Annotated in this window: 53 protein-coding genes (2 of these 53 cut by a window edge); 31 read left to right on the top strand and 22 right to left on the bottom strand. The window is 68.7% G+C overall.

From position 1 onward, the window contains the following. The 3 genes from IC535_RS05050 to IC535_RS05040 all read left to right on the top strand — a co-directional run. Window positions 1–111, top strand: the 3' end of a protein-coding gene (locus tag IC535_RS05050; RefSeq protein ID WP_228885821.1) for an XVIPCD domain-containing protein. Its footprint begins 819 nt before the window's first position; only the last 111 of its 930 coding nucleotides appear in the window; its start codon lies off the left edge, out of view; it ends in the stop codon at window positions 109–111. A 325-nt stretch (window positions 112–436) separates the two neighbouring features. Continuing rightward, entirely contained in the window at window positions 437–1,591 is a 1,155-nt protein-coding gene (locus IC535_RS05045) for a YncE family protein (RefSeq protein WP_228885820.1), read from the top strand. A gap of 63 nt (window positions 1,592–1,654) precedes the next feature. Beyond that, a complete protein-coding gene (locus tag IC535_RS05040; protein ID WP_228885819.1) occupies window positions 1,655–2,695 on the top strand; it encodes a hypothetical protein in 1,041 nt (346 codons plus the stop codon). Window positions 2,696–2,986: 291 nt separating this feature from the next. Here IC535_RS05040 and IC535_RS05035 read toward each other — a convergent pair whose 3' ends face one another. Further along, window positions 2,987–3,328: a hypothetical protein gene (locus IC535_RS05035; protein WP_228885818.1), complete on the bottom strand. Its 342-nt coding sequence runs from the start codon at window positions 3,326–3,328 to the stop codon at window positions 2,987–2,989. Between the two features lie 79 nt (window positions 3,329–3,407). Next, entirely contained in the window at window positions 3,408–4,250 is an 843-nt protein-coding gene (locus IC535_RS05030) for a class I SAM-dependent methyltransferase (RefSeq protein ID WP_228885817.1), read from the bottom strand. A gap of 214 nt (window positions 4,251–4,464) precedes the next feature. On the opposite strand from IC535_RS05030, the gene IC535_RS05025 reads away from it, so the two are divergent. Both IC535_RS05025 and IC535_RS05020 read left to right on the top strand, forming a co-directional pair. After that, window positions 4,465–5,271, top strand: a complete 807-nt coding sequence (locus IC535_RS05025) for a hypothetical protein (RefSeq protein ID WP_228885816.1) — start codon at window positions 4,465–4,467, stop codon at window positions 5,269–5,271. A 147-nt stretch (window positions 5,272–5,418) separates the two neighbouring features. Further along, window positions 5,419–5,904 carry an REP-associated tyrosine transposase gene (locus IC535_RS05020; protein ID WP_228885815.1) on the top strand — a complete coding sequence of 162 codons (486 nt, stop codon included), beginning with the start codon at window positions 5,419–5,421 and terminating at the stop codon, window positions 5,902–5,904. A 407-nt stretch (window positions 5,905–6,311) separates the two neighbouring features. Here IC535_RS05020 and IC535_RS05015 read toward each other — a convergent pair whose 3' ends face one another. From IC535_RS05015 to dmeF, 3 genes are all read right to left on the bottom strand, one after another. Next, complete coding sequence (locus IC535_RS05015; RefSeq protein WP_228885814.1) at window positions 6,312–6,731, bottom strand: hypothetical protein; 420 nt, start codon at window positions 6,729–6,731, stop codon at window positions 6,312–6,314. 72 nt (window positions 6,732–6,803) lie between these two features. Beyond that, on the bottom strand, window positions 6,804–7,499 hold the full coding sequence (locus IC535_RS05010) for a hypothetical protein (protein WP_228885812.1): 696 nt from the start codon (window positions 7,497–7,499) through the stop codon (window positions 6,804–6,806). 467 nt (window positions 7,500–7,966) lie between these two features. After that, the gene (gene dmeF, locus IC535_RS05005) at window positions 7,967–8,974 is read right to left on the bottom strand and encodes a CDF family Co(II)/Ni(II) efflux transporter DmeF (RefSeq protein WP_228885811.1); all 1,008 of its coding nucleotides are present in this window, start codon (window positions 8,972–8,974) and stop codon (window positions 7,967–7,969) included. A 63-nt stretch (window positions 8,975–9,037) separates the two neighbouring features. On the opposite strand from dmeF, the gene IC535_RS05000 reads away from it, so the two are divergent. After that, complete coding sequence (locus IC535_RS05000) at window positions 9,038–9,313, top strand: metal/formaldehyde-sensitive transcriptional repressor (RefSeq protein WP_228885810.1); 276 nt, start codon at window positions 9,038–9,040, stop codon at window positions 9,311–9,313. Window positions 9,314–9,368: 55 nt separating this feature from the next. Here the strand turns inward: IC535_RS05000 and IC535_RS04995 are convergent, their stop codons facing one another. Next, on the bottom strand, window positions 9,369–9,740 hold the full coding sequence (locus IC535_RS04995; protein WP_228885809.1) for a MerC domain-containing protein: 372 nt from the start codon (window positions 9,738–9,740) through the stop codon (window positions 9,369–9,371). A 68-nt stretch (window positions 9,741–9,808) separates the two neighbouring features. Here IC535_RS04995 and IC535_RS04990 point away from each other — a divergent pair, with 68 nt between their 5' ends. Then, window positions 9,809–11,146: a GTP-binding protein gene (locus IC535_RS04990; protein WP_228885808.1), complete on the top strand. Its 1,338-nt coding sequence runs from the start codon at window positions 9,809–9,811 to the stop codon at window positions 11,144–11,146. A gap of 168 nt (window positions 11,147–11,314) precedes the next feature. Here the strand turns inward: IC535_RS04990 and IC535_RS04985 are convergent, their stop codons facing one another. The 3 genes from IC535_RS04985 to IC535_RS04975 all read right to left on the bottom strand — a co-directional run bounded on the left by IC535_RS04985 (window position 11,315) and on the right by IC535_RS04975 (window position 14,936). Further along, window positions 11,315–12,025, bottom strand: a complete 711-nt coding sequence (locus IC535_RS04985) for a hypothetical protein (protein ID WP_228885807.1) — start codon at window positions 12,023–12,025, stop codon at window positions 11,315–11,317. A 223-nt stretch (window positions 12,026–12,248) separates the two neighbouring features. Further along, the gene (locus IC535_RS04980) at window positions 12,249–13,859 is read right to left on the bottom strand and encodes an ATP-binding cassette domain-containing protein (protein ID WP_228885806.1); all 1,611 of its coding nucleotides are present in this window, start codon (window positions 13,857–13,859) and stop codon (window positions 12,249–12,251) included. A 174-nt stretch (window positions 13,860–14,033) separates the two neighbouring features. Further along, window positions 14,034–14,936: a LysR family transcriptional regulator gene (locus tag IC535_RS04975; protein ID WP_228885805.1), complete on the bottom strand. Its 903-nt coding sequence runs from the start codon at window positions 14,934–14,936 to the stop codon at window positions 14,034–14,036. 228 nt (window positions 14,937–15,164) lie between these two features. Between IC535_RS04975 and IC535_RS04970 the strand changes: the two genes are divergently transcribed. The 3 genes from IC535_RS04970 to IC535_RS04960 all read left to right on the top strand — a co-directional run bounded on the left by IC535_RS04970 (window position 15,165) and on the right by IC535_RS04960 (window position 18,612). Beyond that, window positions 15,165–16,358 (top strand): serine hydrolase domain-containing protein, encoded by a 1,194-nt coding sequence (locus IC535_RS04970; protein ID WP_228885804.1) that lies wholly within the window; start codon window positions 15,165–15,167, stop codon window positions 16,356–16,358. Continuing rightward, window positions 16,355–17,572 (top strand): MFS transporter, encoded by a 1,218-nt coding sequence (locus IC535_RS04965; RefSeq protein ID WP_228885803.1) that lies wholly within the window; start codon window positions 16,355–16,357, stop codon window positions 17,570–17,572. Before IC535_RS04970 ends, IC535_RS04965 begins: the two co-directional genes overlap by 4 nt. Window positions 17,573–17,664: 92 nt before the next feature. Further along, window positions 17,665–18,612 carry a polysaccharide deacetylase family protein gene (locus IC535_RS04960; RefSeq protein WP_228885844.1) on the top strand — a complete coding sequence of 316 codons (948 nt, stop codon included), beginning with the start codon at window positions 17,665–17,667 and terminating at the stop codon, window positions 18,610–18,612. A 14-nt stretch (window positions 18,613–18,626) separates the two neighbouring features. Here the strand turns inward: IC535_RS04960 and IC535_RS04955 are convergent, their stop codons facing one another. Next, window positions 18,627–20,228, bottom strand: a complete 1,602-nt coding sequence (locus tag IC535_RS04955) for an EAL domain-containing protein (protein ID WP_228885802.1) — start codon at window positions 20,226–20,228, stop codon at window positions 18,627–18,629. Window positions 20,229–20,501: 273 nt separating this feature from the next. Here IC535_RS04955 and IC535_RS04950 point away from each other — a divergent pair, with 273 nt between their 5' ends. Next, a complete protein-coding gene (locus tag IC535_RS04950; RefSeq protein WP_228885801.1) occupies window positions 20,502–21,275 on the top strand; it encodes a lytic transglycosylase domain-containing protein in 774 nt (257 codons plus the stop codon). Between the two features lie 20 nt (window positions 21,276–21,295). Here IC535_RS04950 and IC535_RS04945 read toward each other — a convergent pair whose 3' ends face one another. Next, entirely contained in the window at window positions 21,296–22,816 is a 1,521-nt protein-coding gene (locus tag IC535_RS04945; RefSeq protein ID WP_228885800.1) for a tetratricopeptide repeat protein, read from the bottom strand. Window positions 22,817–22,964: 148 nt separating this feature from the next. Here IC535_RS04945 and IC535_RS04940 point away from each other — a divergent pair, with 148 nt between their 5' ends. Further along, complete coding sequence (locus IC535_RS04940) at window positions 22,965–25,046, top strand: gluconolaconase (RefSeq protein WP_228885799.1); 2,082 nt, start codon at window positions 22,965–22,967, stop codon at window positions 25,044–25,046. On the opposite strand, the gene IC535_RS04935 is transcribed toward IC535_RS04940, so the two are convergent. After that, entirely contained in the window at window positions 25,030–25,428 is a 399-nt protein-coding gene (locus IC535_RS04935) for a YciI family protein (protein WP_228885798.1), read from the bottom strand. The two genes, IC535_RS04940 and IC535_RS04935, sit on opposite strands and share 17 nt — an antisense overlap. 212 nt (window positions 25,429–25,640) lie before the next feature. Between IC535_RS04935 and IC535_RS04930 the strand changes: the two genes are divergently transcribed. The 11 genes from IC535_RS04930 to IC535_RS04880 all read left to right on the top strand — a co-directional run bounded on the left by IC535_RS04930 (window position 25,641) and on the right by IC535_RS04880 (window position 37,102). Next, window positions 25,641–26,060 carry a YciI family protein gene (locus IC535_RS04930; RefSeq protein WP_228885797.1) on the top strand — a complete coding sequence of 140 codons (420 nt, stop codon included), beginning with the start codon at window positions 25,641–25,643 and terminating at the stop codon, window positions 26,058–26,060. A gap of 32 nt (window positions 26,061–26,092) precedes the next feature. Then, a complete protein-coding gene (locus IC535_RS04925) occupies window positions 26,093–26,515 on the top strand; it encodes a VOC family protein (RefSeq protein WP_228885796.1) in 423 nt (140 codons plus the stop codon). 24 nt (window positions 26,516–26,539) lie between these two features. After that, entirely contained in the window at window positions 26,540–26,947 is a 408-nt protein-coding gene (locus tag IC535_RS04920; RefSeq protein WP_228885795.1) for a VOC family protein, read from the top strand. Between the two features lie 63 nt (window positions 26,948–27,010). Beyond that, window positions 27,011–28,273: an RNA polymerase sigma factor gene (locus tag IC535_RS04915; RefSeq protein ID WP_228885794.1), complete on the top strand. Its 1,263-nt coding sequence runs from the start codon at window positions 27,011–27,013 to the stop codon at window positions 28,271–28,273. A 168-nt stretch (window positions 28,274–28,441) separates the two neighbouring features. Further along, a complete protein-coding gene (locus IC535_RS04910) occupies window positions 28,442–29,569 on the top strand; it encodes a hypothetical protein (protein WP_306433080.1) in 1,128 nt (375 codons plus the stop codon). Then, window positions 29,560–30,660 carry a hypothetical protein gene (locus tag IC535_RS04905; RefSeq protein WP_228885792.1) on the top strand — a complete coding sequence of 367 codons (1,101 nt, stop codon included), beginning with the start codon at window positions 29,560–29,562 and terminating at the stop codon, window positions 30,658–30,660. The genes IC535_RS04910 and IC535_RS04905 overlap by 10 nt, the downstream gene beginning before the upstream one ends. A gap of 95 nt (window positions 30,661–30,755) precedes the next feature. Beyond that, window positions 30,756–31,424 carry a hypothetical protein gene (locus tag IC535_RS04900; RefSeq protein WP_228885791.1) on the top strand — a complete coding sequence of 223 codons (669 nt, stop codon included), beginning with the start codon at window positions 30,756–30,758 and terminating at the stop codon, window positions 31,422–31,424. Window positions 31,425–31,441: 17 nt separating this feature from the next. Beyond that, window positions 31,442–33,073, top strand: a complete 1,632-nt coding sequence (locus IC535_RS04895; RefSeq protein ID WP_228885790.1) for a CsgG/HfaB family protein — start codon at window positions 31,442–31,444, stop codon at window positions 33,071–33,073. Window positions 33,074–33,209: 136 nt separating this feature from the next. Then, a complete protein-coding gene (locus tag IC535_RS04890) occupies window positions 33,210–34,859 on the top strand; it encodes a M28 family metallopeptidase (protein ID WP_228885789.1) in 1,650 nt (549 codons plus the stop codon). Between the two features lie 220 nt (window positions 34,860–35,079). After that, window positions 35,080–36,339, top strand: coding sequence for a sensor histidine kinase (locus tag IC535_RS04885; protein WP_228885843.1), 1,260 nt, complete (start codon window positions 35,080–35,082; stop codon window positions 36,337–36,339). Then, window positions 36,329–37,102 carry a LytR/AlgR family response regulator transcription factor gene (locus tag IC535_RS04880; protein WP_228885788.1) on the top strand — a complete coding sequence of 258 codons (774 nt, stop codon included), beginning with the start codon at window positions 36,329–36,331 and terminating at the stop codon, window positions 37,100–37,102. The genes IC535_RS04885 and IC535_RS04880 overlap by 11 nt, the downstream gene beginning before the upstream one ends. Before the next feature lie 920 nt (window positions 37,103–38,022). Here the strand turns inward: IC535_RS04880 and IC535_RS04875 are convergent. Further along, complete coding sequence (locus IC535_RS04875; protein WP_228885787.1) at window positions 38,023–38,637, bottom strand: hypothetical protein; 615 nt, start codon at window positions 38,635–38,637, stop codon at window positions 38,023–38,025. A 308-nt stretch (window positions 38,638–38,945) separates the two neighbouring features. Here IC535_RS04875 and IC535_RS04870 point away from each other — a divergent pair, with 308 nt between their 5' ends. Then, window positions 38,946–39,863: an oxygenase MpaB family protein gene (locus IC535_RS04870; protein WP_228885786.1), complete on the top strand. Its 918-nt coding sequence runs from the start codon at window positions 38,946–38,948 to the stop codon at window positions 39,861–39,863. A gap of 48 nt (window positions 39,864–39,911) precedes the next feature. Here the strand turns inward: IC535_RS04870 and IC535_RS04865 are convergent, their stop codons facing one another. After that, window positions 39,912–42,029 carry a M13 family metallopeptidase gene (locus tag IC535_RS04865; RefSeq protein WP_228885785.1) on the bottom strand — a complete coding sequence of 706 codons (2,118 nt, stop codon included), beginning with the start codon at window positions 42,027–42,029 and terminating at the stop codon, window positions 39,912–39,914. Between the two features lie 325 nt (window positions 42,030–42,354). Here IC535_RS04865 and IC535_RS04860 point away from each other — a divergent pair, with 325 nt between their 5' ends. Next, complete coding sequence (locus tag IC535_RS04860; RefSeq protein WP_228885784.1) at window positions 42,355–45,339, top strand: bifunctional diguanylate cyclase/phosphodiesterase; 2,985 nt, start codon at window positions 42,355–42,357, stop codon at window positions 45,337–45,339. Window positions 45,340–45,387: 48 nt separating this feature from the next. Here IC535_RS04860 and IC535_RS04855 read toward each other — a convergent pair whose 3' ends face one another. After that, entirely contained in the window at window positions 45,388–46,269 is an 882-nt protein-coding gene (locus IC535_RS04855; protein WP_228885783.1) for a LysR family transcriptional regulator, read from the bottom strand. A 96-nt stretch (window positions 46,270–46,365) separates the two neighbouring features. On the opposite strand from IC535_RS04855, the gene IC535_RS04850 reads away from it, so the two are divergent. Both IC535_RS04850 and IC535_RS04845 read left to right on the top strand, forming a co-directional pair. Beyond that, a complete protein-coding gene (locus tag IC535_RS04850; RefSeq protein ID WP_228885782.1) occupies window positions 46,366–47,166 on the top strand; it encodes a dioxygenase family protein in 801 nt (266 codons plus the stop codon). Window positions 47,167–47,301: 135 nt separating this feature from the next. Continuing rightward, window positions 47,302–48,945, top strand: coding sequence for a Na+/H+ antiporter (locus IC535_RS04845; protein WP_228885781.1), 1,644 nt, complete (start codon window positions 47,302–47,304; stop codon window positions 48,943–48,945). 112 nt (window positions 48,946–49,057) lie between these two features. Here IC535_RS04845 and IC535_RS04840 read toward each other — a convergent pair whose 3' ends face one another. Continuing rightward, the gene (locus tag IC535_RS04840; protein ID WP_228885780.1) at window positions 49,058–49,303 is read right to left on the bottom strand and encodes a DUF3297 family protein; all 246 of its coding nucleotides are present in this window, start codon (window positions 49,301–49,303) and stop codon (window positions 49,058–49,060) included. Between the two features lie 137 nt (window positions 49,304–49,440). Here IC535_RS04840 and IC535_RS04835 point away from each other — a divergent pair, with 137 nt between their 5' ends. After that, window positions 49,441–49,983, top strand: a complete 543-nt coding sequence (locus IC535_RS04835; protein WP_228885779.1) for a DUF6630 family protein — start codon at window positions 49,441–49,443, stop codon at window positions 49,981–49,983. 81 nt (window positions 49,984–50,064) lie between these two features. Here IC535_RS04835 and IC535_RS04830 read toward each other — a convergent pair whose 3' ends face one another. The 5 genes from IC535_RS04830 to msrB form a co-directional block, all read right to left on the bottom strand. Next, the gene (locus IC535_RS04830) at window positions 50,065–50,337 is read right to left on the bottom strand and encodes a DUF4031 domain-containing protein (protein WP_228885778.1); all 273 of its coding nucleotides are present in this window, start codon (window positions 50,335–50,337) and stop codon (window positions 50,065–50,067) included. A 14-nt stretch (window positions 50,338–50,351) separates the two neighbouring features. After that, entirely contained in the window at window positions 50,352–50,834 is a 483-nt protein-coding gene (locus IC535_RS04825) for a hypothetical protein (RefSeq protein ID WP_228885777.1), read from the bottom strand. 344 nt (window positions 50,835–51,178) lie between these two features. Beyond that, entirely contained in the window at window positions 51,179–52,123 is a 945-nt protein-coding gene (gene motB, locus IC535_RS04820) for a flagellar motor protein MotB (RefSeq protein WP_228885776.1), read from the bottom strand. A gap of 9 nt (window positions 52,124–52,132) precedes the next feature. After that, the gene (motA, locus tag IC535_RS04815; RefSeq protein WP_228885775.1) at window positions 52,133–52,987 is read right to left on the bottom strand and encodes a flagellar motor stator protein MotA; all 855 of its coding nucleotides are present in this window, start codon (window positions 52,985–52,987) and stop codon (window positions 52,133–52,135) included. 138 nt (window positions 52,988–53,125) lie between these two features. After that, window positions 53,126–53,593: a peptide-methionine (R)-S-oxide reductase MsrB gene (gene msrB, locus IC535_RS04810; protein WP_228885774.1), complete on the bottom strand. Its 468-nt coding sequence runs from the start codon at window positions 53,591–53,593 to the stop codon at window positions 53,126–53,128. Between the two features lie 139 nt (window positions 53,594–53,732). Between msrB and IC535_RS04805 the strand changes: the two genes are divergently transcribed. Together IC535_RS04805 and IC535_RS18830 are read left to right on the top strand one after the other, a co-directional pair. Beyond that, window positions 53,733–54,149, top strand: coding sequence for a classical arabinogalactan protein 4 (locus IC535_RS04805; protein ID WP_228885773.1), 417 nt, complete (start codon window positions 53,733–53,735; stop codon window positions 54,147–54,149). A gap of 115 nt (window positions 54,150–54,264) precedes the next feature. Continuing rightward, window positions 54,265–54,609 (top strand): hypothetical protein, encoded by a 345-nt coding sequence (locus IC535_RS18830; RefSeq protein WP_429000362.1) that lies wholly within the window; start codon window positions 54,265–54,267, stop codon window positions 54,607–54,609. 74 nt (window positions 54,610–54,683) lie between these two features. On the opposite strand, the gene IC535_RS04795 is transcribed toward IC535_RS18830, so the two are convergent. Next, a complete protein-coding gene (locus IC535_RS04795) occupies window positions 54,684–55,163 on the bottom strand; it encodes an Lrp/AsnC ligand binding domain-containing protein (protein ID WP_228885772.1) in 480 nt (159 codons plus the stop codon). A 148-nt stretch (window positions 55,164–55,311) separates the two neighbouring features. On the opposite strand from IC535_RS04795, the gene IC535_RS04790 reads away from it, so the two are divergent. Further along, on the top strand, window positions 55,312–55,875 hold the start of the coding sequence (locus IC535_RS04790; protein WP_228885771.1) for a D-amino acid dehydrogenase. 747 nt of this gene lie beyond the right edge of the window; the window shows 564 of its 1,311 coding nt (coding positions 1–564); its start codon is at window positions 55,312–55,314; its stop codon lies off the right edge, out of view.

Below are 55,875 nucleotides of genomic sequence, written 5' to 3'. Positions count from 1 at the left end.
ATCTTCATTGTGCAGGGCGACCGCGACGATCCGGCTCACCTGCGCGCCAGCATGCCCACCGAAGTGGCGGCCAAGCCCGATGCGGATGCGGCGTCCAAGCGCGGCAAGTGAGGCGGCGGCGAGGCGGGGTTTTCCAGCGGGTGGCTGGACCGGGGCGGGCGCGGTAACGGCTGCAGCAGCACGCTGCGCCGATCAAACTCGGACGTGCCCGACGCAACGACCCGAGCATGGCGCCGGATACGGCGTTGCCGCGCACCGCCGGCAGCGCAGGGCACCCCGGCGGCACCGCACCTGCTAACATGACCCGACCTGCCAGCCTGCCCACGCTCCATTGTTGTGTGGCCGGCCGCTGATGCAGCACCGTTGTTGAGGGTGCCCATTGCAGCGGCCGCGCGAGCCAAGGACTTACCTCCTCCGCCCTCACCAGGACGCTCGCATGTCTGCAAACTCTGTTTTCCGTTCCGCCGCCCTTTCGCTGGCGATCTCGCTGGCCATGGCGGTTCCCGCCGCGCAGGCGGCCGCCGATGCTGCGCCCGCTGCCGGTGCCACGGCCACCGCCGCCGCGGTACAGCGCAAACCCATCGCACAAGGCCTGTACGAGCTGGCCTTCAGCCCGAAGCAGAATGCCGTGTTCGTGGCCTCCTCCGGTGGTTTCGGCGATGACGCCGGCCCGGCCCAGGTTCTGCGCCTGAACCCGGCAACGCTGGCGGTGGAGGCGACCATCGCGCTGGAGCGCAAGGGCTTTGGCGTGGTGCTCGATGACAGCAACAACCGCCTGTACGTCGGCAACACCGTGGATACCTCGGTGACCGTGGTCGACACCGCCGCCAACAAGGCGATCGGCACCGTGCAGCTGATGGAAAAGGTGGTGGGCAAGGACGGCAAGGCCGCCTACAGCCACGACCTGCGCGAGCTGGTGGTGGACGCGCCGAACCATCGCCTGTACGTCACCGGTCACTCCGGCGAAGGCAGCGTGCTGTTCGTGGTGGATACCCAGTCGCTGAAGCTGGTGGACACCATCGCCGGGCTGGGCAAGGCCAAGGCACCGGGCCTGGCGCTGGATGCCAAGGGCAAGCGCGTATACACCTCCAATCTGCTGGCCGAAGTAGTCACCGTGGGCACCGACAGCGGCAAGGTCGAGCAGCGCTTCAAGGTCAGCGCCGAGCAGCCGATGAACATCGCCCTGGACCCGTCCGGCAAGCGTCTGTTCGTCACCGACCAGGGCTCGGCGATGATCCGCAAGTACCAGGCCAGCAGCACCCCCGGCTTCGTGTCGGCGCACCCGGGCCAGCGCGTGCTGGTGCTGGACCGCAGCACCGGCAAGGAACTGGCCAGCATCGCCACCGACGCCGGCCCGCTCGGCATTCTGCTGGACGCCGGGCGCAAGCGCCTGTACGTGACCAACCGCGATGCAGGCACGGTCACCGCCTACAACAGCGATACCTACGCGCCGGTGGCCACCTACGCGGTGCCGGCCCACCCCAACAGCCTGGCCCTGGATACCCAAAGCAACGTGCTGTACGTGACGGTCAAGAATGGCGACGCCGAGGCCAAGGGCAGCGCGGAAAGCGTGGCGCGGATCGCGCTGTAACGCGTCCATGCGGGGCGTGCGCATCGGTCATACTGCAGGGCAGACCGACGCATGAGATCAAGGATGTCCACTTCCCCTGGCGGGCGGCAGCAGATGCTGTCGCCCGAACTTCGCCACCGCCTGCAGGCCGACCTGCGCTTCCAGCGCGCCACGGGTACGGCATGGCTGCTCGGTGTTGCCTGCCTGGCCCTGGCCGCCACCGCATTCGCCGCCTGGTTGGGCTTGCGCACGGTAGGCACGGTGCCGACCCTGCTGCCGATGTTCGTCACCGCGGTAGCGGGGCTGGTGGCGGTGATCGCCACGGCGTGGCATCGCCGTCGGCGCACGGCAGCGCTGCGCGCGGTGCTGGCCGCAGGGCAGGTAGTGGTGTTGGAGGGACGGCTGGATACGCCGGATATTCTGCCGGCCACGCAGGCCTCCGGCCGCGGCCTGCGCGTGTATGCGCTGGACGGGCAGGTGCATCGCATCGTGGCCGAGTCGCCGGGCAGCGACGCATTGCTGGGCGGTGTAGCGCAGCAGGTGCGTGCTGCAGTGGAGGCTGCATCGGCGGTGCGCCTGGTCGTCAGTGCCGGGCACGCGCAGCACCTGCTGCAGGTGGAGTACCCCGGTTTGCCGCCTGCACAGCTTGAATCCACCCCGATGGATGCCCGCGACTGGGCCGACCTGATGGCGCGCCCGCGCGCGGCGCTGGGTGCGGCGGCGTGGCTGGGCGGGGCGATGCTGCTGGGCCTGGCGGTACTGGCAGGGCTGCCGGCGGTGAGCGGTGGTTTCAGCCTGTGGCTGGGCGCCGGGTTGGCGGTGCTGCTGGCGTGGCTGCTGGTGGTGCGCGCGCCGGCGTGGTGGATGTGGCTGCGGCGCGCGCAAGTGCGCGGCCAGACCATACGCGGGCCGATCCAGGAAATGATGCTGGCGCGCCGATACCAGGGCCGGCAGGGCGTTGAATATGCATTGCTGGCGCGGCTGGATGGGCGTTGGCATCTGCTGCAGACCGCTGCCACGGCCAGTGCGCTGCACGCGGGGCTGGACCTTCGCGGCACCATCAGCGTGCGCTACGCCGTGCTCGGCGACCGCCACGTGCTGCTGCGTTATTCGGCGCCACTGTGATAAACCAACCCCGTCGACCGGCACGTGCCGACGATAGGCCATAGGTATATGGCTATTGGCTAGGGCCAATTGCAATGCAGGGCATTACCTTGAAAGGCTTAACGCCGGAATAACCTGAAGCGCGCCGGAAGGCGCGGCAGCAGCGCGGCCGGACCAGGCGCTGGGCCGCGAGATGATCCTGCATTACGTGGTCGCGCCGGACGCGATGCATCAGCTCGGCGCCCGTTTCGGTCAGGCCAGCCCGATTGTTGGTCGGCGTGATTGCCGGCCGGCTGTTGCGCCGGCGCTTCCCTAGCAGCGGTCGACGGCGAAGCAGGGGCCCGGGCTGGTGACCGGCAGACCGGATGGCGCGGGCGCAGGCCAGGCGGCGGCCGGTGCACTGCAGGTCAGGCTGGCCATGCGCCAGTGCGGTGCGCGCAGCGCGGCCGGCCGTGAGGTTGTGCCGGCCAGGCAGTCGGCGCAACGCGCGGTGCTGCCGCTGGCGCGCAGCGCCTTCTTCAAGGCGGCGTGCTCGGCCGGATGCGCGCCCAGGCCATGCAGCAGCAGGGTGCGGGCCAGCCCACAACATGCGGCCCGGCGCAGGTCACGGCCGTGGGGGGAGACGGCATGCGGGTATAGCGGACGAAGTTCCATCTGGTCCGGCTCCAGCCAGGTGTTGTACCGCAGCTACTGTGCGGTGGCGTTGTCTCAGGGACTGAGACTGGCGGTGTGCCTATCGCTTGACCGCCAGCACCCCATCCAGCGCCAGCTCGGCCTTGAAGCCGGCCTTCTCCAGCCGCTTGGCCACTTCGCGCGGCACATCGCGGCCGCTGGTGAGTTTGTTGGGCGCACCGGTGTAATGGAACATCCGTCCGCCCTTGCGGATCACCCGCGCCAGCTGGTCGTAGAACACCTGCGAATACAACTCGCCGGCAATGCCGAAGCGGGGCGGGTCGTGCAGGATGGCGTCGACCGAGGCGGTCTCCAGCGATTCGATCGCCTGCGATACATCGGCCTGGGTCAGCGACAGGCGGCCGCCGCTGCTGGCCGCGTCCGGGTCCGGCGACCACGGGTTGAGCGTGCGCAGCCAGAGCACGTCCGGGTTCTTCTCGTACGACTGGATGCGGCTGACCCCGCCTTCCAGGCAGCAGGCGGCGAAGTAGCCCAGCCCGCCGCAGGTATCGAGCACGGTCTTGCCGGCCGGGGCGATCAGCGCCACCTTGCGCCGTGCATCCTCGAACGGGGAAACCTGCGCGCTGGGCAGCATCTTGATGCCATCGATCTCGAAGGTCGGTGCGTCCCAGTCGGTGGGCACCAGCTTGATCAGGGCCGAGCCGAAGCGCGATATCGCCAGGAATTCCTCGCCGTCCCAGTAGTACAGGGTGCGGTCGCGGGTCTTGCCCGGGTAGGGGTATGGCCTGCCCTGCCACTGCCAGTGATCGGCAGCCAGGGTGGCGGTGCCGGTGGAGCGGCCAAGGTCGAGCGAGCCGGCCCATTGGCCGTGCCCGGCATCACGGGCAGCGAGCAGGGCCTCGGCAAGCGGGCGGGTCAGCAGGGGGCCGGTGTAATGGGGCACGGGAGTCGGGGCCGCCGATGCCGCAAGGCAACCGGACGACAAACTGGTCAGGGGTGGGCATCGTACCCGAGATGGGCCGGGGGCGAACCGCGCGGCTGGCCCGTGCTGCGGGCCGGAACCGGAACGGCGGCAGGTCACCTGCGCAACGGGGCCGATCGCTATAGTCTGCGGTCAGCGGTACGGCCATTCCGGGCCGTGACCAGGGAATCGATGCATGCGTGCTGTTCTGCCAACCATAGGTGCCGGTATCGGCCTGCTGCTGCTTGTCGGCCTGACCGGTTGCGCCGGCCCGGCCGACGCCCCGCATCCGGTCTCCCTGCAGGAGGTACGGTCGATCCGGATCGAGTACCGCCACGGACCGTTGCATCCGGTGGAAGAGGTGTACCAGCTGCGGCCCGGTGCCAGCCGCCGTGCCTTTGCGCGCCGCTCGCTGGTGGCTGGTGGCGCGCAGGCCGGCACGGCCGACGACGTGGTGCCGGCACAGCGGGTCGGGGAACTGCTGTGGGCGTTGTCGGCGCCGCCGGTGGCGCGCGAGCGCGGCGTGGAGGCGGTGGCGCGGCGGGTACGTCCGGCCCAGGTGCTGGCGCAGGCCAGCGCGCTCAACGCACAAGGCAAGTTGTCCTGCAGCGCCGGCGACAGGCCGCGGCACCTGCGTGCCGCCCTGCGTGGTGGCGCGCTGCGCCGGCAGGTGGACGGGTATTACGGGCCGTCGCGCTGGAGCGGTGATGCGCCATCGCTGCGGGTGGTCATCGACTATGAACATGCGCCCGCACTGGTGTTCCATTCGCAATCGCAGAAACTGCAGATGCTGCCCTGGACCCGGGAAGATCCGGTTGCCGGCACCAACGCGCCGGTAACGTTCTGGTCGGTACCGGTGAGCCAGGCCCTGTTGCGCCTGCTGCCACCGTCGTCGGAGGCGGCCCGGCGCCTGGCGGCACGCGAGGATGCGGATCTGGTCGGGCGGATCGCGCGCGCCGCCGACGCCGAATGCGCCGGCAGCAACACCGCCGCCACGCGTTGAATGCAAGCGCCGCGACCGTTCCTGTGGCGGTTGTGCGGCAACCTGCACGTGCAAGGCGAACCCTGACAGCCGGCGCCGTTGCCAGCCGACAGCAGCCTCGTTGTTTCGCTGATCGTCGCGGCGCAGGCGGGATTGCACACTGCGCGCATGTCCCAGCCAACATGCCCATGGCCAGCAGGTACCGCGTACTTCTTCAGTGCGCATCTGCGCGACAGCAGCAGCCAACTGCTGGTCGAGCACGCGCAGGCCCTGCGCCTTGCGTTCCGGGTTGCCCAGCAGGCGCGGCCGTTCCGCATCAACGCCATCGTGGTGCTGCCCGATCACCTGCATGGCATCTGGACGCTGCCGGCAGGCGATGAAGACGGCCACCGGCGCTGGGTGCAGATCCAGGCCATCTTCGACCGCCAATTGCCGGGCCTGCCACCGCGCGCGGTGCTGCGCCGCGACCGTCGCGCGCGCCCGCTCTGGCACAGCAGTTTCCGCGAACACCGCATTGTCGATGCCGAGGACCTGCGCCGGCACGTGGCGTATGTGCACCAGAACCCGGTGCGGCACGGCCATGTGCGCGACCCGGCGGCATGGCCGTACAGCTCCATCCATCGCCTGGGATGTGTGGAGCCGGTGCCATGCTGAAGTACGGTCGCCGGTTGCCGTCATGCACGCGCCTGCGGGTGGGGCGCTGTGCGCTTGCGTTGCGTGGCAGGGCGCGGCCGGGCGCGCTTGGAGAAGCGCGGGGGATGCGGCGGCGAGGCGATGAACCTACCGGAGCGGAAATCACCACGGGGATGCCGGTAGCCGTAGGCTGCCGTGCCGGTGAGGGCGTGCGGAGCGACACGTCACCCTGGCAGCGCGGCCAGCCAGCCGCCAGCGCGAAGCCTGGATGGGGCCGGGCATGGGGATCAGGACACGGCCGGCGTGCGGCTCATCTGCAGCGCGCTGCGGGTGCGCAGCGGCGGCGGCATCTGCCGCCCCGGCTGCCGCCGCCGCAACTGCACATCCGAGGCTCGCCGCTGCGGTGGTGGTGCCCGCTGCAGTGGCGGTCAGGGGCAGCGGACCTTGAACACCGGGCCGGCGCCGATCAGCACCAGCGCCATGTAATCGCTGTCCTTGGCCTTGCCCTTGAGGGTGGCACCGGCGTTGAAGTGGAAGATCCCGAAGCCACCGTTGGGGTGCACCAATGCCTTGTCGATCTGGTCGGCATCGTCCTTGAAGAAGCGGGCGATATCGGCACGGGTGGATACCTGCAACGCGGTGGGGTCGCGCTGCCACTGCTCATCGCGGTTGAACGACACAAGGTACCGGCCCTGCTGCTGTTCGATGCGGAACTCCGCCGGTTTGCGCGCGTGGGTGGCATAGCAGCCCAGCATGGGATCGGAGGAGAACACCCCGACGCCGCTGTCCTGATTGCTGCAGGCGGTCAGCAGCGGAGCGCACAGCAGCAGGCAGAGGATCGGGCGCATGGCAGCACTCCTGGGCGGGCATGGCGGTAGTGTAGACATGCCGGCGTAGCGCCCGGTGTAGAGGCCGTCGCATCACCTGACCGCAACGGTACCGCTGTCATAGCCGCACAACTTCGGGATGCAACCTTCCATTCGGGTGATTACAAGACCTGGCTCCTGAATCAAGCAGGCTACTTCAGCATTGTGATTGCCGGAGAACGGATACGGGTAGTACTGAGAAAAATAGGTGCTACACCTGTTGTCATGAAGTTGCAGGCTTGCCTGGATCGATCCGGCTTGGGAACTCTCGTAACGGGCATTGCCCCTGGCATAGAAGCTCACACCGACTTGAGCGGTTCCATTCGGAGCGTTCGCATAGACGTAGTCGATAGCGCGATCTGCAGTGCCGCGAGCGGGGGCCGGGGAAGGATCGCCGGCACTGTCCGGCAGTGGTCCTGTGCTGTTGCAGTGCCACGCGGCGGTGGTGCCGATCAGGATTGTCTCCCCTCCGGTGGCGGGATCCAGCCCCTTTTTCTTGCAAAGACGGCGATGAAAGTCCTGCGTGGCAGGGGACTGGGTATCAAAATCGTAGCGCAGATTGCCATCCTTATTGATCGTCAATTTCTGCTCGATACGGGCCAGGCTACCGTCAACGTCGGGCCAATCGATGCGTCTGAGCACGATGCGGCCACCTGTCGCATCGAACATAACGCTGTCACCCAGCGGCAGTTGTTCACTGGCAGTGCCGCGCAAGGGCAGTACCGCCAACAGTAGCAATGCATGGCGCATGGAAGTCTCCTGTTTTCAGTGCAAGGGAGCCATAGCGTGATCCTCCGCTTTGCCTGAGGATGTGCCGTCCATCAAAATCCGTACTTGCATACGCAGATTTTTTCAATCGGATTTTGTGTGCTGCCAGTCTGCGTGAATGAAGTGCCGTCGCGCACTCCGCCTGGTCATGGTTGTTGTGCCAACACACCAGCGGCCGCTGCCGGGCAGTGACGAAGCAACCGGGTGGCGACAGGACGTTAACCATGCGGGCTGGGCAGCTTTCGCTTACGGGATCGAAGGAGCACGGCAGCGCATGCCGATCGCGCGCAGCCAGCACGCTGGCCATTGCCTGGCCCGTGCAGCTTTCTCGGCATTCCGCTGGGCGCGATGACCGTTGTGCGGCAGCGACGACGACCAATAGCGGCGATCGGCGGCTCCTGCCGCGGGGCTGGGGGCCTCGGCGCTGATCGGCATGTCTGCCGCGCTGCTCAGGCCGGCGCGCCGACCTGATGCACTTCCACCGTGACATGCACCAGTTCTTCGTGCACGGCCAAGGCCTGGCGGATGTGGTCCGCGTTGAGCGCAGCGTCGGTGACGATGCTGGCGATGACCGCGTACTTGCCGCGCCCGACCTGCCAGACGTGCAGGTCGGCCAGTTGGGCGGGCCACGGGCCTTGTTCGATTACTTCGCGGACCTCGGCTACTACCGGGGCATCCATCTGCGCGTCCAGCAGCACCCGGCTGGTATCCCGCAGCAGGCCGATCGCCCAGACCGTAACCAGCACCGCGCCGACCAGGCCCATCACCGGGTCCAGCCATGCCGCGCCCCAGAGCTTGCCGCCAATCAGGGCGGCAATGGCGAGCACCGAGGTGGCGGCATCGGCGAGGACGTGCATATAGGCCGAGCGCAGGTTGAGGTCGTGGCCGGCATGGCCCGCCGCACCGTGGTCGTGGTCATGGGTGTGCCCCGGCGGATGCGCGTGCGCATGATGGTGGTGACCATGACCATGACCATGACCATGACCATGACCATGACCGTGGTCGTCGCGCAGCCACCAGGCGCACAGCAGGTTGACCGCCAGGCCCACCACCGCGATCGCAATGGCCTGGTTGTAGTGGATGGCGCTGGGGACGAACAACCGCTCGGCCGATTGCACGGCCATCAGCAGGGCCACGCCCAGCAGGGCGATGGCGCTGGTGTAGCCGCCGAGAATCTCGATCTTCCAGGTGCCGAACGCGAAGCGCCGGTCATGCGCATAGCGGCGTGCGCAGGCGTAGGCGAACACTGCCAGACCCAGGGCAAGCGCGTGGGAACTCATGTGCCAACCGTCGGCGAGTACCGCCATCGAGTTGTACCACCAGCCCCCGATGATCTCGACCACCATCATCGCCGCGGTCAGGTACAGGGCATGGCGGGTGCGGCGCTCGGCCAGCGGGTTGCCGTCGTCGAAGCGGTGGCTGTGGCGGCGGGCGTCAGCGGTGGCGGTCAGGGACATGGCGGTGGCAGGGGTCGACAGGAGGATGGGAATATACCCCCATAGGGTATATGCTCCGGCCCCATGTCGCACATCCACCACCACCGCAATGCCCTGCTGGCCCGGGTCCGGCGCATGGCCGGCCAGGTCGCCGCGCTGGAATCGGCGCTGCAGTCGACCGAGGCCGACTGCACCAACGTGCTGATGCAGGCGTCAGCGGTACGGGGCGCGGCCCACGGGCTGTTGATGGCCCTGCTGGATGAACACCTGCAGGAGCATGTGGTGGACGCGGAGGATCCCGCCGAGCGCGCTGCGCAGGCCCAGGTGCTGGTCAAGCTGCTGCGCGCCTACGGGCGCTAGCGAGCCGCCCCGGGGGGCCGCCGGGCGAAGCGGGCGTGCGCCGACGCCGGCGCCTTCAATGCCGGTGCCGGCGCCAGGCATTCCATACGTGGGTGGCGGCCAGCAGCAGGCTGCCGGCTACCGTCATCGGGGTCTCGCTGGCGTGGCTGGGCCAGCCCAGTGCACCGCCCAGCAGCAGGCCCAGGCCCGCCGCGGCGCTGGCCATGGCCAGGGCGGGCAAGCGGTGCTGCCGGTGTGCGCGCCACAGGGCGAAACCGGTCACCGGCGCGGCGATGGCGACGACCAGCGCATGCACCCATTCGGCTTCGGCCCAGGTACCCAGCAGCGGCAATGCGGCCGCCAGTAGCGGCAGGGCCAGGCAGTGCAGCAGGCACAGGCTGGACAGGGTGATGGCGCCGGCATCGAGCAGGTTGGAGGAGCGTTTCATGGAGGGGGTGTCTCGCATCAGTAATGTTATATAGTAACATTTGATTCCAGCCCGAGCCTAGCTCCGCCATGATTGTCTCCCCCGTTCCTCTTGATGCCCGTCTGCCGGTCACCGTGTTGTCCGGCTTCCTGGGCGCCGGCAAGACCACCCTGCTCAACCAGCTGCTGCGCAACCGCGAAGGCCGGCGGGTGGCGGTGATCGTCAACGACATGAGTGAGGTCAACGTCGATGCGCAGTTGGTGCGCGACGGTGGCGCGGCGTTGAGCCGGACCGAGGAAACCCTGGTGGAGTTCAGCAATGGCTGCATCTGCTGCACCCTGCGCGATGACCTGTTGCAGGAGGTCAAGCGCCTGGCCAGCGAAGGCCGCTACGACTACCTGCTGATCGAATCGACCGGGATCGCCGAGCCGTTGCCGGTGGCGGCGACCTTCCAGGTACGCGACGCCGATGGCTTCTGCCTCAACGACATCGCCCGCCTGGATACCCTGGTGACCGTGGTGGATGGGCAGCAGTTCCTGCACGACTTCAGTTCCACCGAGCGCCTGGCCGACCGCGGCCAGCAGGCCGGCGAGGACGATGTACGGGCGGTGGTCAACCTGCTGGCCGAGCAGATCGAGTTCGCCAATGTCATCGTGGTCAGCAAATGCGACCTGGTCGACGATGATCATCTGCAGTCGACCCTGGCGGTGTTGCGTGCGATCAACCGCGATGCGCGGCTGGTGTTGTCCCGGCACGGTGATGTGCCGTTGCACGAACTGCTGGACACGCACCGCTTCGATTTCATCAAGGCGCAGCTGGCCCCGGGCTGGATGCAGGCGCTGCGCGGCGAGCACAGCCCGGAAACCGAGCAGTACGGCATCACCAGTTTCGTCTACCGGTCGCGCCGGCCATTCCATCCGCAGCGGCTGGCGCGCCTGCTGGAGCACGGCTTGGGCGCGGTGATCCGCAGCAAGGGCTTCTTCTGGCTGGCCAACCGCATGGACTGGGTGGGCGAGCTGTCCAGCGTGGGCGCGGCCACCCACACCCAGGCGGCCGGCTTTTGGTACGCCGCCCGCGCGCGGGTGGACGCCGGGCTGGAAGACAGCGTGCCGCTGCTGCCGCCCCCACAGGTGCCCTATACCGACGTGGGCTGGGTGCGCCGGCAGGCGGCGTGCTGGACCGCGCCGATGCCGGACGCGGCCGATGTCGGGGATGCCGGCGAGTACCAGGCGATGCGGCGGATGTGGCACCCGTGGTGGGGCGACCGCCGCCAGGAGCTGGCGGTGATCGGGATCGAGATGGATGAGCGCGTGGTACGTGCGGCCTTCGATGCCTGCCTGTTGACCGATGTGGAACTGCGCGCCGGGCCGATGCTGTGGCAACTGCTGCCCGATGTGTTTCCGGCGTGGTCGCGCGGGGCGGCGTAATCCGCACGGACGTTGCGGCTGCGCAATTTGGAAGCCGAGGACAATGCAGTAGTTGTCGATGCCGCCGATCGGGCTGGCGGACGGGAAGTGTGCGCAAGGTAGTGTCACGCCCAGTCCCACGCAGCGGCATGGGAACTGACTCATCCAGTTGCTCTGGAGAGACCGTATTCAATCCCGTTGCAAGACCGATATCGTCCCGCTGGCAGGACCGCAGGGCTTCGGAATGCAGACATCCATACCAGTGCTGACAAGGCGTGGCTGTTGGACGATACAGCTGACCCCCAGTCTGATGTCTCCAATGAATGGACTGGAAAAGTAGTCGGAAACGAAGTTCCGGCAACGTCCGTTGTCCACATGGACAGTTGCGCTGCGCGAACCACTTTGTGAGCTTTCGTACCTTGCGCTTCCATACGAGAAGAAATTGACACCCACTTGAGCAGTTCCGCTAGGAGCTGTGGCATATACGTAGTCAATCGCCGCAGGAGATGCCGAGGATCGTGGGTTATGTGGCGCATTTTCATCACCGGAGGGAAATTCCATTTCGTCGACACAGGCCCATCCTGCGCTGCCGTCAGATAGGTGGCTTTCGCCTTTGGTCATGGGCTGGAACTGTGCGCCAAACTGGCTGCAGTACAGCTGGTGATACTTCTGGGTCTCCGGAAGTTGCGTGTCATAGCGGTAGACCCAGCTACCTTCGGGGTTGACGGTCAGCTTCTGCTCGGTCCTGATCCAGCCCCCTTCAAAATCCGGCCAAAGGCTGCTGCGCAGGACCACGCGTTGTCCATCCTCGAACACGACCCGATCCTGCGTAGGGAGTTCACCGCCGGCATGGGCTAGCAGTGGAAGTATAGCCAACATCATCAGTATCAGTGTGCGCATCGAAGTCTCCAGGTTGCGCCGTGGCAGAGGAGTAAATGTGCGCCGATCTTGGCTCTGGAACTGTGCCGTCTGGCAAGAATCTGCGGTGCGCTAACGCGTGATTTCAATTGCGACTTTCAAGGCGATAGCAAGCATTGAACATCGGCCGCGCCATGATCACTGCGTGCACGCAGCCGCGGCATCCCCACGCGCGATGCCGGGCCGCGATGCCGGTGCGGTGCGCTCACACCGCACGCAGCTCCCAGCCGGTGCTGGTGGCCTGCAGGTCGTGGGTCAGCCCCAGCGCATCGAGCAGGGCCTGGTCGTGGGAGACCGCCACCAGCGTGCCGGTGTACTGGTTGAGCATCTGTTCCAGCGCGGCCAGCGAGGGCAGGTCGAGGTGGTTGCCGGGCTCGTCGAGCAGCAGCAGTTGCGGCGGCGATTGCGCATACAGCAGCGCCGCCAATGCAGCCTTCAGGCGTTCGCCGCCACTGAGCGTGGCCAGCGGCCGCAGGCTGCGTTCGGCGTCCAGCCCGAGCAGGGCCAGTCGGGTGCGCAGCGTGGCCGGGTCGGCGCCGGGGTTGGCGTGCTGCAGCAGGTCCAGCGCGGAGCGGGTGGGCGGCAGGTCGGCCAGCGATTGATCCAGCCGCGCGCAGCTGGCCAGCCGCCGCGCCTGCCCGGACCGTGGCGGCAGCTGCCCGGCCAGCACCCGCAGCAGGGTGGACTTGCCGCTGCCGTTGCCGCCGCGCACGCCGATGCGCTGGCCCCGCTGCAGGTCCAGGTCGATGCGCTGCCAGGGGGCAGGCACCCACGGCAGTTCGGCCTGGACCAGCTCGGCCACGCGCTGCGGCCCGGGCTGCGCCGGGCTGGGGCTGAACAGCGTGATGGCCGCGGATGCGTCGACGCCGGCGGCGGCCTCCTGGACCCGCGCCTCCAGTTCCGCGCTGCGCTGGGCCTGTTGTGCCTGCCAGCGGCCGCTGCTGTTCTCGCTGCGATTCTTCATGCCGCCCAGCAGGATCGGCGCCTGGTTGGCACTGCGCGCGTCGCGCTGGCCGCGCGATTGGCGGTGCTCCAGGCGCTCGCGCTGCTCGCGCAGTGCCTGCTGCTGGTGGCGGCGTTCGCGCTTGCGCAGGGCCAGCAACTCGGTGGCTGCGGCGCGTTCTTCCTGCTTCTGCTGCGCGTACAGCGTGTAGTTGCCGCCATAGCTGCGCAGGCCCGACGACGACAGTTCGACGATGCGCTGCATCTGCTGCAGCAGGCCACGGTCGTGGCTGATCACGATCAAGCCGCCGCGCCAGGCCGACAAGGCATCCAGCAGCCGGTGGCGATGGGCGGTGTCCAGGTGGTTGCTGGGCTCATCCAGCACCAGCGCGTCGGCATCGGACAGCAGCGCGCCGGCCAGCGCCACCTGCATGGCCTGGCCGCCGCTGAGGGTGGCCGCCGGCCGTGCCGGGTCCAGCGGTGGCAGGCCGAGCAGCTGCCACTGCGCCTGCAGCTGCTGGCGCAGGTCCCAGCGCTCGCCCACGGCGCTGAAGTCGGCCGGGTCGACGCTGCCGGCCTCGATCCGGGCCAGCGCATCCAGTACCGGGGCCGCCCCGGCCAGGTCGGCGATGCGGCCGGGCAGTACGCCGCTGTGCTGGCCGAGCAGGTGCACTCGGCCGCTGCACTGGACCTGCCCGGCGCTCGGCGCGCGCTGCCCGGCCAGCAGATGGGCGAGCACGCTCTTGCCGACCCCGTTGCGCCCGACCACGCCGGTCGGGGTGGTGTCGAAGCTGGCGTTGATATCGGAAAACAGCACGCGCCCGTCGGGCAGGGTGCAGGTCACGCGGTCGAGCGTGAGGGAAAATGCGGTCATGCGACCTCCATGGATGCCGTGGACGGCTCCCTGCGGGCAGGGGGCAGCAACACTGGCCGTCAAGCGACGGCGGAGCATCAATGGCGCATGCGGGCATACCTCATTACACAGGCGACTGGCTGTCGCAACGCCAGTATAGGTTCGGCCGCCGTGGTGGCGATGAATGCCTGCTGTTCAGCAGCTCACGCCGGTCAGCCGGGCGCTGATGAAGTCGATCAGCACCCGCAGCTTGGGCAGCACGTGGCGACCCGACGGCCACAGCAGGTGGAAGGTGCCGCAGGCGTGGACCTGCTCGGCCAGCACCCGCACCAGGCGCCCGTCGGCCAGTGCCTGGCGCGCGGAATGCTCGGGAATGTAGGCGATGCCGCGCCCATCCAGGGCGAAGGCCATGCGCGCTTCGATGGTGTTGCTGACCATGGCCACCGGCAGCTCCAGCGCGGGCGCGTCCGGTTCGCGCGGCAGTGGCCATGGCTCCAGCTTGCCGCTGCTGGGAAAACGGTAGTGCAGGCAGTCGTGCTGCAGCAGGTCGCGCGGGGTCTGCGGGGTACCGCGCGCAGCCAGGTAGGCCGGGGCGGCGACCAGGTAGCGGGGGAATACGCCGAGCCGGCGCGCGCTGAGCCGCGAATCGGTGGGCTCGCCGACCCGCAGCACGGCGTCGAAGCCTTCCTCGATCACATCGACCAGGCGGTCGTCGAAATCCAGCTCCAGGCGGATGCCCGGGTAGGCGGCCATGAATGCCGACAGGATCGGCAGCGACAGGTCGCCCACCAGCGGCAGCCCCAGCCGCAGCACGCCGCAGGGGGCGGCTGCCTGCTGGGCCAGTTCGGTGCGGCCGGCGTCCAGTTCGTCCAGGATGCGCCGGCAGCGCAGCAGGAAACGCTCGCCCTCGGCGGTGAGGGTGATGCTGCGGGTGCTGCGGTGGAACAGGCGCACGCCCAGCGCCTGCTCCAGGCGGCTGACGGTCTTGCCGGCGGCCGAGGCGGATACGCCGAGCAGGCGCCCGGTTTCGACGAAGCTGCGGGTGTCGGCCACGTGCACGAAGGTCTGCAGGTTGCCGAGGTTTTCCAGTGCCGACATGGGCCGCACTCAGGGGGAAAACAGCCACTCTAGCGGCCCGCAGGGGCGGCGGGGGCATGCCGGTGGGACGCAGTGGTGCGCGGCGGGCAGCGATGGGCTGCATCCCTTGCCAGTACGGGGCGCAGCACAATTGCGGAATGCGGTGTCCTGAATGTACGGAGCCCGGACCGGGTGTTTCCCGGCCGGGTGAACGCCGAGCATGGCGCTCCCTTCCTGCTGGACCCTGCCATGTCTTCCCTGCCTGATGCCCGGCCGCTGGCCGAACCGTGCCTGCCGCCCCTGGAGGCGGTGTTGTCCGCCGCCCATGCCCGCCAGCAGGTGGTGGGCGCGGTGGTCCTGGTGCGCCAGCACGGCCGGCTGCGCCATGCCAGCGCCAGCGGCTGGGCCGACCGCGAGCAGCAGCGGCCGATGCAGGCCGATGACCTGTTCCGGCTCGCATCGGTGAGCAAGCCGATCGTGACGGCCGCGGCGATGCGCCTGGTAGCGCAGGGCCGGGTGTCGCTGGATGCGCCGGTCACCGACTGGCTGCCCGAGTTCCGGCCCGCACTGCCCGATGGCACCCGGCCGGTCATCACCCTGCGCCAGCTGCTCAGCCACAGCGCCGGGCTGGGCTACCGTTTCCTGGAGGCAGACGCGCACGGCCCGCTGGCCCGTGCCGGGGTGAGCGATGGCATGGACGACAGCACGGTCAGCCTGCAGGAAAACCTGCGCCGGATCGCGCAGGCGCCGTTGCTGTTTGCGCCCGGGCAGGCGTGGAGCTATTCGCTCGGGGTGGACGTGGCCGGCGCCGTGCTGGAAGCGGCCACCGGCCTGCCCCTGGCACAGGTGGTGCGCCAACAGGTCACCGCGCCGCTGGGGATGGAGGCCACCGGCTTCCACACCGATAGCCCGGCGCGCCTGGCTACCCCGTATGTCAGCGATGCGCCGCAGCCGCACCGGCTGCGCGAGGGCGAGGTGGTGCCGCCGTTCGAGGGCACTGCCGGGATCAGCTACAGCCTTGCCCGGGCCGGCAATCGACATGCCTTTGCTTCTGGCGGCGGTGGCATGGTGGGTACCGCGGCGGACGTGATGCGCTTGTTGGAAGCGCTGCGTGGCGATGCGCACCGCAGCTGGTTGCCGGCGGCCAGCGTGGCGGAAATGGCACGCGCACAGGTCGGCGAACACGGCCCGCCGGACGCGCCGGGCTGGGGCTTCGGCCTGGGCTTTGCGGTGCTGCGCGACCCGCTCCCCACCGCCACGCCGCAGGCGGCCGGCAGCTGGCGCTGGGGTGGCGCATACGGGCATAGCTGGTTTGTCGATCCGGCCCGTGGCCTGAGCGTGGTGGCGTTGACCAATACCCTGTACGAAGGCATGCACGGCGCCTTCGTCGAGCAGGTGCGCGATGCGGTGTATGCCGGCCTCGCCGCAGGGGAACAGGCATGACCGGCGCAGGCGAAGGCGGCCAGGCCGCAGCGTGCGCGCTTGCCGCCGCGCCGCCCACGGCCGCGCGGCTGCCGTGGGGCGGCCTGCTGGCACTGGCCAGCGCCGGCTTCATCACCATCCTCACCGAGGCGTTGCCGGCCGGGCTGCTGTCGCCGATGAGCGCCGACCTGGGCGTGAGCCGTGCGCTGGTGGGGCAGCTGGTGACGGTGTATGCGCTGGGCTCGCTGCTGGCGGCATTGCCGATGACCGCACTGACCCAGCGGCTGCCGCGGCGGCCGTTGCTGCTGGCGGCCATCGCCGGCTTCGTGGTGGTCAATACGGTCACCGCGCTGACCCACGCCTACCCGGTGATGCTGGTGGCGCGCTTCATCGCCGGCATCAGCGCCGGCCTGCTGTGGTCGCTGGTGGCCGGTTATGCCAGCCGCATGGTGGCCCCGCACCTGCAGGGCCGGGCGATCGCGGTGGCGATGGTGGGAACACCGCTGGCGCTGTCGCTGGGCATTCCTGCCGGCACCCTGCTTGGGCAGACGATCGGCTGGCGCTGGGCCTTCGGGCTGATGTCGCTGCTCAGCGTGGGGCTGTTGCTGTGGGCGCGGCTGGTGTTGCCGGCACTGGCCGCTCCCGGCGCCGGGGCGCGCCAGACGCTGGGCCGGGTATGGCGGCTGCCGGGCATGCGTGCGGCCCTGCTGACCATGTTCCTGTTCGTACTGGCGCACAACGTGCTGTACACCTATATCGAACCGTTCGCCGCGCTGGCCGGTGCGGTGGGCTGGCTGGACCGCCTGTTGCTGGTGTTCGGGGTGGCGGCATTGCTGGGCATCTGGATCACCGGGGTGTGGGTGGACCGCTGGCTGCACCGGCTGGTGATCGCCAGCACCGCCGGTTTCGCGTTGGCGGCCCTGGCATTGGCGGTGTGGCCGGGGTCGGCGCTGGTGCTGGTGCTGGGCACGCTGGCGTGGGGCGTGGCCTTCGGTGGCGTGGCCACCCAGTTCCAGACCGCGGTGGCACGGCGGGCCGGTGCGGCCGGGGACATCGCGCAGTCGTTCGTGGTGACCGGTTGGAACCTGGCGATCGCCCTGGGCGGGGTGGTGGGTGGGGTGATGCTGGAAACCCTGGGCGAGCGGTGGCTGCCGGGCGTGCTGCTGGTGTTGCTGGCCGCCACCCTGGTGGTGGTGATGCGGCGGCCTGCGGCATGGGCCGCTGCCGCCAACTGAGCGAACCGTGCCCGGCAGGGCGCGGACGCGGCGTTATGCTGGTAGGCACTGCATGAAGGAGCGAACAGGTGCGTACGAGGTTGTTGCGATCGATGGGCGTGGCCTTGCTGCTATGGGCCGGGGCGCTGCAGGCCGCGCCGGCGCAGCGCATCGCGCTGACCATCGATGACCTGCCCTGGCAGCGGCTGGACGAGCGCCACGATCCAGAACTGGCCCGGCGCCATGCGCAACTGCTGGCCGCGCTGAAGGCCGCGCAACTGCCGGTGGTCGGCTTCGTCAACGAAGGCAAGCTGGAACAGCAGGGGCGGGTGCTGCCCGAACGGGTGCAGATGCTGCGCGACTGGCTGGATGCCGGGTTCGAGCTGGGCAACCACACCTACGGCCATGTCGATCTGCACGCGGTGGGGCTGCCGGCCTACGAGCAGGACATCCTGCGCGGCGAGCAGACCCTGCGCCCGTTGCTGGCCCGGCGCGGCCAGCCGCCGCGCTGGTTCCGCCACCCCTACCTGCGGACCGGCCAGGACCTGCAGCAGCGCGCCGCCCTGGCCGATTTCCTGCAGCAGCATGGCTATCGGATCGCGCCGGTCACGGTGGACAACAGCGAATGGATCTGGGCGTTCGCCTACGATCATGTGCGCGATACCGAGGCCGACCCGGGCGTGCGCCAGGCGCGCCTGCGCCAGCTGCGGCGCGGCTATGTGCCGTACATGCTCAACAAGCTGGACTACTACCAGCAGCAGTCGCAGCAGCTGCTGGGCCGACTGCCGGCGCAGGTGTGGCTGGTGCATGCCAATGCACTCAACGCCGACTGCATCGGTGAGCTGGTCGCCGCGACCCGCCGCCGCGGCTACACCTTCATCAGCCTGGAGCAGGCCCTGCAGGATCCGGCCTATACGCATGCCGACGGCTACCTCGGCGCCGGCGGGATCGGCTGGGTGCACCGCTGGGCGATGGCCGAAGGCAAGCCGCCGGCCTTCTATGCCGGCGAGCCCAAGGTGCCGCGCTGGGTACTGGCCCTGGCCGGGATCGACAACGAGTAACGCGCCTGCGTGGCTTATTCGGCAACGCTGCTGTTGGGGTTCTGCATGTCTTCGCGGGCCATGCCGTACTGCTCGCGGCGCTGCTGGTGGAAGGCCATGAAGGCATCGGGTGGCAGCGGCTTGGAGAACAGCCACCCCTGGCCGAATTCGACCTGGCGGGCCTGCAGGTAGGTCAGCTGGGCGGGGGTTTCGATGCCCTCGGCAACGGTGAACAGCCCCAGGGTCTTGGCCATGTCGATGATGTGCGAGGTGACCGGGCTGGTGGCGCTGTCGGTACCGATCGCGTCGATGAAGGATTTGTCGATCTTCAGCGCGTCCAGCGGCAACTGCTGCAGGTACTGCAGGCTGGAGTAGCCGACCCCGAAGTCGTCGATGGCCACGTTGTGGCCGGCGCGGCGCGCGATCGCCAGGGTGGTGCGCGCGCGCTCGATATCGATGAAGCCGCGTTCGGTGGCCTCCAGCCAGATCTGCTGGGGATGGATGCCGGTGCCGGCCAGCCTGGCCGACAGTACCTTGAGCGCGCGGCCGCTGCTGACGTCGCAGGCCGACAGGTTGATGGCGATATGCGCGCTGCGGTCGCGCACCAGCAGATCGCGCATGTCGGCGATCACCATGTCGATGACCTGGTCGGTCAGGTCTTCGATCAGGCCGTTTTCCTCGGCCAGCGGAATGAACAGGTCCGGGCGCACCTGGCTGCCGTCGGGGCGGCGCCAGCGCAGCAGCGATTCGGCGCCGACGCAGATGCCGGTGTCCAGTTCGATGATGGGCTGGTAGTGCAGGAAGAACTCGCGCCGGCGCACGGCAGTGGCCAGTTCACCGCGCAGCGACAGCCGCCGGCGCGACAGCCACAGCACCAGCCCCACCGCGCCCAGCGCGCCCAGCACGCCCAACGGAATGTACTGGCGGAACTGGGCGCGGAAGCTGGCGATCAGGTCGGTGCGCGGGGCGGTGGCGATGGCCAGCCACTGCTGGTCCTGCGCGGTGGCATACAGGCTGTTGCCGTCCATGCCGCTGTGCGGTTCGCGCAGCAGCAACTGCAGCAGCTGCTGGTCGGGCATCTGCTGCTGGGCGATCAGGCGCCCGTCGGGGCTGGCCACGGCCAGCCGCACGTTCGGGTCGGTGATCACATCGACCAACCGCGCCGGGTCCATCAGCACGTCGTGGCGGCCCAGCTGCACGGCCAGCAGCCCGGCGCCGTCGCCGGCGACCGGGCGCACCCCCAGGGTGATGCCGGCGCCATCGGCGGTGATGTGGTCCGGCACCGGCTCGGCGGTGTGCTGTTCCATCAGCCCCCAGGAGGTGCAGCGCAGCCGGCCCTGCTCGAAGTAGCCGATCTGCTCGGCCGAATGGGTGCTGACCACCAGCGCGCGCATCAGCCGCACATGCTCGGGCGAACACGGGGCCAGGGTGCTCTGGTTGAGCCGGCGCAGCGCCTTCAGCCCGGCCTCGTAGGCGCGGTGGGTGCGCAGCAGGGTGCGCTCGGCGGTGAGCTGCAGGCGTGCATGTTCGCTGTCGGTGGCCCGGGCCCAGGTGAAGTACCCCAGGATGGCGATCGGCAGCAGGGCCCCGAGCAGGGCGAACAGGACGGTGGCGGCGATGATCCTGGCGCGGTTCAAGCAGACCTCGAAGCCGATGGGTGGGGAACGGCGGACGGCGACGGCAGCCGAGCCGTGGCCCTGGTGCGCTATATGACCACTTGACGGAGGGGATTGGAATCGGATTCTTCCCCGATTGCCGTCGGCGTGGCCCCGTTCCGGGCATGGCGGGGACTGGTGGGGGGTGAAACCGTCAGGGCCGGGCGCCGTTACCGCCGGATCGGTATTCACCTTCGGTTCGCGGCCCGGGCCGGATCATCGCGCCGCACGACTGACGTGCCCCGACCCGAGCCGATGAAACCGACCCTGCCTGCCGCGCTGGTGCTGCTGTCGTTGCTGTTGCCGTGCGCGGCGTCGGCGCGCACGGTGTACCGCTGCGTGCGCGACAGCACGGTCAGCCTGGCCACCGCGCCGGAGCCGGGGTCGCGCTGCACGCCGCAGCAGATCGATGACAGCGCGGTGCAGACCCCCAACCTGTGGGGCAACATGGGGGTGTTCGCCGGCACTTTGTACGAACGCGAGCAGGATGGGGCGCTGGTGTATTCCACGCGCAACCTGCCCGGTTCGCGGGTATTCCTGAAGTTCACCGTGGCCACCCCGCCGGGCGAGCCGGCCCACCCGGGGCTGGGCAAGGTCGGCGCGCCGCAGCTCAACCGCCATGCCAAACAGTTCAAGGCCGCCGCGCGCGCCACCGGGGTGGATGATGCCTGGCTGCGGGCGATCGCCCATGCCGAAAGCGGCTTCGATGCCGGCGCGGTCTCGCCCAAGGGCGCCCAGGGGGTGATGCAGCTGATGCCCGATACCGCCACCGAGCTGGGGGTGGCCGACCCGCTGTCGGCCGAACAGTCGATCAATGGCGGGGCGCGCTACATGAAGGCGCTGCTGAAACGCTACAAGGGCGACCGCACCCTGGCCGCGGCCGCCTACAACGCCGGCATCGGCGCGGTCAGCCGCTACAAGGGCGTGCCGCCGTATGCCGAAACGCTGGCCTATGTGGAGAAGGTCAGCGCGCTGTACCTGCGCTATCGCGAGGCGATGGGGTTCAAGGTGGAAACCCCGGCGCGCTAGCGCCGGGCGCCGGGGCAAGGCTAGCCGCCGGGCCGGAACAGGGCGTGCTGTTCGCTGCGGCCGATCGCCTTGAGGGCGGCCTGCACGTCGGCACGTTCGACCACCTGCCACCAGCGCCGTTCCTGTTCGACATCGCCGGGCAGCGGTGGCACCGTCCGCAGCCGCTGCACCGACAGCAGCGCATCGCTGCGCGTTTCGGTGGAGTGCAGGCGCGCGATCAGGTCGGCGGCGGCCTGGTCCAGCGCATTGTCATAGAGCAGGGTTTCCAGCACGTAGCCGTCCGCATTGTCGGCATGGTCCTTCAGCCATGCCTTGGCACGGTCGGCCTGTTCGGTGTCGCCGAGCTGGCGGTGGGCGCTGAAGCGTACCCACTGCTGCACCGCTTCGCCGTACGGGCTGAGGTTGTCGCCGACGCGTGCGCTGGTCTCCAGCGCCTTGCGCGGCTGCAACAGCGCGGCCTGCCAGGCGGCCAGGTTCAACCATTGGCTGATGTTGGTCTGTCCTTCCTGCTTGAACTGCGCGGCGGCCTCCAGCGTGGCCAGCGCGGCATCGATATCGCCCAGCCGGCGCTGGGCGATGGCGCGGTTGTTGAGCAGCCAGGCGATATCGCCGGCGTCGTCGATATTGGGCGGCACCCTGGCGCTTGCGACGGCGCTGGCCATCGGCTCGGTCACCGCCAGCACCTCTTCGTGCTGGCCCAGCACCAGCATCGCCTGGCTGATATGCACCAGCGCGCTGGGCTGGTCCGGCGCCAGCAGGGCATTGACCCGCAGTGCATCCAGGTGGCGCTGGGCGGCCTGGACCGGATCGAAGCGGGGGTTGTTGCGGTCGATGTAGCGGTCGAAGCGTTTGTCCGCACGCAGGGCCAGGATTTCCATCGGGCTGTCGATGCGCTCCAGCGTCGCGGCGACGAGGTCGGACTGGCCGCTCTGGATCTGCAGCACCGCCAGCAGCCGCCAGAAGTCGGTCGGCTCGATCCCGTCCGGTTTCCAGTTGCGGTCGAACAGGACCTGCAGGAAGTCGCGGTACTCGGTGTCATGGCCGCGCAACAGCTGGCCCTGGGTGCCGGCCATGGCGAAGCCGACTTCGGGCAGGAAGGTATCGGCCTGGCGCAGCGAGCGGGTAATCAGGCGCGCGCCTTCGACGTGGTGCCCCTGCTCGGATTCGAGCACGCCGAGCAGATACAACGCGCGCGGTTCTTCCGGCGCCAGTTGCCGCGCGCTGCCCAGGTAGCTGCGTGCGGCGGCCGGTTGGCTGAGCTGCAGGGCGATCCAGCCGGCCACCACATAGGCTTCGGTGCGGTCGTCTGCGGGCAGCGTGGCCAGGCCGGGCTCGGCCAGCAGCCGTTCGAAGGCGACCAGCGCGCCCAGGGTGTCGCCCTGCGCGCCCTGCTGCGCCGCCTCGCGCAGGGCCTGCTGCAGTGCCCGGGTCTGTTCTTCGGTGGTGGCAGCGCGGCTGTCGGGCGTGGCGTGCACCGGTGCGGTGCCGGCCAGCGTCAGTGCGATCAGCAACGCGATGGGGTGTCGATGCAAACCCGGCATGGGCGCCTCCTTCCGTGGAATGAACCCCGATTGGAACCCGGGAGGGCGTGGCGGCACAAGCGCCGTCGACGCATCCGCCGCCGCGCATGGGTTTGCAGATGCGCGCCCAGCCATTATCGTCAGTGCCCTTCGGTGCAAAGAGATGGCAATGGGACGCAGCGCATGGGTGGTGGTGATCGGTGTGGCGACCCTGGCGTTGCTGGCATGGACCTTTCTGCATGAGCCCGGCCCGCCGCCGCCGCCACCGGCACCGGCGGCGACCGCGCTGGGCTGGAACGCGCAGATCGACAGCGTGGCCGGCGATGGCGTCGGTGGCCTGCTCGATGCGGCAATGCCAGGCCAGGCGCGCTTCGCCGATCCGTACGGGCTGGCGGTCGGTGCCGATGGCGTGGTCTATATCGCCGATGCCGGCGACAACAACCGCATCCGCCGCCTGCATCCGGACGGGCGCGTGGATACGCTGGCCGGGCAGGGCGAGGGCTGGCGCGACGGGCCTGCGCTGCAGGCGCAGTTCAATACGCCGTCGGGCATCGCAGTGGATGCGGCCGGCACGGTGTACGTTGCCGATACCGGCAACAACGTGATCCGCGCGGTCGCGCCGGACGGCCAGGTCCGCACGCTCGCCGGCGACGGCCAGCGCGGCTTCGCCGATGGCCCGGCCGCACAGGCGCGTTTCGATGCGCCGATGGGCGTGGCGGTCGGCCGCGATGGCCGCGTGTTCGTGGCCGATACCTACAACGACCGCATCCGCGTGATCGAGCCGGACGGGCAGGTTCGCACCCTGGCCGGCGGCGCGGCGCCGGGGCTGGTGGATGGCGTGGGGCAACTGGCCCGGCTGGATACGCCGGTGGCCGTGGTACTGGACCACCACGGCCGGCTGCTGATCGCCGACCTGTTCAACAATGCCGTGCGCCGGCTGGACACCGATGGCAGCCTGCAGACCGTGGTCGCCGATGGCGGCGTGCTCAGCGGCCCGCTGTCGGTGGCGGTCACCTTCGATGACGTGCTGTATGTGAGCGACGTCAACGGCAAGGTGGTGCAGGTGTCCGCGCACGGGCACCAGGTCGCCCTGGCCGGGGTCGCGCCGCAGCCGCGTTTTTCGCGGCCTACGGCGCTGGCACTGGACGGCCGCGGCGGGCTGTACCTGGCCGATGCGGCGTCCTACCGCGTGCACCGGCTGCGCCCGCTGGCGGCCACGGCCACCGCGGCACCGGCATTGATCGGGCCGGCGCCGCAGGCACCGCTGCCGGCCACCGCCGGCCGTTGGCCGCTGGCGCCGCAGGATGGCTGGCACGAGGTGGTCGGTACCCTGGGCGAGGTGCGCGGCACGTTCTCCGGCGAGAGCCGCCACCACCTGCACGACGGCTTCGACGTGCGCGGCGATGTCGGCCAGACCGTGCTGGCGGTCGCCGCAGGCAAGGTCAGCAGCCCGGCGGCCACCTGGTCAGTGGGCGGGCAGGCCGAGGGGATGTCGCTGGACCGGCTGCGCTACATCCACATGAAGGTCGGCCGCGATCCGCGCGACCGTCCCTTCGACGCGCGCTGGCCGCAGGTGTTCGATGACGAGGGCAAGCTGGAACGGGTGCGCGTGCGCCGTGGTACGCGCTTTGCCGCCGGCGATGCGCTGGGCAGCATCAACCGCATGGCCCACGTGCACCTCAGCGTGGGCGCCAGCGGTTTCGAGCGCAATGCGGTGGCATTGGGCTTCACCGGCTATGCCGACGCGTTCGCACCGCGCATCACCGGGGTTGAACTGCTGGACGATCTGGACCAGCCGCTCGCGCCCGGCGGCGATGGCCGGGTAGCGGTGCCGCGGCTGGGCCCGGGCGTGCAGATCGTGGTCGAGGCCTGGGACCAGGTGGACCGCAACCTGCCGCGCCGGCGGCTGGGCGCCTACCAGGTGGGCTACCAGATCCTGGACGCGCGCGGCCAGCCGCTGCCGGGCTATGAACAGCCGCGCTTCAACATCGTGTTCAACCGGATGCCGCGCGAACGCAGTGCGACCCTGGTCGCCTACGCGCCCGACAGCGGCATCACCGTGCATGGCAGCGCGCTCACCCGCTTCCGCTACCTGGTGACCAACACCGTGCGCGATGGCCTGGTGCAGACCGGGCGCTGGCAGCCCGATGCGCTGCCGGCCGGCGACTACCTGATCCGCGCCAGCGTGCGCGACTACAGCGGCAACGAAGGCGTGGGTGCGCGCGAGCTGAAGGTTACGTTGCTGCCGTAGCGCCGAGGCAGGCGCCGACGCGTTCGCGCTCGGCGTCCATGTCGGCCAGCGGCCGCACCTCGATGCTGCCGAACCGCGACCACGGGAACTGCCGGGCGATCTGCATGGCGTGCTCATGGTCGTCGGCGTTGATCAGGTTGAAGCCGGCCAGCAGCTCGTGGGTTTCGGCAAACGGGCCATCGGTGATCCGGGCCTGGTCCTGGCGCACGCGCAGGGTACGGGCACTGGCTACCGGCGCCAGCTTCTGTGCGATCACCAGGGTGCCTTGGGCCTGCAGCGCATCGGCGTGCACCAGGCAGTCGTGCATCAGGCGGTCGTATTCGTCGCTGGGCAGGGCCTGCAGCAGGCCCTCGTCGATATAGATGAGCAGCAGGAATTGCATGGCCGGACCGGTCGCGGACAGGGGTGTACATGATGCCGCAGTCCGCGTGTCGGCGGTGTTGCAGCGCGGCAGGGGCAGCGCCTGTTCAGGCCGGTCGCGGCGTGGTGCTGACGGGATCGGAATTTATTTTTGCGGGGGTGTCGATTTCCGTTCCACTGCGGCGTCGTAGGTAATGAAAGGCCCACTGCCGGGCCGCCGTAGAGGAAGCAACGATGAAAGTCATTGTCCTGGTAAAGGCCTCCGAGGCCAGCGAGGCTGGCCAGATGCCGACCGAAGCCGAGCTGCGCGCGATGGGCGCGTTCAACGAAGAACTGGTGCAGGCCGGGATCATGCTGGCCGGTGAAGGCCTGCACCCGACCTCGCGCGGGCGCCGGGTCGCCTTCGGCGAGGCCACGCCGCGGGTGATCGACGGCCCGTTCGCCGAAACCCGCGAACTGGTCGCCGGTTTCTGGCTGTGGCAGGTGCGTTCGCTGGATGAAGCCACCGAGTGGCTCAAGCGCGCACCGTTCGGCCCCGGCGACGTGGTGGAGATCCGCCCGATCTTCGGCATGGAAGATTTCGGCGAGGCCTTCACCCCGGAGCTACGCGCGCAGGAACAGCGTCTGCGCGACCAGATCGGCAGCCCCGACTGACCCACCCACCCCCGTACTCCTGGAGCATTCCCATGAAACTGATTCCGTTCCTGAGCTTCAACGGCAAGACCCACGAGGCCATGGCCTTCTACGCCCAGGTACTGGGCGGCAGGGTCACCTCGGAAATGAAGTACCGCGACATGCCGCCGATGGAAAGCACCGAAGGCTGTGGCGAGATGCTGCCGGAGACCCTGGACCACGTCGCCCACAGCCAGCTGGAAGTGGGCTCGGCCATCCTGATGGCCGCCGACAGCCCGTCCGGCCCCGGCGAGGGCACCACCACCATCAACATCGACGTGGACTCGCCCGAGGAGGCCGAACGCGTGTTCAAGGCGCTGGCCGACGGCGGCGAAATCAAGATGCCGATCGCCGAAACCTTCTGGGCCCACCGTTGGGGCTTTTTGATCGACCGCTACGGCAAGCCGTGGATGGTCAACTGCATGAAACAGCCCTGATCCCCAGCCCAAGGAGCCACAACGATGAGCGATGCACCCCAGATGATCTTCGTCAACCTGCCGGTCCGCGACCTGGACGCCACCAAGGCCTTCTTCACCGCGCTCGGCTACAGCTTCAATCCCACCTACACCGACGACAACGCGGCCTGCCTGGTGATCAGCGACACCATCCTGGTGATGCTGCTGGTGGAGAGTTTCTTTGCCCAGTTCACCAACAAGCCGATCAGCGATGCGCGCCAGCAGACCGAGGTGATCATTGCCCTGTCGGCGACCAGCCGCCAGGCGGTGGACGAGCTGCTGGACAAGGCGCTCAAGGCCGGCGCCAGCGAACCGCAGCCGGCGCGCGACTACGGTTTCATGTACCAGCGCGGCTTCCAGGACCTGGACGGCCACCTGTGGGAGATCGCGCACATGGACGGCGAGCCGGGTTGAGGCCGGCCCACGCATGACCACCGTGGCTTGTGCGCTGCGCTGCGCGGTGTTTCCATCGGCAGTATGGACACCGCGCTGACGCAACGACTGGACACTCTCTGGCGCATGGAAGCGCCGGCCCTGATCGCGCGCCTGACCCGGATGCTGGGCGGCGATGTCGGGCGCGCCGAAGAACTGGCCCAGGACACCTGGTTGGCCGCCCTGGAGCGATGGCCCGCACAGGGAGTTCCGGACAATCCGGGAGCGTGGCTGATGACCACCGCACGCAATCGCGCCATCGACGTGCTGCGCCAGCACCAGCGCGTGGCTGGCCAGCACGCGCAGTGGGGCAGCGAACTGGAGCCACAGCCGCTGCCGTTGCCCGACGACAGCGATGCGCTGCAGGACGACATCGGCGATGACCTGCTGCGGCTGATGTTCGTGGCCTGCCACCCGGTGTTGTCGGCCGACGCACGGGTGGCGCTGACCCTGCGCCTGCTGGGCGGGCTGACCACCGATGAAATCGCGCGCGCCTTCCTGCAGCCCGAACCCACCATCGCCCAGCGCATCGTGCGCGCCAAGCGCACCCTGGCGTCGAAGCAGGTGCCGTTCGAGGTGCCGCGCCACGCCGCGCTGCCGGAGCGGCTGGAATCGGTGCTGGAGGTGGTCTACCTGGTGTTCAACGAAGGCTATACCGCCAGTGCCGGCGATGACTGGATGCGCCCGGCGCTGTGCGAAGAAGCGTTGCGCCTGGGCCGGGTCCTGCAGCACCGGCTGCCCACCTGGCCGCAGGTGCATGGGCTGGTGGCGTTGATGGAACTGCAGGCCTCGCGCGCGGCGGCGCGGGTGGATGCGCACGGCAATGCGGTGCTGCTGCCCGACCAGGACCGCAGCCGCTGGGACTGGCTGCAGATCGCCCGGGGCCAGGCCGCGCTGCGCCAGGCGGTCGCGCTGGGCGGCGCCGACGACCCCTATGTACTGCAGGCGGCAATCGCCGATTGCCATGCGCGCGCGCGGCGGGCGCAGGACACCGACTGGGCGGCGATGGCCGCCTTGTATGCGCGCCTGGCGCAACGGCAGCCCTCGCCGGTAGTGTCCTTGAACCAGGCCGTGGCGGTATCGCGTGCACAGGGTGCGGCGGCGGCCTGGCCACTGGTCGAACAGCTGGCTGCCGATGCCCGGTTGCAGGGCTACGCACCGCTTGCGGCGGTGCAGGGCGACCTGCTGGCCCAGCTGGGCCGCCGTGCCGAAGCCCGCGCCGCCTTTGTCCGCGCGGCCGGGCTGACCGGCAACGCGCGCGAGCGCGCGGTCCTGGAGGCCCGAGCGCGGGCCCTCGCGGAAGGCTGACGTAATCACATCTTGCCCACGCCCAAGCTAAGGGCTATCGTTGCGCGCATTCAAGTTACCGACCCCGGGACCGTCCCTGGGCCGGACCACGACAAGGGACGCAGGCAGATGGTTTCAGGGAAGAAGCGGACGCGCGCGGTGGGCGCGTGGGTGGTGTTGTGCCTGTTGATGGTGACCGGGGGCGCATACGCGGCCGACAAGTCGCAGCAGGTCTACTGGGCCGGTTTCGCCTTTACCGGTGAAGCATCGGCACGCAACGACGTGGCCCCGCACAGTACCCGGGTGATCCAGGCCCGCGGCGCGGACACCCTCAACCAGCAGCTGGGCGCGGCCCTGCGCCGGCAGCCGCCGGCCCACCTGCAGCTGATCAGCGACCAGCTGGCCAAGCTCGATGGCACTACCAGCGCCACCGTGCTGGCCGCTGCACTGGACCGCGAACTGGTCTCGGTCGAGCCGATCGGCGACCAGTACAAGGTGCTGGTGGAAGTGGCGCTGCAGGCGCTGTTCTTCGATTTCCGCGAGCGCCAGGTGGTGGCCTCCTATCCGCTCACCCTGCAGCGCATCGACCTGCTGGAATACCGCCCCGACCAGGACGAGATCGACGCGATCGTCGCCGACCTGCTGTACGGCGGGGCGGCCACCGGCCTGCCCACGGTGCTGGCCAAGACCCTGGCCAACGCGCAGTTGCCCAATGCCTCGGTGCGCCGCCTGCAGGTTGGCGCGGTGACCTTGTCCGATGCCGCGCGCGCCAAGCTGCCCAACCCGGCGATGGAAGCGACGCTGCGCGCCACGCTGGCCCACGAACTGTCCAAGGCGCTGTCGTCCAATACCGGCATCGGCCTGTTGCCGCCGGCCAGCGGCGAGGCGATCGGCGGGGCGATGGCGGCGCGCTTTGCCGACGGCAAGGTCTACCAGCTGAAGATTCCCGAGCCGGACTACGTGATCAAGCTGCAGCTGGATGCGATGAAGAGCGGGGTGGTCAGCGAAACGCCGGTGATGAAGACCATGCTGTTCGGCGCGTTCTTCCAGGTGTCGGTGGTCGAGCCGTTCTCCGGCAAGGTGTACTTCGACCAGCCGCTGCGCAAGGGCGCCACCAAGGTGGTGCCGGTCACCCAGTGGCAGGTCGACCAGTGGTCGGCCGGCTATGAAACCGTGCTGGCCGGGCTGGATGCCTTCGCCGGTGCCGCGGCCAAGCGCGCCGATGCGCGCGCCTGGCTGGACGAACAGAAGCCGGGCGGACGCCCGCTGCAGCAACAGACCCAGGCCCTTCAGGAGTTGATCAAATCATGTCGTTGATTCGTGCCGTATTGCTGATTCTCATCGCGCTGCTGGTGACCGCTCCGGTCGCCGCGCAGACCGCCAGTTCGCGTGGCACCGGGTCGGCCAGCTATGGCCTGCGCCTGAGCGCGGACACCCGTGCGCAGGCCCTGAACAAGGCCAAGGTCAACGCACTGGAGGCCTACATCGCCGAATCCGGCGCGGCCAAGCTGCGCCTGTTCGAAGCGCGCCGCGCCGAAATGATCGGCGAGATCGACCGCTACGTGCTGTCGGCGGTGCCGCTGTCCGAAGACGAAGACAAGAAGGCCAAGACCTACTCGGTCACCGTCCGTGCCGAAATCAACACCACCCTGCTGCAGGCCAAGCTGGATGCCGGCTCGGCCGTGGCCGGTGCGCGCAGCAACGAGCGTTCGCTGCTGACCTTCCTGTTCATGGCGCGCTCGCAAGACACCGTGCAGTCGTTCCAGGACAAGGAATACCGCCGCGTCGACGCCAGCCGCAGCTATGACGAGAAGACCCGCGAAGGCGACAGCTTCCGCGGCAACTCGGTCAGCACCAACGGCAGCATCAACCAGAACGCGTCGGTGTCGGTCACCAGCGGCGGCAGCACCACTGCGCGCAGCGACAACATCAGCTGGAAGGTGGCCAACGCCGCCGAAGTCAACACCGCCATGACCGGTGCCTTCAGCAGCGCCGGCTATGAAGTGGTCGAAGCCGAATACGTCGAAGGCGAAAGCCGCGGCCTGCTCAGCATCGAGCGCATCCGCAAGGATTTCAGCACCGGCAACGACCTTTCCGCGGCCACCCTGCGCGACACCGCCAACGGCATCCGCGCGGCCAACATCCCCTACATCGCGGTGGGCACGCTGGACATCGGCATGCGCGACCGTGACCCGGTCTCGGGCAACACCCGCGTGTACGTGACCGTGACCGGCAAGGTGCTGGACGTGACCGGGCGCTTCCCGCGCACCGTGTCCTCGGTCGGCCCGGTGCAGTACGCCGGCCTGGGCCCGAATGAAACCGTGGCCCGTACCAATGCCCTGCGCGAAGCGGCCGAGAAGGCTGCCCAGCAGATGATCAACGAACTCAACGTCAAGGCCGTGCGCTGATCCAGCGCCGCCGAACGCCTGCCGACCACGGTCGGCAGCCACCCGCACGACAGCCGGCCGAGGGTCGGCAACCACCCACCCATAAGGAATCCACCATGATCCGCAAGACCCTGATCGCACTGGCCATCGCCACCACCTTCGCCGCCCCGGCCCACGCCCAGCTGGGCAAGCTCAAGGGCCTGGTCGGCGGCGGCGACAGCGCCGCCTCCAGCAGCGCCGCAGCCCCGGACGAAGCCGCGCAGGAAGCGCTGGTGCGTCGTTTCGTCAGCTCGCAGTCGCATTCGCTGCAGGCCCAGACCTCGTTCGCCCGCGCTTTCGGCCTGGCTGAGCAGGTGCAGCTGCTGGAAGCCGAGCGCACCGCGCTGTCGTCCGGTTCGGTCAACGTCGACCAGATGAAGAAGTCGGTGTCGGTCAGCGAAAACGCCCAGGCCGCGATCAACGAGCGCGTCGCCGCGCAGCCGGAGCTGAGCGCCGAGTCCAAGAAGCATTACGCCGACGGCCTGGTGGCCTTGGTCGCCTCGGCGGCCGAAGGCCAGAAGCTGAGCGGTGAAGCCAGCAACTTCGCCGCCGGCATGAAGAGCCTGGGCGCCACCCAGCTGGCCACCGCCGGCCGCAAGCTGGCGGCAGGCGCCTGGGTTGCCAAGGAATCGCCGGGCTACCTGAAGGGCCTGTACAACTCCTCCAAGTCGGCGATGACCTTCGCCCGCGCCAGCAAGATCAAGGTGCCGGGCAATGCCGATTCGATGCTCGACGGCCTGAACTGATCCAAGGACGGCCACGCATGCAGACCTCCATCCGACTGTTGAGCCTGGCCCTCACCGCCACCCTGCTTGCCGCCTGCGGCAAGCAGGAGGCAGCGGTGGAGGCGGTACCGGCCAAGCCTGAAACCAAGCTGGCCCAACCGGCCGACGAACCGCTGCGCGGCGCCCCGGATTTCGGCGGCACCACCCAGGTGGCGCGCGAAGCCGAGGGCATCGGCAGCACGCCGGAGCTGGCGGTGCTGGCGGCGCTGCAGTCGGCCGTGGCCCAGGTCAACGGCGTGCGCGTGGCCAGCCAGATGCAGGGCATCCGCGCCGGCCTGCATGTGGACGTGGACGGCGAGCACGTCGGCGATATCCGCGCCGACGCGTTCTCCCAGCAGATGATCGCCGCCTCGCAGGGGGCGGTGCTGGGCTATGAAATCCTCTCGCAGGACGAAGTCACCCAGCTCGATGAAGAAGTGATCGCGCGCGTACGCGCCAGCGATGCAGGCTTCACCTATTCGGCCTCCGCCTCGGCCAGTGGCTCGGCGCAGGCCAGCGCCGAAGCCAGCGATGGCGTCGGCTCGGCTTCGGCCAGCATCAAGGAAAGCTACAAGGAACAGGCCAAGCTGGATGCCAAGCGCGGCGCCCGGTCGTTCGAATCGGACGTCAACCGCCGCACCCTGCGCAGCTACTGGAAGGTGCGGATCAAGGCCGATATCGCCAAGTACCGTGCTCCGGACGAACAGGGCCGGCCGAAGATCGTGGTGGCCCAGCCGCATGTGCGCGCCGGTACCTATGCGGTCGGCGACGGCCGGGTCGACAGCGACGAAGTGGCCCGCGCGATCCGCGCCCGGCTCAACGACACGCTGACCCAGACCAAGCGTTTCATCGTGCTCGACCGTGAGTTCGGCGAGGAAATGCAGGCCGAGATCGACCACATCAACAGCGGCAACGTGCGCCTGCAGGACACCGCGCGGCTGGGCCAGCAGCTGGCCACCGACCTGATCCTGATCCCCACCATCGAACGCTTCGAGTACCCGCGCAGCGTACGCCAGCTGCGCATGTCCGACCGCCAGGTCAGCTCGTACTCCGGCGGTGGCCGCATCACCCTGCGGCTGATCAACGCCGCGACCGGCGAGGTGGTGATGTCCGACAGCTTCGACCACCAGTTGGCCTCGACCGGCCCGAGCACCCTGCCCCGGGTGGTCAACGGCAAGGGCATGGCCGCGGCGATGATGGATTCGTTGTCCGGCCAGATCGGCAGCGCGATCATCACCGAGATCTTCCCGGTGTCGGTGGTGTCGATGAGCGGCGACCAGGTGGTGTTGAGCCAGGGCGGCGATTCGCTGCAGGTCGGCCAGCGCTGGCAGGCGGTGATGCTGGGCGAAGCCCTGAAGGATCCGCAGACCGGTCGTTCGCTGGGCCGCACCGAGACCCCGTGCTGCACCATCCGCATCGACCGGGTGGCCGCGCAGACCTCCTACGGCACCCTGGAAGGCGCTGCGGACCTGGGCGGCGGCAGCTTCAAGCCCGGTGCGATCGAACTGCGCCAGAAGGCCGCGCCGGTGAAGGCCGCCGCGACCGCCACGGCAGCGGGCACGGCCAAGCCGGCTGCCCGGCGTGCGGCGGCCCCGAAGCCGGCGGCGCCGGCCGAAGACCCGAACTGGTAACCGTTGCCGGCCCGTAGAGCGGGGCTCTGCCCCGCTGTCGCGGCCATGCCCGGCATCGCCTACGGCCGGGCAGCGCCCGCCGCTGCGTCCATCGCCTACACTCGGGATCCAAGTGGTCCCGTGTGTGGAGAGAGCGATGAAGCGAGTAGTACTGAGCGTGCTGGCCCTGTCGGTGTCCGGCGCCCTGATGGCGGCAACGCCGAAGTTCGATGGCGCGCGGATTTCCGCCGACGTCAAGGAGCTGGCCTCCGACGCCTATGAAGGCCGCTCGCCGGCAACCGCCGGTGAAGCCAAGACCATTGCCTACCTGAGCAAGCAGTTCGCCGCGGCCGGGCTGCAGCCCGCTGGCGACCTGCAGGACGGCAAGCGCCTGTGGACCCAGGCCGTACCGCTGCTCAAGGGCGATATCGTCGGTACGCCGGACCTGTCGCTGCGCAGCCAGGGCAAGCCGCAGGCGCTGAGCCAGGGCCAGGAAATCGCCGTGCGCGCGGCGATGAACGGCGCCAACGCGGTGGACATCAACAACGCGCCGCTGGTGTTCCTCGGCTACGGCGTCAACGCGCCCGAGCGCAACTGGGACGACTTCAAGGGCGTGGACCTGAAGGGCAAGATCGCGGTGGTGCTGATCAACGACCCGGACTTCGAAAGTGGCCAGGGCGACTTCGACGGCAAGGGCATGACCTACTACGGCCGCTGGACCTACAAGTACGAGGAAGGCGCGCGCCAGGGCGCGCTGGGCGTGCTGATCGTGCACGAGACCGCACCGGCGTCCTATGGCTGGGCCACCGTGGCCGGTTCCAATACCAACACCATGTTCGATGTGGTCCGCGACAAGCCGGCCCAGGCCCATCCGCTGCTGGAAGGCTGGATCCAGCGCGATCTGGCGGTGGACCTGTTCAAGCGCGCCGGGCTGGATTTCGAGCAGCTCAAGCAGCAGGCGCAGACCCGCGATTTCAAGCCGGTGGAACTGAAGGGGGAGACCTTCTCGGCCAAGTATGCGGTCAAGACCGAGGTGATCACCTCGCACAACCTGGCCGCGCGCCTGGAAGGCAGCAAGCACCCGGACGAGACCGTGGTGTACAGCGCGCACTGGGACCACATCGGGGTGGGCAAGCCCGACGCCAGCGGCGACACCATCTTCAACGGCGCGCTGGACAATGCCAGCGGCACCGCCTCGCTGCTGGAGCTGGCGCGCGGCTATGCCAAGGGCCCGCTCCCGCAGCGCTCGGTGCTGTTCCTGGCGGTGACCGCCGAGGAGAAGGGCCTGCTCGGCTCGGAGTACTACGCCAGCCACCCGCTGTACCCGCTGGGCAAGACCGTGGCGGTGATCAACATGGACGGCATGGCGCCGTTCGGCCCGTCGCGCGATTTCGGCATCTACGGCTCGGCCAGGCTGGAACTGCTGGACCAGCTCAAGGACGTGGCCAAGGGCTGGGACATCCGCTACACCCCCGACCCGAAGCCGGAAGCCGGCCTGTTCTTCCGCTCGGACCACTTCCCGTTCGCCAAGCGCGGCGTGCCGGCGGTGTCCTATTCGGCCGGCCAGGACTGGGTGGACGGTGGCGTGGCCGCGGGCAAGGCCGCCTCGGACGACTACACCGCCAAGCGTTACCACCAGCAGGGCGACCAGTGGCAGCCGGACTGGAGCTTCGCCGGCGCCGCGCGCGACCTGGAAGTGCTGTACACGCTGGGCAACCAGCTGGCCAATTCGCGTACCTGGCCGAACTGGAGTGAAGACTCCCAGTTCCGTGCCCCGCGCGATGCCAGCGCCGCCGAACGAAAGTAGTGCCGGCCGCTGGCCGGCTCCTCGCTTGAATGATCGAAACAGGGGGATCCGGCCGCTGGCCGGCTCCCCCGCAGCACCGCGCCGATGAAAGGCAGCCGGGCAGAGCCCGGTGCTACGGTTTTCCGTACTTCATCCCCGCAAACCCGGTCTTCGTCGCATCGCGCTTGTCCTGGCCGGCGGCAGGGCTATGCTCGCCCCATCCCATCATGAAGACACCGCCGTGTTCGCCAGCCTCGTCCTGATCCTGCGCATCCTGTTGGCCTGGGCCGCCGCCCTGGTGGTGGCCGGTTTTGTCTGGAGCGGCTTCTTCCACGGCATGGACGAAGGCCCGGGCTGGGTGTTCGGGCTGCTCGCGCTGTTCCTGATGGTGACCGCGATCGGCAGCTGCATCACCCATATCCGGCGGGTCTGGCTCAGTGCCGGGCGGCTGGATGCCACCACCCTGTCCAGCCGCCAGCGTCGCCAGATCGAACTGCCGATGGATGCCGGCCCGGCCTTCGCCCTGGTCGAGGCCGCCATCGCCGAACTGCCGCGGGTGGAAGACATCGAAAGTGCCGCCGGCAGCCTGCAGGTGCGCGCCTATGTGCGCCGCGTGGATCCCTACAACGGCCGTCCGCCGTCGCGCTGGAACCTGCCGGCACGGTTGGCGATCCGCCGCAACAGCGTGCTGGCCACGGTCACCCCGGGGCAGGGCACCAGCAGCGTGACGCTGCTGTTCGAACCCGACGCCGGGGTCTGGGCCGACCTGCTGGCGGTGGACGAAGGCAGCAACTACGAAAACGCCGAAGCGGTCAGCCGCGCGATCACCCGCCGGGTGGCCGAGCAGCGCCGGGGCGAGCAGGCGGCCGCCGAGCAGACCGCCACCGAGAAGGAACTGTCGGTGGCCAGGTTGAACCTGCTGCACGCCCAGGTCGAGCCGCACTTCCTGTACAACACGCTGGCCAATGCGCAGGTGCTGACCCGCACCGATCCACCGCGCGCCGACCAGATGCTGGGGCACCTGATCCAGTACCTGCGCAGTTCGCTGCCCAGCGTGGAGGAATCCATGTCCACCCTGGGCGTGGAGCTGGAGCGCACCCAGGCCTACCTGGAGATCCTCAAGATCCGCATGGGCGCGCGGCTGGCCCTGCAGGTCGATGTGCCGTCGGCGCTGCTCGGGCTGCCGCTGCCGTCGATGGCGCTGCAGACCCTGGTCGAGAACGCGATCAAGCATGGGCTGGAACCCAAGCCCGGCGGTGGCACGGTGTGGATCATCGCGCGCGCCTTCGACGACCACGTGACCCTGACCGTGGCCGATGACGGCCTGGGCTTCGGGCAGGGCAGCAGCGGCACCGGGATCGGCCTGAAGAACCTGCGCGAGCGCCTGCGACTGACCTGTGGCGAGCGCGCCGTGGTGGCGATCGTCTCCAACTTCCCCAGCGGCGTGGCGGCAACGATCACCCTGCCGCATGATGCACGCGAGGCCGTCCATGCAGCTTGATGCGCTCATTGCCGAGGACGAGGACCTGCTGCGCCAGTCGCTGGTGGCGCAACTGCAGCGGCTGTGGCCGCAGCTGCGGCTGGTGGCCGACTGCGAGGACGGTGCCGGCGCGCTGGAGAAGCTGGCCGAACTCAAGCCGGACCTGGCGTTCCTGGACATCCGCATGCCCGGCATCAGCGGCATCGAGGTGGCCCGCGCGTTGCCCGAACTCAGCCCACGCACCCAGGTGGTGTTCGTCACCGCCTACGACCAGTACGCCATCGACGCGTTCGAGCAGGGTGCGATCGACTACCTGCTCAAGCCGGTCAGCGATGAGCGCCTGCTGGCCACCCGCGAACGGATCCTGGCGCGCCTGCAGCAGGGCCGCCCGGACGGTGCGTTGCTGGAACAGCTGCTGCAGCGCCTGGGCCAGCAGCCCGGAGCGCGCTCCAGCGCACCGCCGCTGGCCTGGATCACCGCCAGCAACGGCCGCGACACCCAGCTGATCATGCTGGAAGACGTGATCTATTTCCGTGCCGACAGCAAATACACCACGGTGGTCACCGAGCAGGGCGAGAGCCTGTTGCGCACGCCGCTGCGCGAACTGCTGGAGGTGCTGGACCCGCAGCGGTTCCGCCAGATCCATCGCTCCACCATCGTCAACATGAAGGCGGTGGCGGCGGTCAGCCGCGATGAAAGCGGACGCGGCCAACTGCGCCTGAAGCAGCGCAGCGAACTGCTCAATGTCAGCCAACCGTTCATGAGCCTGTTCCGGGGGATGTGACGCGCCGCACAGCCGACCTCACCGGGCGCGGCGCACTGGTAGGGTCGGTTCCCAAACGACTGCCGGTACCAGTGATCGGCGCGACGAACGCATGACCCGCGCCGAAGCCAGCTCCGATGCAGGTCATGCCATCAACGAACGCTGCGCAGGCCATCGGCAATCGATCGGGATGCGACCCTACCGAAGCAGGTCAAGCCGCCCGGTAGGGTCGGTTCCCAAACGACTGCCGATACCAGTGATCGGCGCGGCGAACGCATGACCGGCCCCGAAGCCGGCTCCGACGCAGGTCATGCCATCAACGAACGCTGCGCAGGCCATCGGCAATCGATCGGGATGCGACCCTGCCGAAGCAGGTCAAGCCGCCCGGTAGGGTCGGTTCCCAAACGACTGCCGATACCAGTGATCGGCGCGACGAACGCATGACCGGTGCCAAAGCCGGCTCCGATGCAGGTCATGCCATCAACGAACGCTGCGCAGGCCATCGGCAATCGATCGGGATGCGACCCTACCAAAGCAGACCAAGCCGCCTGGTAGGGTCGGTTCCCAAACGACTGCCGATACCAGTGATCGGCGCGGCGAACGCATGACCGGCCCCGAAGCCGGCTCCGACGCAGGTCATGCCATCAACGAACGCTGCGCAGGTCATCGGCAGTCGATCGGGATGCGACCCTACCGAAGCAGGTCAAGCCGCCTGGTAGGGTCGGTTCCCAAACGACTGCCGATACCAATGATCGGCGCGACGGACGCATGACCGATACCGAAGCCAGCTCCGACGCAGGTCATGCCATCAACGAACGCTGCGCAGGTCATCGGCAGTCGATCGGGATGCGACCCTACCGGCGGTAGTCAGTTCCCAGACAGAACAATGCCACCGTGAGTGATCACGGTGGCATTGTGGCTCCCCCCGCTTTCCGGGATGGTCAGAACGCCGGTTGCAGATGCATGTTGCCGCGGTTGTCCTGCTCGCCCACATGGTTGAGCTGGCCGACCAGTTCGGAGTGCTGCTTCATCCGGCCGATCTCGCGCATGATGCGGATGTCTTCGTGGCGCAGCTCGCGCCGGGCCGTGACCGCCTGCTTGTAATCCAGCACTTCCGGATACAGCTGGGCCATGTCCAGCGCCTCGGCGACGCATTCCACGCTGTCGGCATCGGAGGTGATCCGTGCGCGGCTGTTGAAGGCCTTCATCCAGCGTTCGAAGCCGGCGGTATGGTCGAACATGTTGGCCATGAACCAGATCACGAACAGGATCGAAATCCACGAGCCGAATACGATCACCACGCGGGTGAAGGTGATATGGAAGTCGTCCCGCCACAGGTAGTTGCTGATCAGGCCCAGGATCAGCAGCGAGGCGGCCTGCCAGCCCACGATCGAGGCCATCAGCCATTGGCCCTTGGCCTTGGCCAGCACCGCCACTTCCTCGCGGATCTGCTGCTCGCTCTTGTTACGCCAATGCGCGACCTGTTTTTCGAACGGGCTGTTGTACAGCTCGTTGTCCTGCAACAGCAAACCCAAACCCTTGAACAAAGCGATCATGACGTGCTCCTTCTGGAACGTGCAGCGGCGCATTGGACGACGTTGAGGCGGATTCAGTTCTAGCACTTCCAGCGCATCGTGCAATGGGGGCGGTGCGAAGCCGGGACGCGTCGGTTTCTGAATGGGTGGACCGTGGTGCATTGCACCATCGGCTCTGCGGCCTGCGACAAGATGTCGCAGGTAAATTCGTGCTGCGGGCGCACATGGAACGCAGGCAGAACGCCCGGGCTCGCGGTGGCCACCGTGATCGGCCAGAATCGGGGCCCACCGCGCAGGCCGCGGTGCCCTCCCGCCCGCCCGGACCTGCAATGCCGTCCCTGCTCCACCGCCTTTCCCGCCCTGCCACCGCGCCGATCCGGCGCTGGGTGCTGGGGGCATTCCCACGCGGCCAGAGCGGGATCGACTACGACTGCCCGCTGGGCGATCCGGGCTGGTTCGGGCCGCACAGCGCCACCTGGCGGGTGCATGCCGAGTTCCCCGGGATGCTGGCCGGCGGGCTGTGCGCGCTGATGCTGCAGACCCTGCATCCGCTGGCGCTGGCCGGGGTGTATGACCATTCCAACTTCCGCCACGACCTGGTCGGCCGGCTGCGCCGCACCACCGCGTTCGTGGCCGGCACCAGCTATGCGCCGCGCGCGCAGGTGGAGGCGCTGGTGGCCAGGGTCGCCCGCATTCATGCGCAGGTACGCGGACACGCGGCCGATGGCCGGGCGTATTCGGCCGACGATCCGGCGCTGCTGACCTGGGTGCACGTGACCGAGGCCTACGGCTTCCTGCAGGGCTGCCGACGCTATTGCCGCGATGTGCCGGCCGCGGTTGCCGACCAGTACTACCGCGAGTACAAGCGGGTGGCCCAAGCGTTGGGCGCCACCGATGTGCCGGCGTCGCAGGCCGAGGTGGAGGCCTACTTCGCGCAGCAGCAATCACAGTTGCAGTTCGACGCACGCTCGCGCGAGGTGCTGGCGGTGTTGTCGACGATCCGCCTGCCGGTGCCGATGGCCGGGCTGTCGCGTGAGTTGTTCCTCGGCGCGGGCGCGGCGCTGCTGCCGGCGTGGGCCGGGGCGATGCTGGCGCGTACGCCGCTGCAGCGGGCGCAGGCCGGTGTATCGGCACATGCGCTGCGCGGGATGGCGCCGTTGTTCCGGCGCGCGTTGCAGGATGGGGTGGCCACACGTGCGTGCACGCGCATGGGCCTGCCGGTGGGCGTGCTGGACCAGTGGGGATGAAAAACGGGCGCCGCAGCGCCCGTTTTCACCTTCATCGCATCGCGATGGTCACCACACCTTGACCCGCTTGTCCGGCGCCAGGTACAGCTTCTGGCCTTCCTTCACCTCGAATGCCGGGTACCACGCATCCAGGTTGCGCACGGTCAGCGCGCGGAACTGGCCCGGTGCATGCACGTTGGTCAGCAGCGAGTTGCGCAGGGCCTGCTCGCGGGCCTTGCTGCGCCAGGCCTGGGCAAAGCCCAGGAAAAACCGCTGCTGCGGGCTGAAGCCTTCCAGGGTCTGGCCGGGCTTGCCCTGCAACGACAGCTGGTAGGCATCGAAAGCGGTGGCCAGGCCGGCGACGTCGGCGATGTTCTCGCCCAGGGTCAGGCGGCCGTTGACCGACACGCCCGGGAACGGCTGGTAAGCGCTGAACTGGGCGGCCAGCGCGTCACCGGCGGCGTTGAACCGGGCCAGGTCATCGGCCGTCCACCAGTTGCGCAGCTTGCCGGTTTCATCGAACTGCGCGCCGGCATTGTCGAAGCCGTGGCTGATCTCATGGCCGATCACCGCACCGATCGCACCGTAGTTGACCGCATCGTCGGCGGCACCGTCGAAGAACGGCGGCTGCAGGATTGCCGCCGGGAACACCAGGCGGTTTTCCAGCGGTACGTTCATCGCGTTGATGGTCTGCGGCAGCATTGCCCACTCGCTGTGGTCGACCGGCTGGCCGAGCTTGGCGATGTTGCGCTGGTATTCAAAGCGCGCGGCGCGCTCGGCATTGCCCAGCGCGTCGTCGCGCTTGACCTCCAGGCCAGTGTAATCGCGCCACTTGTCCGGGTAGCCCATGCCCACGGTCAGCCCATCGATCTTGGCCTTGGCCTGCGCCTTGGTCTGCGGCGACATCCATTCCAGCGCATCGATGCGCTTGGCGAAGGCGGCAATGATGTTCTTGGCCATCGCATCGGCGCGGGCCTTGGTGGCGGGGTCGAAATGGCGCTCCACGTACAGCTTGCCGATCGCTTCACCGACGGCGTGGTTGCTTTCATCCACCGCGCGCTTCCAGCGTTCGCTCTGCTGCGGGGTGCCGTTGAGCGTGGTGCCATGGAAAGCGAAGCGCGCATCGGCGAAGCGCTTGGGCAGGTACGGCGCGGCGCGGTCCAGCGCATGGAATGCCAGGTAGTCCTTCCATACCTCCAGTGGTTCGGTGGCCACCAGCCGCGAAATGCCGGCCATGGCCTTGGGCTGCCACACGATGAAGTCCTGCTGCTGGCCGAGCTGGGCGCCGGCCAGGAAGGCGTTCCAGTCCATGCCCGGCGCCTTGGCGCTCAGGTCGGCCTGCTTCCATGCATTGGCGCCCTTGGCCACATTGTTGGTGTCTTCCTGGCTGGCGTGCGCCTGGGCGATCCTGGTTTCCAGCGCCAGGATGCGCTGGGCCTTGGTGGCCGGATCGGCGACCCCGGCCAGCTGCAGCACCTGGGCGATGTACGCCTGGTACTGCTTGCGGATATCGGCCATGCGGCCGCCCTGCAGGTAGAAATCGCGGTCGGGCAGGCCCAGGCCGCCCTGCACCAGGTACGGTGCGTTGCGGTCCGGTTGCAGCAGGTCCACCGATACCCACAGCCCGAACAGGCGGTCGGTGTAGAAATTGGTCGCATTCAGCAGGTCGACGTCGGCGCGCAGGGTGCCACCCAGCGCGGTGGCCAGGGCCGCCTTGTCGGTGATGCCGTCGATCGCCTCCAGCTCCGGCTTGACCGCGGCCACGCCGCGCGATTCGATCCCGGCCTCGTCCATGAACGCGGCGTAGTAATCGCCGATCAGTTTGGCCTGGCCACTGGCCTGGGTATCGGCCGCGGCGCCTTCCAGGATGGCGCGGGTATCGGCCAGGGTCTTCTCGGCGATGACGTTGAAACTGCCGTAGCTGGAACGGTCGGCCGGGATCTCGGTGTGCTTCACCCAGCTGCCGTTGGCGAAGCCGAAGAAGTCATCGCCGGCGGCGACGCTGCGGTCCATGCCGGCGGCATCGAAACCGAAGCTGCCCAACTGCGGCTTGGCCGGCGCCGGCGCGGCGGCGGTGTCCGGCGGGGTCGCGGCGGGCGCGGCCGGTTCACGGTCGCAGGCGGCCAGGCCCAACGACAGGCTGGCGGCAATGGCAAGCATCAGGGTAGGGCGGCGCAGCTTGGGCATGGAGGTCTCAGGCAAGCGGAAAACCCCAAGTTTAATCTCCCGCCGCTGCCGGTTGGGCCGTCGCCCGCACCGCCAGACAGCAGGCGATCAGCGGGTTTTGCCCGCTGGCTTGGCGCACAGCATTGGTCGGTAGCTGCCTGGCCAGCGCTGCAGGTGGGTCGATGCGGTCCTGCCCGCTGCGGCCCTTCCCGTGCCGCACGCGCTGGTGCATGCTGGGCCACGGAGGGTTCTGCCGCGCGTACCGGGACCGGGCGCGGGGCGATCGGGAGTCAAGAATCCCAGGCTTCGGCCGCTCAGGTTTGGGGAAACCAGGAAGCGTTTACGCATGAAGTCAGCCCACCACAAGCGGGAGCCGTTCGCGATGCCCGCGTTGAACCAGGCGATGGCGCGGCCGTTGCGCACCATCGTATGGCTGGGCGTGGGCCTGGGCGTGCTGCTGGCGGCGGGCCTGACCACCATGCTGGTCAACGATTTCCAGCGTCGCCAGGAAGCCGCGCAGCGCCAGAGTTCAGCGTTGGCGGCCGGCTCGCAGCGCCTGCTGCGGCTGCAACTGCGCAACCTGGAACGGGCCATGCTGGGCACCGCCGAGGACGGAGCGCTGCTGTTCGAGCGGGTGCCGGCGCAGGCCCCGGGCCTGCTCGATGACGCCATCCATGGCGTGCTGCAGCGGCATGCCGAACTGGACAGCATCGTGGTGGTGGACCAGTACGGGCGTGCGCTGACCAGCGGCAGTGGCGATCTGTACCTGCCGCTGTGGGCAGTGGAGGCCAACCGCGGCACCGACAGCCGCCTGTACCTGGGCCCGCCGCAGCAGCGCGCCGCCCAGCGCTGGGTGCTGCCGCTGGCGCTGCGCATGGGCGAGGACCGCTGGCTGTTGAGCCGGATGCATACCAGCGAGCTGCAATCGATCATCGGTGGCCTGGACACCGGCGAGCACGGGGTCATTTCGATCACCGATGCGCAGGGCTACGTGCTGGCCCGCAGCCCCGACGCCGGCGGGCTGTCCGGCCGCCGCTTCAGCCTGGGCAGGCGCGAGATGCTGCGCGGCGATGCGGTCATTCCGCTGGGCATCGAGACCAGCACCATCGACAACATCGAACGCATCTCCACCCTGACCACGCTGGGCCAGTACCCGGTGGCGGTGTATGCCGGGCTGGGCCGGCAGGACGTGCTGGCGCCCTGGTGGCCGTACGTGCAGGCATCGGTGGTGCTGTTCCTGCTCTACTGGGGCGTGTTCGCGCTGGTCTATGTCAGCCTGCGCCGCGCCACCCGCAGCCAGGGGGCATTGACCGAAGAACTGCGCACCGGCCACGCCGAGCTGCAGATGGCCCACCAGGTCGGCAAGGTCTGCACCTGGTACGTGGACGAGGATGCCTGCGTGCTGCGCTGGTCGCCGTTGGCCCGGGACATCTTCGGGATCGGGATCGACAGCCTGCCGGTGGCCGATTTCTTCAGGCGCGTGCACCACGAGGATGCCGCGCGCATGCAGGTTGCGTTCGACCAGGCGTTCGCCGGCAACGGCGTGCTCGATGAAATGTTCCGGGTGGTGCTGCCCGGTGGCGCGGTGCGCTGGGTATCGGCGCGCGGCGAGCGGGTAGCGGTGGTGGACCGGCAGCGGCGCATGATCGGCGCATTGACCGATGTCAGCGAACGGGTCCAGGCACTGGCGCGGGTGCAGCAGGCCGAACGCCAGTTCCGGCTGCTGTTCGACCGCAACCCGGCGCCGTTCTGGGTATTCGACCCGGACACGCTGCGTTTCCTGGAGGTCAACGAGGCGGCGGTGCAGCAGTACGGCTACAGCCGCGACGAGTTCCTGGCGATGAGCATCCTCGACATCCGCCCGCGCGAAGGCTGGGATGAGATTCGCGGGGCGATTTCGCGGGCGACGCTGGGCGCTCCGCAGGACGCGCAGATACGCATGCACCGGCGCAAGGACGGCACCCTGTTCGAGGTCCGTGCGCACCTGTCGCGGCTGGACTTCGATGGCCGCCAGGCCTGCCTGGTGCTGGCCGAGGACATCAGCGAGCGGTTGGCCTACGAGCGCGACCTGGCTTACCACGCCACCCACAACCCGGCCACCGGCCTGCTCAACACCCGTGCGCTGGCCGCGCAGCTGGACGAGGAGGGCGGCAGTTACACCATCGCCTATGTGCAGTTCCGCGGCCTGCAGCTGGTGGCCGACACGCTGGGCCGCGAGGTGGGCGATGTAGTGCTGCAGGCGATGGCCAAGCGCCTGGGTGGCCTGGGCACGCGCTATGGGCTGCTGGCGTTCCAGCCGGCCGAGGACTTTATCTTCGCCATCCGCGACGACCATGAGCGGCAGACCGCGCTGGACACACTGGTGCAGACCGTGTCCGAGCCGGTGCGCGGGCAGGACTGGCTGCACCAGTTCGAGCCGCGGATCGGCGTGGCGGTCAAGTTCGACGGCGACAAGGTGCCGGCCGAGCAGGTGATCGGCATGGCCGCGCAGGCCGCGCATGCCGCGCGCGACGAAGGCAGCGTGATCGCCTGGTTCGACAATACGGTCACCTCGCGCCTGGCCGAGCGGCTGCGCCTGGCCGGGCGCATCCACAGTGCGATCGACAGCGAGTTCCAGCTGTATTTCCAGCCGATCTGCCATGCCAGCGATGGCACCCCGGCGGCACTGGAGGCGTTGCTGCGCTGGCCGCAGGCCGATGGCAGCTTTATCCCGCCGGGCGAGTTCATCCAGTTGTGCGAGGACACCGGCCTGATCCTGGCGCTGGGCCGCTGGGTCATCCGCGCCGCGGCGCAGGCGCAGCGGCAGTTGGCCGATGCCGGTTGGCCGCTGCCGATCGCGGTGAATGTATCGGCGGTGCAGTTCTTCAACAGCGACCTGGTGGCCGAGTTCAGCCGCGCCAGCCAGGAGTTCGGGCTGGCGCGCGGCGCGCTGCAGGTGGAGTTGACCGAAAGCAGCCTGATGCGCAAGCCGGCCCAGGCCAAGCAGACCATGCAGCGGCTGCACGAGCAGGGCATCTGCATTTCGCTGGATGATTTCGGTACCGGCTATTCGAACATGTCCTACCTGCAGCATCTGCCGTTGGACATCCTGAAGATCGACCGCAGTTTCGTTGCCGACGTGGAAACCAATCCACGCAATGCGTCGATCTGCCGGGCGCTGTTGTCATTGGGGCACAGCATGGGGCTGACGGTGATTGCCGAGGGCGTGGAAACGCCGGGCCAGCACCAGTGGCTGGCCGCGCATGGCTGCGACCAAGTGCAGGGCTTCCTGCTGGGCCGGCCGGCACCGTTGGCGCAGGTGATCGCGCGGCTGGAGGCGGTGGAGGTGTAGCCCCGGGCGGGGGCTTGCCATCGTGGCAGTGGCGCATAAGCGCCACCCTTACCCCAACGCATCGACCAGATAGTCGATGAAGCTGCGCACCTTCGGGGCCAGGTGGTTGCGGCTGGTGTAGACGGCGTGGATGCCGATCGGCGCCACCTCCCAGTCCGGCAGCACGCGTTCCAGGCGGCCGTCGGCCAGTGCGTCGGCGACCAGGAAATCCGGTTGCAGGATGATGCCCATGCCGGCCAGTGCAGCTTCGCGCAGGACATCGCCATTGTTGGCGCGCAGGCTGCCCTGCACCGCCACCGACACCTCCCCGCGCGGACCGCGCAGCGGCCAGCGGTCGCCACCGCCCCAGTAGCTGTAGCCCAGGCATTGGTGGTCGGCCAGGTCTTCGGGCTGCTGCGGGCAGCCATGCGCCTGCAGATAGGCCGGGGCGGCGCACAGGGTGATCCGGGTGTCGGCCAACTTGCGCGCGATCAGGCTCGGATGCGGTTGGCCGGTGATGCGGATGGCCACGTCATAGCCTTCTTCCACCATGTCCACCAGCCGGTCGGACAACGACAGCTCGACCTGCACCTGCGGGTAACGCCGGTGGTAGCCGGCCAGCAGCGGGCCGAGCCGGGCGATGCCGTAGCTGACCGGCGCGTTGACCCGCAACAGCCCGGACGGCGCCAGCGCCTGCGCGCCGATGCCCGCTTCCAGCGCATCGAACTGGGCCAGCAACTGCACGCACTGCGCGTAGTACGCCGCGCCGGTGCTGGTCGGGCTGACCCGGCGGGTGGTGCGGTTGAGCAGGCGGGTGGACAGGCGTTTTTCCAGCGCGGCGATCTGCCGGGTGACGCCCGCCGTGGACATCTCCAGGGCCTGCGCGGCGGCACTGAAGCCGTTGCGCTCGACCACGGTTACGAACACACGCATTGCCTCCAGAGTGTCCATTGTTGCAGTTCCTGGAATAAACAAGGTCGGATGATCGTATTTATGGATGGCAGCGACCGCAATAACCTGTGGTCTTCCTGGTCCCCGGAGCCTGCGATGCCCACATTGCCCGCGCTGTATATCTCCCATGGTTCGCCGATGACCGCGCTTACCCCCGGCCGGGTCGGTGAACGCCTGGCCGCGCTGGCCACGCAGCTGCCGCGCCCGCGCGCCATCGTGATGGCCTCGGCACACTGGCTGACCCACCAACCGGCCGTGGGCGGCCACGCGCAGCCGCCTACCATCCATGATTTCGGCGGTTTCCCGCAGGCGCTGTTCGACCTGCAGTACCCGGCGCCTGGCGATCCGGCCCTGGCCGAGGACATCGCCGCGCGCCTGGCCGCTGCCGGCCTGCCGGCGCAGATCGACCCGCGGCGCGGGCTGGACCATGGCGCCTGGGTACCGCTGCGCCTGTTGTACCCGCAGGCCGACATCCCGGTGGTACCACTGGCGATCCAGCCGCGGCTGGGTCCGGCCCACCAGTTCGCGCTGGGCCGCGCGCTGGCGCCATTGCGCGGCCAGGGCGTGTTGCTGATCGGTTCGGGCAGCATCACCCACAACCTGCACGATGCCGGCAGCTACGCCCAGGGCAAGGACGCGCCCTATGTGCGGCCCTTCATCGCATGGGTGGAGCAGCGCCTGCAGGCCGACGACAGCGCGGCCCTGCTGGACTACCGCCAGCGCGCGCCGTATGCCGCGCAGGCCCATCCCACCGATGAGCACCTGCAACCGCTGCATTTCGCCATGGGCGCGGCCGGCGGCGAGGCGCTGGGTGCCCAGCGCATCGATGCCGGGATCGAGGCCGGCTTCCTGGCAATGGACATCTACCGCTTCGACGGTGCTGCGCGCGCTGGCTGAGCGGGCCCGCGCGGCAACGGCCCAGCAACGGCGATAGCGCGATCGGAACCATTGGCCGCAGTGCTGTGATAGTTTTTTTGCAGTTTCCGGCGCCGGCTGCCTGCAGCCTCCCCTCGCGCCGCTTCTGGAAAATGCATGCATACCATCGAAGTCGTGCTGGCGATGCTGGTGGCCGTGGTCGCCAGCGGCTACCTGGTCCGGGTGTTGCCGCTGTCGGTGCCGCTGCCGCTGGTGCAGATCGGCCTGGGCGCGGTGATTGCCGGGGTGTTCAACCGTGGCCACGCGCTGCAGCCGGAGATGTTCTTCCTGCTGTTCCTGCCGCCGCTGCTGTTCCTGGACGGCTGGCGCATTCCCAAGCAGGGCCTGTTCCGCGACAAGGGCGTGATCCTGGAACTGGCCTTCGGGCTGGTGGTGTTCACCGTGATCGGCGCCGGCCTGCTGATCCACTGGATGATCCCGGTGATGCCGCTGGCGGTGGCCTTTGCGCTGGCGGCCATCATCTCTCCGACCGATCCGGTGGCGGTCGGGTCGATCGCGGCGCGCGCGCCGATTCCCAAGCGGCTGATGCACATCCTGGAAGGTGAGTCGCTGTTGAACGATGCCTCCGGCCTGGTCTGCTTCCGCTTCGCGGTGGCCGCGGTGATGACCGGTTCGTTCTCGCTGGCGACCGCCTCGCTGACCTTCCTGTGGGTGGCCGTGGCCGGCCTGGCGATCGGCGTGGCGGTGACCCTGGGCGTGTCCACGGCCCAGCGCTGGCTGTGGCGGCGTTTCGGCGAAGAGCCCGGCGCGGCCCTGCTGGTCAACCTGCTGATCCCGTTTGCGGCCTATCTGCTGGCCGAAGAGGCCAATGCGTCGGGCATCCTGTCGGCGGTGGCCGCCGGCATCACCATGAGCTACGTGGAGTTGACCGGCCGCGTCTCGGGCAGCATGCGGGTGCAGCGCGCGGCGGTATGGGGCATGTTGCAGTTCAGTTTCAACGGCATCATGTTCGTACTGCTCGGCGAGCAGCTGCCGGGCATTGTCGAGCGCGCGATCACCACGGTCAGCGAAAGCGGCCACCGCAACGCGTGGTGGCTGCTGGTGTATGTGGTGGTGATCAACCTGGCGCTGGTGCTGCTGCGCCTGGCCTGGGTATGGCTGTCGCTGCGCTGGAGCCTGCTGCGCGCCCGCCACCGCGGCGAAGTCCGCCAGGGCACCCCGTGGCGGGTGGTGGTGGCCACCTCGGTGGCCGGCGTACGCGGTGCGATCACCCTGGCCGGCGTGCTGACCCTGCCGTTGTTCCTGCCCGACGGTAGTGCCTTCCCGGCGCGCGATCTGGTGATCTTCCTGGCCGCCGCGGTGATCCTGGTGTCGCTGGTCGGCGCCAGCGTGGCGCTGCCGCGCCTGTTGAAGGGGCTGGAGCTGCCGGCCGACTCGGGCGAGCGCAAGGCCGAGGACCTGGCCCGCAAACTGGCCTCCAAGGCCGCGCTGGCCGGGGTGGAACGCATGCGCCAGCAACTGGTGCAGCACCAGACCACCGAGAACGTGCAGCTGTACAACGACGCCGCCTCGCGGGTCAGCCTGCTGTACCAGCGCAACCTGGAAAAGGAAAACGGCCCCGATGCCGACCCGGAGAAGGTGCAGCGGATGGAGCAGGGCTACCGCCAGCTGCGCACCGCCGGGCTCACCGCCGAGCGCGAAGAACTGTTCCGGCTGACCCGGCGCGGCAAGATTTCCGACGAGGTCTCGCGCAAGCTGATCCGCAACCTGGATCTGCTGGAGACGCGGCAACGGGATTGAGGGTCGCCCGACCAACGGTCGGGCGCTACCAGGGCGTCAACAGCCATGTCCCGTGTTGACGCGGCCGGTCACGGGCGCGTGGCGACGCGCTCATCAGACCGGCGCACGCCGGTCAGGGGGCGCGATCCAGGTAATAGGCAACCACGGTGCCCTTGATCTTGATCGTCATCGGGTTGCCGCGGCGGTCGCGGGCCTTGCCGGCCTGGACGCGGATCCAGCCTTCGCTGACCGAATACTCCTCGACGTTGTCGCGCTCGACCTCGTTGAAACGGATGCCGACCCCACGCTCCAGCGCGGCGGCATCGTGGAAGGGGCTGGCCGGGTTGATCGCCAGGTGATCGGGAGGAGTATCGCTCATGGTCGTCGGATGCTGGCGGCCACCACGGCCGCCTTCTGCGGTACAGGATAAACCGCGCCGCGGCCTGCGCCGAATTTCGCTTCCTGCCAACGCCCCTGCACGGCAGAATGCGTGCCTGTCTCCAGGAAAACCCGGTCATGCCCGACAACAGCGATTATTTCGACTTCGAAGAAGAGGAACGCGATTTCGACGAAGACGATTTCGAGGCGCGGATCTGGAACCTGTTCGTGCTGATCAACCCGGCCGACGAGGAGCTGGCCCTGCAGCAGTTCAACCGCTGGCGCGAGGCGCTGCTGGAAAGCGGGCAGGAGATCGACGAGGACGCCGACTGGCTGCCGCCGCTGATGACGGCGATCGCCTGGCAGTCCGGCTTCGAGGTCGAGCGCGGCGATGCCGATGCGCTGATGTCGGCGGTCAACGAGCTGTCCGCGCGCTGGAACCTGCAGATCGACTGGGGCGGCGACCTGGACGATGAAGATTTCGCCGCCAGGGTGGATGCGCCGCTGCTGATGGCCACCGCCTACGACCGGCTGCGCGAGCACAACTACTCGTTGTGGAGCGTGGATACCGGCGAGGGCGGCCTGTGCGGCTGGATGGCGCTCAGCCGCGACGACGACGCCATGCTGGCGCTGTGCTCGCTGCTGGGGGTGGAAGTGCGCCCGGGCAGCGATCCGTTCTGATGGGTTCTCGCATACCGACCAACGGTCGGTATCTACCGGGCGATGCATGGGTTCATGCGTGTGCCGACCAACGGTCGGCACCTACCGGTATTGGCTTCTCGCATTGGCGATGACCGCTTTGACCAGGGCGCGGTCGGTATGCCGCGAGATGGCGCGTGCGCCCAGTTCGATCGCCTGCAGCCGCAGCGGGGCCGGGACGTCGTAGTGGGCGCCGCTGGGGCGGTTCTGGAAGGCCCGCCGCGGAATCCCGAGCTGGGCGGCCATGGCGTGCAGCTCGGGCAGGGTGTCGGCCATCAGATGCGCCCAGCGCTCGCCGCGCCAGGGGTGTACCGCATCGTCGATATAGACCGTCACCGGATCGCCGTGGCTCAGGCCTGCGGCTTGTCGTCGCTGGCGGCCGGGGCGGGCTCGGCGGCGGCTTCGTCGACGCTTTGTGCGTCTTCGCCGCTTGCCTGTTCTTCTTCGCCGTCTTCGCCTTCGAACTCGGACACCAGCTGGGTCAGGTAGTCGTCGGCGGTCTTGCCTTCATCGGCGGCCAGGTCGTCGATCAGCTGCTGCAGCTGGGTCGAATACTCCAGGGTGACCTTGCGGCCTTCCTTTTCCTGCACGTTGGACAGGTGCTTGAGCATGGCCAGCATCGGGATCGGGTTGTCGGCGTTGCCCATGGTCTGGCCGCCGATGGCCAGCAGCCATTCGGTGCCCTGCAGGCCGATCGCGGCCACGACCTGGCCTTCCTCGTTGGTCAGCACCGCATGGTTCTGCACCGGCTGCTGGGCGTTGAGGCGGTTGATCGGGCGCTTGGGCTGCAGCTTCTTGCGCTTGTCGCGCTTGGCCTTGGACTGCTTGGACATGGGGGGTGATCTGTAATGGGAAAGACCGCCATTGTAATGGGGGTTGGCCGGCGCTGTCGGCAGGCGGCGCGGGGCCGGCCCGCGCGCGCGCCAGGGCGCGGCAGGACCGAGGCGGGTGCAGCGCCTCGGTAGGGTCGGGTCCCAACCGACTGCCGATGGACCGTCCACGACCGGTGCACGCATGACCGGCAACGAAGCAATGCCAGGCAGCCGCTGCGATGGAGGTCATGCCGACATCGAACGTTGCCGGCTCGCGTGCAGTCGGCCGGGGCGCGACCCTACCAGGGCGCCCCGGTTTTCCTCGGCCCGTCCCTCAGGGCGCACCGGTCCCGCCGGTCCCGCCCTCAGGGCGGGCCGGCCGGGGCCTGGACGGCGTGGATGTCGGCGTCGGCGGCGGTCGGCGACAGCGCCAGTTCCTGGCCGGCGCCGGCCAGGGCGGCCGCTTCGGCAGCCTTGGTCATCACCACGATGCTGATCCGGCGGTTGATCGGGTTGTCCGGCTGGGTGCGGTCGAACAGCACCGAGGACGACAGCCCCACCACGCGGGTCACCTTTTCCTCGGCCATGCCGCCGTCGAGCAGGGCACGGCGTGCGGCGTTGGCGCGGTCGGCGCTCAGTTCCCAGTTGCTGTAGCCATGCACGGCGTTGTAGGCGGTGATGTCGGTGTGGCCGGTGACGCTGATCCGGTTCGGCACATGGTTGATGAACTGCGACAGCTCACGCAGGATGTCGCGCGTATACGGCTTGAGCGCGGCGCTGCCCATGTCGAACATCGGCCGGTTCTGCTTGTCCACAATCTGGATGCGCAAGCCCTCCGGGGTCAGGTCCAGCAGCAGCTGGTCCTTGAACGGTTCCAGCGCCTGGCTCTTGCTGATCGCTTCTTCCAGCTCCTGCTTGAGGGCTTCAAGCTGCTGCTGTTCGCGCTCGCGATCGGTCTGCGCGACCGGCTTGGCCGCCTGCTGCTTCTGGAACGGGTCGTTGCTGTTGCCGCGCGAGATGTCGGTGGCGCCGCCCAGCTTGATCATCGAGGTGCTGGCCCCGCCCGGCCCGGCCATGCCCGGGGCAGGGGTGGAGCTCTGCCCGGCCAGCGGGCTGGGGTTGCGGAAGTACTCGGAAATGGCCGCGCGCTCGGGCTTGGTGGTGGCCGCCATCAGCCACAGCACCAGGAAGAAGGCCATCATCGCGGTCACGAAGTCAGCGTAGGCCACTTTCCAGGCGCCGCCATGATGGGTGGCGTGGCCGGCCTTCCTGACCCGGCGGACAATGACGGTGGGTTTGTTCTCGGCCATGGCAGTGCCTTACTTGACCGTCTTGAGGTGCGCTTCGAACGCGCTGAAGCCCGGGCGCACGTTGGACGGCAGGGTCTTGCGGGCGAATTCGAGGGCGATCTTCGGGTTGTAGCCGCGCAGGCAGGCCAGCAGGGCGGTCTTGACCGACTCGTAGATGCGGCTGTCCTGCTCGGCGCGCGCTTCCACCGCCGCGGCCAGCGGGCCGACGAAGCCGTAGGCCAGCAGGATGCCCAGGAAGGTACCCACCAGTGCGCCGGCCACGTGCGCGCCGACCTCGGTGATTTCCCCGCCGATCGAGCCCATGGTGATCACGATGCCCAGCACTGCGGCCACGATGCCGAAGCCGGGCAGGCCGTCGGACACCTTGTTGAGCACCGCCGAGGGCTGCATGGCTTCGGCGTGGTGCTTTTCCAGTTCCATCTCCAGCAGCGGCTCCAGCTCATGCGGCTCAATGTTGCTGCCGATCATCAGGCGCAGGCAGTCGGTGATGAAGTCCACCAGGTGCTGGTCGGCCTGCACCTTGGGATAGTTGGCGAAGATGGAGCTCTCGGCCGGGCGCTCGACATGGTCTTCCAGGGCCATGAAGCCTTCGCGGCGCGCCTTGTTGAGCAGTTCGTAGAGCAGGCTGAGGACGTCGATGTAGTCCTGCTGCTTGTAGGCCGGGCCCTTGAACACGCCCACGATGGCGTGCAGGGTCTGCTTGACGGTCTTCAGCGGGGTGCCCACCAGGAACGCGCCCAGCGCCGCGCCACCGATGATGACCAGCTCGTAGGGCTGCCACAGGGCGCCGAGCTTGCCGTGCGCGCCGAGGTAGCCACCGAGCACGCTGAGAATGACGATCAGGAATCCAACGATGATGAGCATGGGGCCGGCGCGGAGTGGGGGATACCTCCATGTCGGCCCCGCCTCCGGTTTTCTGAAGGGTGCTGTTCGTTCGACGTCACACTTTTGCATGGACGGTGCGCGGCATCACTCCCAGGCGTGCGGGCCAACGGCCCGCACCTACGCTGCCGGCGCGGCCTCGGCGCCACCGCGCTGCAGCGGGTCCGGATAGGCCTGGCCATTAGGCGTGAAGGCCAGCGAGACCGAGTTCAGGCAATGCCGTTCAAAGGTCGGCGGCGGGCCGTCCGGAAACACATGACCCAGATGGCTGTCACATCTGGCGCAGACGATTTCGGTGCGGACCATGCCGTGGCTGCTGTCGCGGATCTGCCGCACATGCGCCGGGTCGAACGGGGCGAAGAAGCTGGGCCAGCCGGTGCCGGAGTCGAACTTGGTGCTGGAGCGGAACAGCGGCAGGCCGCACAGGCGGCAGCCGTAGACGCCGTCCTGCTTGTTGTCCAGGAACACGCCGCAGAACGGGGCTTCGGTGCCGTGCTGGAGCAGCACGCGGCGCTCGTCGGCGCCCAGGCCGGCTTCCAGGGCCTGGCGCTGGGCGTCGCTGGGGGGAGAGAGGTCGAAGGCGGTCATCGGCGGTTCCTCGCGGGGGTGCAGTTGAGATTGGGCCGGCGGCCGGCGCTTCAAGCCGGCCCGGGCTATCCTGGTCCGTTCATGGTGCCGATACCGGCCTCGGTGCACAGTGCACTTTCACCCCACGCTGGAGCCTGCCATGTCCCGCCACGTCCGCTTCGCCGCCGCGCTGGGGCTGTTGCTGCCGGTTGCGGCCATGGCCCAGATCGGGCCGCCGCCGAACCCGACCGCGACCCGCCCGGTGGCGCCGCCGGCTCCAGCCCCGTTGCCCGCGCCGGTGCGGCCGGCCCCGGCCGACAGCCTGTCCGGGCAGATGGCGCCGGTGAAGTCCAGCGGCCAGGTGCAGCAGCAGCTGCGCCGCCACCCGATCCAGAGCCGCGGCCCGGCCCAGCCCGCGCCCATTCGCGCGCCGGCGCCGCAGACCAAGGTCTACGACCGCCACGGCCGGATCATTCCCGGGGCCAGGCAGGTCGCGCCGAACCGCGTGCTGGACACCCGCACCGGCAAGTACTACGACGCGGTTCCCCGTGGCGATGGCCAGCAGATCCGGCCCTGATGGCGCTGTGTCGGTCGGGCTGGCGTGGCGGAAAGACGGCGGCTGGCTGTGCCCATGACCCGGCAGGGTCGCACCCGGGCCGACTGCACGCGGCCGCGCCGCGTTCGATGGCGGCATGACCTCGAACGCAATGGGCGCAGTGCATGAACGCTTTACCAACCACGCCGCGCAGTCATCTGCATCAACGCGCCAACTCACTGCTTTTTCGCCTGCGATTAACCGTTTTCGCTGGATCCTGTACGTGCGCCGGAACGCGGCGTATTCCAGGGTTTTCCAGAAGAGTGCAATCATGACCAACCAGCAGAACCGCAATCCCGGCAAGATGCCGCAGGAACAGCAGGGCAGTCAGCAGCAGCACCAGAAGGCCGGCCAGCAGAACCAGCAGCAGTGGGACCAGCAGAACCAGAAGGGCGGCAAGCAGCAGGATCAACGCACCCCCGATTCCAAGCAGCAACGCTGACCGGTGTGATGCATGAGCGAGAGCGGTGCGCGCAAGCGCGCCGCTCTTTGCATTGGCGCCCAGTCCGGATGCGCTCAGTCGGGAATGGGCAGGGTCAGGGTCTCCTTGACCTCTTCCATCACGATGTAACTCTTGGATTCGCGCACATGCGGCAAGGTCAGCAGGGTGCTGCCGAGCAGCTTCCGGTAGGACGCCATCTCGCTGATCCGGGCCTTGAGCAGGTAGTCGAAATCCCCCGAGACCAGGTGGCATTCCAGTACGTTGGGCAGCTTCAGCGCGGCGCGGCGGAACTCCTCGAAAATGTCGCCGGACTTGTAGGCGAGGCTGATCTCCACGAACACCAGCAGGCTGGCCTTGAGGTAGTGCGGGTCGAGCTTGGCGTAGTACCCGGTGATGGCGCCATCACGCTCCAGCCGGCGTACCCGCTCGGTACACGGGGTGGTCGACAAGCCGACCCGTTCACCCAGTTCGGTGAAGGAGATCCGGCCCTCGGCCTGCAGGATGCGCAGGATCTTGCGGTCGATCTTGTCCAGTTCGCGGGCGCGGGCGGCCATCGGGTCATCCGGTCGGGGGTGTTGACGGGACAATACCCTGCCATGTGGCAATAAAACAGATCAAATGCCCGGTTTGTCCGGAATATACTTCCCCAATTATGGTCCCGGCGCGCTCCAGCGCAGGGAATGATCGGGTTGGAGAAGCAGCATGCGCGTTCTAGTCCTTGGCAGCGGCGTCATCGGCACCACCAGTGCCTGGTACCTGCGGCAGGCCGGGTTTGAAGTCACGGTGGTCGACCGCCAGCCCGGCCCGGCGCTGGAAACCAGCTTCGCCAATGCCGGCCAGCTGTCGTTCGGCTACACCTCGCCCTGGGCCGCCCCGGGCGTGCCGCTGAAGGCGGTCAAGTGGCTGTTCGCCGAACATGCGCCGCTGGCGATCCGGCCGGGCCTGGATTGGCGGCAGTACGCGTGGCTGGCGCAGATGCTGCGCAACTGCACGCACGCGCGGTATGCGGTCAACAAGGCGCGCATGGTGCGCATGTCCGAATACAGCCGCGACTGCCTCAACGAACTGCGCCAGCAGACCGGTATCGAATTCGAAGGCCGCGACCTGGGCACCACCCAGTTGTTCCGCACCCAGCAGCAGCTCGATGCCGCCGCCCAGGACATCGAGATCCTGGCCCAGTACCAGGTGCCCTACCAGGTGCTGGACCGCGACGGCATCATCGCCCACGAACCGGCGCTGGCCGGGGTGGCCGACAAGCTGGTCGGC

The organism is Stenotrophomonas rhizophila (genome assembly GCF_020857975.1).
GTDB lineage: Bacteria > Pseudomonadota > Gammaproteobacteria > Xanthomonadales > Xanthomonadaceae > Stenotrophomonas > Stenotrophomonas rhizophila_C.
Note: the sequence above shows the minus strand (reverse complement) of the source record. Positions and strands in the feature narration are given on the sequence as shown.

Bases quoted from the DNA above. Each gene is read 5' to 3' on its own strand.
- IC535_RS05045 (WP_228885820.1), top strand. From the start codon at position 437: ATGTCTGCAAACTCTGTTTTCCGTTCCGCCGCCCTTTCGCTGGCGATC.
- IC535_RS05040 (WP_228885819.1), top strand. From the start codon at position 1,655: ATGTCCACTTCCCCTGGCGGGCGGCAGCAGATGCTGTCGCCCGAACTT.
- IC535_RS05035 (WP_228885818.1), bottom strand. From the start codon at position 3,328: ATGGAACTTCGTCCGCTATACCCGCATGCCGTCTCCCCCCACGGCCGT.
- IC535_RS05025 (WP_228885816.1), top strand. From the start codon at position 4,465: ATGCGTGCTGTTCTGCCAACCATAGGTGCCGGTATCGGCCTGCTGCTG.
- IC535_RS05020 (WP_228885815.1), top strand. From the start codon at position 5,419: ATGTCCCAGCCAACATGCCCATGGCCAGCAGGTACCGCGTACTTCTTC.
- IC535_RS05015 (WP_228885814.1), bottom strand. From the start codon at position 6,731: ATGCGCCCGATCCTCTGCCTGCTGCTGTGCGCTCCGCTGCTGACCGCC.
- IC535_RS05010 (WP_228885812.1), bottom strand. From the start codon at position 7,499: ATGCGCCATGCATTGCTACTGTTGGCGGTACTGCCCTTGCGCGGCACT.
- dmeF (WP_228885811.1), bottom strand. From the start codon at position 8,974: ATGTCCCTGACCGCCACCGCTGACGCCCGCCGCCACAGCCACCGCTTC.
- IC535_RS05000 (WP_228885810.1), top strand. From the start codon at position 9,038: ATGTCGCACATCCACCACCACCGCAATGCCCTGCTGGCCCGGGTCCGG.
- IC535_RS04995 (WP_228885809.1), bottom strand. From the start codon at position 9,740: ATGAAACGCTCCTCCAACCTGCTCGATGCCGGCGCCATCACCCTGTCC.
- IC535_RS04990 (WP_228885808.1), top strand. From the start codon at position 9,809: ATGATTGTCTCCCCCGTTCCTCTTGATGCCCGTCTGCCGGTCACCGTG.
- IC535_RS04985 (WP_228885807.1), bottom strand. From the start codon at position 12,025: ATGCGCACACTGATACTGATGATGTTGGCTATACTTCCACTGCTAGCC.
- IC535_RS04980 (WP_228885806.1), bottom strand. From the start codon at position 13,859: ATGACCGCATTTTCCCTCACGCTCGACCGCGTGACCTGCACCCTGCCC.
- IC535_RS04975 (WP_228885805.1), bottom strand. From the start codon at position 14,936: ATGTCGGCACTGGAAAACCTCGGCAACCTGCAGACCTTCGTGCACGTG.
- IC535_RS04970 (WP_228885804.1), top strand. From the start codon at position 15,165: ATGTCTTCCCTGCCTGATGCCCGGCCGCTGGCCGAACCGTGCCTGCCG.
- IC535_RS04965 (WP_228885803.1), top strand. From the start codon at position 16,355: ATGACCGGCGCAGGCGAAGGCGGCCAGGCCGCAGCGTGCGCGCTTGCC.
- IC535_RS04960 (WP_228885844.1), top strand. From the start codon at position 17,665: ATGGGCGTGGCCTTGCTGCTATGGGCCGGGGCGCTGCAGGCCGCGCCG.
- IC535_RS04950 (WP_228885801.1), top strand. From the start codon at position 20,502: ATGAAACCGACCCTGCCTGCCGCGCTGGTGCTGCTGTCGTTGCTGTTG.
- IC535_RS04945 (WP_228885800.1), bottom strand. From the start codon at position 22,816: ATGCCGGGTTTGCATCGACACCCCATCGCGTTGCTGATCGCACTGACG.
- IC535_RS04940 (WP_228885799.1), top strand. From the start codon at position 22,965: ATGGGACGCAGCGCATGGGTGGTGGTGATCGGTGTGGCGACCCTGGCG.
- IC535_RS04935 (WP_228885798.1), bottom strand. From the start codon at position 25,428: ATGCAATTCCTGCTGCTCATCTATATCGACGAGGGCCTGCTGCAGGCC.
- IC535_RS04930 (WP_228885797.1), top strand. From the start codon at position 25,641: ATGAAAGTCATTGTCCTGGTAAAGGCCTCCGAGGCCAGCGAGGCTGGC.
- IC535_RS04925 (WP_228885796.1), top strand. From the start codon at position 26,093: ATGAAACTGATTCCGTTCCTGAGCTTCAACGGCAAGACCCACGAGGCC.
- IC535_RS04920 (WP_228885795.1), top strand. From the start codon at position 26,540: ATGAGCGATGCACCCCAGATGATCTTCGTCAACCTGCCGGTCCGCGAC.
- IC535_RS04915 (WP_228885794.1), top strand. From the start codon at position 27,011: ATGGACACCGCGCTGACGCAACGACTGGACACTCTCTGGCGCATGGAA.
- IC535_RS04910 (WP_306433080.1), top strand. From the start codon at position 28,442: ATGGTGACCGGGGGCGCATACGCGGCCGACAAGTCGCAGCAGGTCTAC.
- IC535_RS04905 (WP_228885792.1), top strand. From the start codon at position 29,560: ATGTCGTTGATTCGTGCCGTATTGCTGATTCTCATCGCGCTGCTGGTG.
- IC535_RS04900 (WP_228885791.1), top strand. From the start codon at position 30,756: ATGATCCGCAAGACCCTGATCGCACTGGCCATCGCCACCACCTTCGCC.
- IC535_RS04895 (WP_228885790.1), top strand. From the start codon at position 31,442: ATGCAGACCTCCATCCGACTGTTGAGCCTGGCCCTCACCGCCACCCTG.
- IC535_RS04890 (WP_228885789.1), top strand. From the start codon at position 33,210: ATGAAGCGAGTAGTACTGAGCGTGCTGGCCCTGTCGGTGTCCGGCGCC.
- IC535_RS04880 (WP_228885788.1), top strand. From the start codon at position 36,329: ATGCAGCTTGATGCGCTCATTGCCGAGGACGAGGACCTGCTGCGCCAG.
- IC535_RS04875 (WP_228885787.1), bottom strand. From the start codon at position 38,637: ATGATCGCTTTGTTCAAGGGTTTGGGTTTGCTGTTGCAGGACAACGAG.
- IC535_RS04870 (WP_228885786.1), top strand. From the start codon at position 38,946: ATGCCGTCCCTGCTCCACCGCCTTTCCCGCCCTGCCACCGCGCCGATC.
- IC535_RS04865 (WP_228885785.1), bottom strand. From the start codon at position 42,029: ATGCCCAAGCTGCGCCGCCCTACCCTGATGCTTGCCATTGCCGCCAGC.
- IC535_RS04860 (WP_228885784.1), top strand. From the start codon at position 42,355: ATGAAGTCAGCCCACCACAAGCGGGAGCCGTTCGCGATGCCCGCGTTG.
- IC535_RS04855 (WP_228885783.1), bottom strand. From the start codon at position 46,269: ATGGACACTCTGGAGGCAATGCGTGTGTTCGTAACCGTGGTCGAGCGC.
- IC535_RS04850 (WP_228885782.1), top strand. From the start codon at position 46,366: ATGCCCACATTGCCCGCGCTGTATATCTCCCATGGTTCGCCGATGACC.
- IC535_RS04845 (WP_228885781.1), top strand. From the start codon at position 47,302: ATGCATACCATCGAAGTCGTGCTGGCGATGCTGGTGGCCGTGGTCGCC.
- IC535_RS04840 (WP_228885780.1), bottom strand. From the start codon at position 49,303: ATGAGCGATACTCCTCCCGATCACCTGGCGATCAACCCGGCCAGCCCC.
- IC535_RS04835 (WP_228885779.1), top strand. From the start codon at position 49,441: ATGCCCGACAACAGCGATTATTTCGACTTCGAAGAAGAGGAACGCGAT.
- IC535_RS04825 (WP_228885777.1), bottom strand. From the start codon at position 50,834: ATGTCCAAGCAGTCCAAGGCCAAGCGCGACAAGCGCAAGAAGCTGCAG.
- motB (WP_228885776.1), bottom strand. From the start codon at position 52,123: ATGGCCGAGAACAAACCCACCGTCATTGTCCGCCGGGTCAGGAAGGCC.
- motA (WP_228885775.1), bottom strand. From the start codon at position 52,987: ATGCTCATCATCGTTGGATTCCTGATCGTCATTCTCAGCGTGCTCGGT.
- msrB (WP_228885774.1), bottom strand. From the start codon at position 53,593: ATGACCGCCTTCGACCTCTCTCCCCCCAGCGACGCCCAGCGCCAGGCC.
- IC535_RS04805 (WP_228885773.1), top strand. From the start codon at position 53,733: ATGTCCCGCCACGTCCGCTTCGCCGCCGCGCTGGGGCTGTTGCTGCCG.
- IC535_RS18830 (WP_429000362.1), top strand. From the start codon at position 54,265: ATGACCTCGAACGCAATGGGCGCAGTGCATGAACGCTTTACCAACCAC.
- IC535_RS04795 (WP_228885772.1), bottom strand. From the start codon at position 55,163: ATGGCCGCCCGCGCCCGCGAACTGGACAAGATCGACCGCAAGATCCTG.